Below are 56100 nucleotides of genomic sequence, written 5' to 3'. Positions count from 1 at the left end.
GCGAGCGTTTCGCCACCCCAGCCGGGCGGGACGACCGCCGTGCTCTCGGCCTGCTCGAGGACCGCCGGTCCCTCGATCGACGACCCCGCCGCGATCCGCTCCCGGTCGTAGACGGTCGTTTCCCGCGCACCGGTGCCGGGGAAGATCGCCTCTCGGGTCCCGACGCGGGCGTCGCCGGCTCCCTCGTGACGAATCGTCGGCTCCGAGCCCGGTATCGTCGCGGTCGCCCGGAGGGTGACGACCTCGATCGATTCGTCCATCGCGTACCCGTAGGTCCGTTCGTGGGCGTCGCGGAACCGATCGGCCACCGCGTCCGCGTCGAACTCGTCGTCGACGGGGACGGTCAGCTCGAAGCTCTGCCCCGCGTACCGACAGTCCGCCGCGCGCTCGACCCGCGCCGCGTCCGGCTCGGAGGCGTCCGCGAGCACGTCCTCGACGAGATCGTCGTAGACGGACTCCAGTTCGGCTGGCTCGGCCCCCTCGAGATCCACGCCGACCGTTCGAGCGGCGTCGTAGCTCTCGTCGGCAGCGAGCAGCCCGAACGCGGAGAGGACGCCGCTCGGTCGGGGGACGACGACCCGGCTGACCGACAGCGAGTCGGCCAGCGCCGCGGCGTGCATCGGCCCCGCGCCGCCGAACGCCACGAGCGCGAACTCGCGCGGGTCGTGGCCCCGCTCCACGGTGACGGACCGGATCGTCCGCGTCATCGTCGCGTTCGCCACGCGGTAGACCCCGCGGGCCGCCTCGAGAGCCCCCTCGAGACCCGCTTCCTCGGCCAGTCGCTCGAGGGCGTCTCGAGCGGCGTCGACGTCGAGGGTCATTTCCCCGCCCAGCGCGGTTTCGGGGCCGATATAGCCCAGCACGACGTTGGCGTCCGTGACCGTGGGCTCCGTCCCGCCGCGACCGTAGCAGGCCGGGCCGGGATCAGCGCCCGAGGATTCCGGGCCGACCCGGAGCGCGCCGCCCGAATCGATCCAGGCGATCGACCCGCCGCCCGCGCCGACGGTGTTCACGTCGACCATCGGCGTCCGGATCGGAAGGCCGTCGATTTCCGCGTCGGTCGTCCGTTCCGCTCGTCCGTCTCGGACGAGGCTCACGTCGCTCGAGGTGCCGCCCATGTCGAACGTGACGAGCCCCTCGACGTCATCGTCGTCGACGGTCGCCGCAGCGCCGACGACGCCCGCTGCCGGGCCCGACAGCGTCGTCGTCACGGCGTGCTCGCGAACCGTCTCTGGGTCGGCGACGCCGCCGTTCGCCTGCATGATCCGCGGTGCCGGAATCCCGGCGTCGTCGGCCTCGTCGACCAGCCGGCCGACGTAGCGATCGATCGCCGGGCGGACGTAGGCGTCGACCGCCGTGGTCGACGTGCGCTCGAACTCGCGGAACTCCGCGAGCACCTCGTGGGAGGCCGAGACGGGAACGTCCAGTTCCTCTCGCAGCGTCTCCGCGACGACCCGCTCGTTGTCGGGGTCCGCGTAGGCGTGCAGCAGGGAGACCGCGACGGCCTCGACGTCGCGGTCTCGAAGGGTCGCGGCGAGGTCGCGGACCTCGTCCGCGTCGACCGGCCGCTCGACGCCCTCGGCCGTCGTCCGCTCGTCGACCTCGAACCGTCGGTCTCGAGGCACCAGCGGCTCGGGTTTCTCGGCCTCGAGGTCGTACAGGTCCGGCCGATCCTGTCGGCCGATCTCGAGGACGTCCCGGAACCCCTCGGTGGTCACCAGCGCCGTCCTCGCGCCGCCGCGCTCGAGCAGGGCGTTGACAGAGACGGTCATCGCGTGGGCGAAGCCGTCGATCCCCGCGGGTGCGATGTCGGCCCGATCGCAGGCCTTGCGGATCCCCTCGAGGACGCCGACGTGTTGCTCGTCGGTCGTCGGCACTTTGGCGGTGACGAGCCGATCGTCGACCGAGAGGGCCACGTCGGTGAACGTGCCGCCGACGTCGACGCCGACGCGGGTGTCGCCGTCCGACTCGATAGACGTTCGTTCGGGAGTTCCCATCGATACGTGTCGGATTGCGGTTCCGGTGGTTTATAGTCCGTCGTGATCGCGGTCCGCGAGCGACCGGATGCTATAGTAGCCACTGAAAGTCATTGCACACCTACTCGCACGACAGCGTTGCGAGTAGTGTGTAAACCGTTTCAGTGGCTACTATCGTCGACGGTCGACCTACCCGGTCCGGTGTTCGACCTCGAGCGTTCCGTTGCGGACGGTGGCGACGAACATCGTCTCGTAGGTCGTGGGAGCGGCACCGGTTGCGCTGCCCGGATTGAGTACGCGGACGCGATCGACACTCCGTCCCCGGTCGCCGGCCGATCGATGATCGTCGATATCGACGGTCGTGTCGACAACCTCGTGGGTGTGGCCGGCGACGGTGACCAGCGCCGTTTCCGCGGTCGCCGCCGTTTCCTCGCGGGCCGTCTCGACGACTCGCTCCTGCCAGTCGCCCGACGATCCGTGGCCGTGAGTGACGACGAACGTCACGCCGTCGACCTCGAGCGTGGCGGTCAGTGGGACGTCGAGCGTCGCCGGATCCACGTTTCCCCGGACGGCCGTCAGGTCGCCGTCGGCGAGGTCGACGATCCGCTCGTAACTTCCGAACGACTCGAAGTCGCCGGCGTGGATCGTGTGGTCGGCCGCTTCGATCTCGGTGACGACCCACGCCGGGAGCGCGGACTCTCGAGTGGGCACGTGCGTATCGGCGATGATCGCGATACGGGTCATAGGTGAGCGTAGCATCTCGAGGGCGAAAACCGTAGCGCAGTAGCGGTATCCGACGGCCGCGTACTCGAGTTCCCATCGCCGGACCGAGACGACCGGTGCCGTTCGTTTCCGGTGCCGTCCCGCCGACGAACGGGTCCGAAAACGACACCACTGGCGTTCCCGTCGACCCTCGTATGGGCGCCAATACCGATGTCGACACCGACGCCGACGATTCGAACCGCGTCGTCACCGCTTTTCTCCGTCATCGCGGCGACGTTCTGCTGCTGCGACGGAGCGACGCCGTCGGCACTTACCGGGGCCAGTGGGGCGGCGTCTCCGGCTTCGCGGAGAGGCAGCCGGACGAACAGGTCCGCGTCGAGATTCGCGAGGAAACCGGCCTCGAGTCCGAGGCCGTCTCGCTAGTCCGCTCCGGGCGGCCGGTCGAGTTCGCGGACCCCGATATCGAGTGCGACTGGGTCGTCCACCCCTACCTCTTCGACTGTGAGACTCGCGAGATCGAACTGAGCGAGGAACACGACGCGTACGAGTGGGTCCCGCCGACCGACTTGCTCGAGTCCGTGGGGGACGACCGCGAGACGGTGCCCGAACTCTGGACCGCCTACGAGCGCGTGGCACCCTCCGTTCGGTCGATCGCCGCCGACGGCGAGCACGGGGCCGCATACCTGTCCGTACGCGCGCTCGAGGTGCTTCGCGACCGGGCGGGGGTGCTCGTCTCCGAACGCGCGTCGCTCGGCCCCGACTCGGACGGCGAGTGGGACGAGCTCGCCGAACTCGCGGGGCGACTGCTCGAGGCGCGGCCGTCGATGGCCGTCCTCCGGAACCGGGTCAATCGCGTCATGGCTGGTTCGGACGACGACGGCGATGCGCCGGCCGTCCTCGAGTCGGCGCTGCGGACTATCGACCGCGCGATCGACGCCGACGAGGACGCCGCAGCGACCGCGAGCGAGTTTCTGGCGGACAGCGTTGCGACTCTCTCCCGGTCGGGCACCGTCCTCGCGGCGCTCGAGCGGAGCGAGCCGTCGCGTGTGTTCGTCGCCGAATCGCGCCCCGCCCGCGAGGGGGTGGCCGTCGCGGAGCGGCTGTCCGAGACGACCGATAGCACCGTGTCGGTTCACACCGACGCGGCGCTCGCGCACGTGCTCGCGCGCGAAGACATCGATCGCGCGATCGTCGGCGCGGATACCGTCCTCCCCGACGGCTCCGTCGTGAACAAGGCGGGCACGCGAACGCTGGTGATCGCCGCCGACCGCGAGGGGATTCCGGTCTCCGTCGTCGCGGCGACGGACAAAGTCTCGACGCGCGAGGACGTGAACCTCGAGTCCGGGGACCGATCCGCGGTGTACGACGGCGACGCGTCGATCGACGTGCTGAATCCGACGTTCGACGTGACGCCCGCTGATTGCGTGACCGAAGTGGTTACCGAGCGCGGAGCGCTCGAGCCGAGCGACATCGGGGACGTGGCCGCGGAGTTGCGGGCCCTCGAGGAGTGGCGCGACGGAGGGGAATCGACGGTTCGAGAAACGACAGACCGAAACCCCTCGAGGGAGTAGCTCCTTCCGGCGGCCGTGACGAAGAGTTACCCCCTCCGAGCCCCTTGTGACGAGGGATTTTCCCCGAGCCGCCGTTCTATTTCCTCGAGAGTCGTCTCTCGTACGTGACGGAGAATCCACCGGAACGGTACCCGAGACGGTCGGTCGACGGAAGAGGCGGGAGCGGTGTGAGACTAATAGCGCGTCGAAACGGTCACGTCCCCATCGGCGGCAGCAGGTTTGACGATCGCGTCGAACGGCGTTTTGATGGTACTGATGGTTTTTCGGTCGTGGGCGTCCGGATTCAGGTGGAAGTGAGCGATCCCGTCGACGTGTTCGATGCGACGCGTAATCACCCGCAGAAACCGGAACAGCGACTTCCGATTCGTGTACTGCAGGAGTCCGGTGATCGAATCGAAGCAGACCACCGTCTCGGTGTCCGTCTTCGCCTGGCTCGAGAGGTAATCACTCACTTCCATTCCGATTCCGGTCAGGTCCGCCGGGTTGACCGTACTCGACGTCACGCTGTCGGTTCGCTGCGTCGACTGATAGGGTGATTCGTCGAGCGTGATGACGGTGATTCGTCCGTCGTGCGTTTCCGGCGTTTCCGTCCACGTTCGCAGCCACTGCCCCGGTGATTGGAACGTCAGCGCCAGGACGTCCGTTCGATCGGTCGATTCCTGCGACAGGAGTTCGTTGTGGGTCCGTTTCGTCGAATCGTCGAGCATCGATCCGAGCAACAGTACGTTCGACGCCTCCGCTAACTGTTCGCTGTGTTCCGGCTGCATCTCACGCCTCCTCGATGACATCGTACACTGCTTCGATCACCGCGTTGAACGGTGCGTCCATCGTGAGTGAGACGTACAATCCTGCAGTTTCCCCGACGAACCGGAATATAGTGCTTCCCTCGAAGAACGCGGCAAAGGCGCGTACCTCACCGAGTTCGGTGTACACGTCTTCGTACATCTCCTTTTCGGTGAAATCGAGTCGGTAGTCACTGTGGATCTTGTCGGCGAACTCTTCGATGTCTGCTACTGATTCGCCGAGTTGCTGACTCATCCGCTCGTCCAGATACATGATATTGTACGTCTCGGCGTCGTATTCCGCAAACGCGAGTATCTGGCCGCCAGCGATCTCTCGAAGCGTCTCGAGGACAGCGTCCGCATCGAATTCGGTAAACGTAGATGTGTTCTCGATCGTGCCCATCCGGTACGGGTACAGATGTCTCGATTATAAAGCCGGTGGCCGGAGTACCGAGTTAGTCGGATTCGGCGTCGCTCCTGTCGTACCGCCGTGCTGCCCGACTCGAACCTCGACCCGAAACGTCTCGATCAGCCGATCTCGGCCCGGAGATCGGCAAAGCTTCAACACGGACTCGCCTGTACTGACTCTCATGGCATTCGAACTCGAGCGACTCGGAATCCACGATTCGGTAGCGATGGTGTTTCCGCCGGCGGAACTCGCGGAGTATCTCGCCGACCTGCCGGTCGAGGTCGCCGTAATCGGCGACGACGAAATCTCGGCCTGCGACGCGGTCGTCACGATGGAGCACCGCGACGCCTTCCTCGAGGTGGAGTGGGTCCACTCGATCCAGGCGGGCGTCGACCGGTTCCCGTTCGACGAGTTCGAGGCGAACGACGTGATCCTCACGAACAGCACGGGGATCCACGACCGAACCGTCGGCGAGACGGTCGCGGGCTACCTCCTGATGTTCGCCCGGCGGCTGCACGATCACGTCGCGAACCAGCAGGATCGGCGATGGGAGCGCCCCGAGTGGGACGCGGCGTTTACCCTCGCCGGATCGACCGCCTGCGTCGTCGGCACCGGCACGCTCGGAACGGGCGCCGCGGAGACCCTCGGCGGACTGGGGCTCCGCGTGACGGGCGTCCGTCGCTCCGGCGATCACGTCCCCGGCTTCGACGAGGTCTATTCGAACGACCGGCTGCTCGAGGCGATCTCCGGTGCCGACTTCGTGATCGTCACCGTGCCGCTGACAGACGAGACTCGGCACCTCTTCGACGCCGACGCGTTCGACGCCATGCGCGACGACGCCTACTTCGTGAACGTCTCCCGCGGCCCGGTCGTCGACGAACCGGCGCTGATCGATGCGCTCGAGGCCGACGCCCTCGCGGGGGCGGCGCTGGACGTCTTCGAGGAGGAGCCCCTTCCCGAGGAGTCGCCGCTGTGGGGGATGGACGAGGTCATCGTCTCGCCCCACTGCGCCGCCTACACGCGGGACTACTTCCGGGACACCGGCGACATCGTCCGCGAGAACGTCGATCGACTCGCGGACGGCGCGGCATTCCGCAACCGCGTCGTCTGATACTGATTGGCTCGAGGCAGCGTGACCTTCAAATGAGTACGGATATCGGACAGCACGTGCGGTGGCCGGGCGCGCGACTCGAGTACCACGAGAGTCGTGCAACCCGGGGGAGGGCAGGCACGTACCGGATACTCACCGCGAGCGACCGAAGGGAGCGAGCGGGCCGACGACTGACCCGAAACGAAGTGGAGGGGAAGGAGGAGTGCTTTTCATCGAAGTTTTGCCGAGGGCGCGGCGAAGCCGCGCCCGCAGAGCAAAACTTCGGTTCTAGAAGAACTTGAACAGGTCGTCCCGTTGTTGCTCGTGGAGATGGGTTCGAATCGCCTCGTTCAGGGGCTCGAGTTGCCCCTTCTTGGCGCAGATCGGTGCGATCGTCTCTTGCCACTGCTTCCAGGGCGGGTAGAGGCCGAGGCGGTCACAGAGGGCGTCCAGTCGCTCGTCCTCGTCGTCGACCTTGTCCATCTTGTTGACGGCGACGACGGTCGGGACGTCCAGTTCCCGCAGGAAGTGGAACATCTCGACGTCGTAGGGGATTTCGTCGGGGCCCGAGTGCCGGTCGATGATGTCGATGACGCTCTTGCCGTCCACGACGAGGACGGCGACGAGGATATTGTCGGCGTACTCCTCGAGATAGTGGACGATCTCGGTCTTGATCTCCTCGCGGAGGTCCTCGTCGACGCCGCTCATGAAGCCGAACCCGGGGAGGTCGGTGATGACGAAGTCCTCGGGGGCCCAGTCGTAGTGATTCGGCGAGCGGGTGACGCCGGGTTTGCCCCCGGTGTCGAAACTGTGGCCGGTCAGCTCGCGCATGAGCGTGGACTTGCCCACGTTCGAGCGGCCGACGAGCGCCACTTCGGCGTCTCGGTTCGGACGCGTATCGAAGTCGATCACACGCCGTGTAGGGCCGACCGACGTTTATACGCGTTGTAACGGTGATCGACCGTGCGGCGGGTAGTCACTCGAGTCGGTGTCGGACCAGTGGGGGGAGCGCTGGCGCTAGAGGCGGATCGCGGCGTATAGCCCGATTCCGAACGAGACTGCTACGAGCAGGGTAATGGCGACGAGCCGACGGCTCGAGGGGGTGGCCTCGAGGTCGACGTGGCGGCTGTCGCGGGCGGTCTGGACGCCGAACCAGGCCAGTGACGTCCCTCCGACAGCCATTGCCGCGGCGAACAGCCACGATCCCCCGTCGCCGGCGACGAGCGCGGATCGCACTGCCGAGAGGGTGACGACGGCCGCCAGAACGACGTCAGCGGTGCCGACGAGGGCGTTCCACGGGACTGATCGACTACCGAGCGTGACCGAATCGACGAGACCGCCGACGACCATCAGGATCGCCGAGAGGACGAACCCGCCGAGAGCCACGACGGCGAGCGGTCCGGTAAGCACCGTCAGGCCGAAGACGGCCAGATAGGCACCGGCGAGTCCCAGCATGACGATGCCCAACAGGGAGGCGAGTCGTCGCTTCATACAGTTACGTCTCTCCCGTGACACAAAACTGTGTGGAGCGAGCCGACCGGCTACTCGAGGCCGGCCGGTCGATCACGGGAGTGGACCGAGGACGATCGCGATGAGCAGCCCGATTCCAATCCAGCCGACGAGGACAGCGAAGAGGGCGACGACGGGACCCGAGGGCAGCTCCTGAAGGTCCTCGAGGTCGACGCGGTGGGTATCGCGGGCGACCTGGACGCCGTGCCAGATCATGAACGTGCCGCCGGCGAGCATTCCGAGCGCATTAAATCGCGAATCTGCGTTGCCGGAGACGATATCGGGGATCGCCGCGGGAATCACGACGGTCCCCAGAACGATGTCTCCGAGGCCAACGAGGACGTTCCACGGGACGGATCGGCCGCCGAACGTGACCGAATCGCGGTGTCCACCGACGACTTTCAGGATCCCCGCAACGACGAGGCTGGGGGGAATCAGGATAACGGACGGACTGGGGAGACCCGCTCGAGCAGACACGGCGAGAAGGAGACCGCCGATTCCAAGCATGGTGATGCCAAAAAGCGAGGAAAACCATCGGGTCATACCATCAGTCATAACTTCCGTCACGAAACGGTAGTAAGAGCTTCGGTTTCCAACTCGAGCTCTCCTCGCCCCTCCGACGGTGGCGAATGCCCCGGAATTATGACCCCGCCGTGTCTCAGTCCGACACGTGCGGCTCGTACAGTTGACGGTTCCGACGGGGAAGCGGGAGACGATCCTCGGCGCCCTCGACGAGCGGAAGATCGATTACGTCGTCTCGGACGAGACCAGCAGTCGAGAGTATACGGCGGTCGTCTACTTCCCGCTGCCGGATGCGGCGGTCGAACCGGTGCTCGACGAGATACAGGACGCCGGGATCGACGAAGACGCCTACACGGTCGTCGTCGACGCGGAAACGGTAGTCTCCCGTCGATTCCAGGCGCTGCGCGAGGAGTACGAGGCCGGTGACGTCGAGTCGGACCGCATTTCTCGCCAGGAACTGCAGGCGGAGGCCGAGGGTCTGACGCCGAGCTTTCCCGTCTACGTGGTGATGACGGTCATCAGCGCCGTCGTCGCGACCGCGGGGCTACTCCTGGACTCGCCGGCCGTCGTCGTCGGCTCGATGGTGATCGCGCCCCTGATCGGCCCGGCCCTGGGGGCGAGCGTCGGGACGGTGATCGACGACGAAGAACTGTTCGTCGAGAGCGTCACCTACCAGGTCATCGGTGTCGTGGTCGCGATCGCGGCGGCGGCGATCTTCGCGGTGCTGGTTCGATCCCTGAACATCGTCCCGCCGGATCTCGTCCTCTCGAGCGTCGGCGAGATATCGGAGCGACTCGCGCCGGACTTGCTGTCGCTCGCGATCGCGCTGGGCGCGGGCATCGCGGGGGTCGTGAGCATCGCGACGGGGACGTCGGTCGCCCTCGTCGGCGTGATGATCGCCGCGGCATTGATCCCGCCAGCCGGCGTCGCGGGGATCGCCCTCGCGTGGGGAGAACCGACGTCCGCGATCGGTGCCACGGTGCTGGTCCTCGTCAATTTGCTCTCGGTGGACCTCGCCGGTCTGTTGACCCTGTGGTACGCCGGCTACCGTCCGGAGAACCTGTTCCAGCTCGGGGAAACGGAGCAACGCGTCCGCAAGCGGATCGTCGGCCTCGCCCTCATCGTCCTCGTCTTCGCGGTGTTTCTCGGCGGGATCACGTACGCCTCCTACGAAACGGGGAACTTCGAACAGGACGCCCGCGAGGAAGTGGAAGCGGTCCTCGCACAGGACCAGTACGAGGACTACCAACTGCTCGAGTTTCAGGTCGTGATGGACGACAACTACCCGTTCCGGAACCCGGAGCGGGTGATCGTCACGATCGGCGGCCCGCCGGGGGAATCGGCACCCGAACTGGCCGACGTCCTCAGCGGGCGGATCAACGACCACGCCGATCAGTCCGTCACCGTCGAGGTCAGGTACGTCGAGGTCGTCGAACGCTGATCGGGTCGCGGAGTCGACCTCGGATCGGTCGACCTCATCGGCCGGCAGCGTTATTTCGGTTCGGAACTCCGATTCGAGACGTTCCCTATCGATGGTCCGTGCCTCGGTCGCTCAGTTGATACTGTTCATCGCGGCGCTCAGCGTGTCGACGCTGTTCGTCGGCGTCATCGTCACCGAAACCGGACTGTACGCCCAATCCGTCGAGGAGGAGGGCGAGAGGGAGACTGCGGCGATCGACGCCGAAATCGAGATCATCAACGATCCCGAGGCCAAGGCGGTCTACAACGAGACCGACGAGACGGTGACGGTATACGTCAAAAACGTCGGTGGTGGGACCCTGAGGCCCGACGATCTCGAGGTGGTACTAAACGGGGAGCTCGCGACTGTCGCCGAAACGGACGTGATCGGTGGCGAGCCCTGGCGGCGGAACCTGGTACTCGCCGTGACGCTCGATCACCCGATCGAGGGGGGTAAGAACCGCGCGCTCGTGCGGATCGACGGGAGCCGCGACCTCCTCTCGTTTCGGTACGCCGGTAGTCTGGACTGGTCGACGGACGGAGATTGGTCCGCGGGAACGCACGAACGGACGGTCAGCGACGGGATCGGCGACCGGGACGCCGACACGGTCAGGCTCGGATACGACGCCGGCGACAGCGGGCTGGTCGCCTACTGGCCGCTCGACGAGGACAGCGGGGACACGGCGTTCGACGCGACGGGGGCCAACGACGGCAGACACGTGAACGACCCGACGCCGGGTCAGACGGGACTGGTCGGGACCACCGCGTACGACTTCGATCACACGCAGAATCAACACGTCAACGTCTCGCACAGCGATTCGCTCGAGATGAGTACCGACGACCGGGTCTCCGTCTCCACGTGGATCAAACTCGACGAGGGCTGGGGCGACACCGTCGACGACGCGATGGCGATCGTCCAGAAGTCGGACGCGTCGTACAACCTGCAGCTCGTCCCGTCGTCGACGAGTCCGGAGGTACAGTTCGCCATCCATGACGGGACCGAGTACCACTTCGCGACCGTCACGCTCCCCGACGATCACGAGGGGCGATGGGTCCACGTCAGCGGCCGGTTCGAGGCCGATACGGAGTTTAGCGTCTCGGCCGACGGACAGACCGGAACCGCCGACCCGCCGTCGAACGTGCGCGCGACCGATGACCATCCGCTGGGGATCGGTGACAACATCGACGACAGCGCCTCGAATCGATCCTTCGCCGGTGATATCGACGAGGTCCGCCTGTTCGACCGCGCGCTGACGGACGACGAACTCTCCGACGAGTACCTCACGGCGACCAACGGAAGCCACATCACCGACTGGCGGACGACGACGGGCGACATGCGGGCCGACTCCCTGCAACTCGAGAACGTCTCGGCGACGCTCGACGGCGAAAACGTGACCGCGTACGTCGAATCCGACACGACGGGTGACGGAACGGCCGACGAGGTGAGCGACCCGGTCGCGTTGACGGAGAGCAGCGAGGTCTACGCGGTCGAGGGGATCACCGCGGACAACGATCGGTTCCGGCTCCGTCTCGAGTTCGAAACCGGTTCGGTGACGCGGACGCCGGTCGTTTCGCGGATCGAACTCACGCAGGAGTGACGATCTCGTCGGACGAACAGCGGTCGGTCGCCGCGCTCGCCGCGTCTCCTATCGATCGCGAAGTCGACCGAGCAGCGGAACGTCCGTCGACTCCTCGTCGGTTCCGCGTTCGACGTCGGTTGTCCCGTCGGTCCCGTCGGCGGCGCTGTCGCCATCGTTCCCGGCCACGGTGTCGACTTCATTTTCGTCGCTGCGACCGATCCGCCGTCGAATCCGCGTTCGCGGGCCGTCGATGCGGTTGACGAGATACGTCGGGAAGTAGAGCACGACGCCGCCGAAGAGCAGAAATCCGATTCCCCAGGCGTAGCGTCCCGAAAGCAGGCGGTTAGCGCCGAGAATGAACATCGGGCCGGCCATCGACATCCCGGCGACGGTCTGGAGCATCCAGAGGATACCGGGGCCCTTCACCGCGACCGCTCCCCCGGTGTCGATCGCGTTGCGAGCACCGTTACCCCTCGAACGGCAACTCGGGCTCGTACCCGATGGCCTCGACGGCGGCGTCGAGTACCGTCTCCACGTTCGCGCCGGTTTCGACGCTCATGGTGTAGTCGGCCGCGACGGCGTCGTCGAGGGCTCCGTCCTCGAAGCGGTCGGACTTGTTCGCGATCGTGAACACGGGGATGTCCTCGAACCGGGCCGAGATCGCGTCCCGGAGCTCGAGCTGCGAGTCGATCGGATACCCGCACTCGGCGGTGGGGTCGACCACGACGAGCATGCAGTCGGCGAGGTGCTCGATGGCGCTGACGGCCTGCGATTCGATCTCGTTGCGGTCCTGCGGCGGGCGGTCGAGCAGGCCCGGCGTATCGACGATCTGATACCGGATGTGGTCGCGCTCGAAGTGGCCGACGCCGATCCCCTTCGTGGTGAAGGGGTAGGACGCGGTCTCGCCGCGCGCGTTCGTGACGTCGTTGACGAACGAGGACTTGCCCACGTTGGGGTAGCCGGCGACGACGATCGTCGGCTCGTCGGGGTTGATCTCCGGCAGGTCGCGCAGGTCGTTGCGCGATTTGTTGATATACAACAGGTGGTCGTCGACCTGCTCGACGATGTCCGCGAGGCGGGCGAAGGCCTGTTTGCGGTGCTTGCGCGCCGTGTCCACGTCGGTCTTTCGCAGCCGCGGCTGGTACTCCTCGTGAATCTCGCGGGCCTTCCGGCTGGCCCACATGACCTCCGACAGCGCCTGTCGGAGCTCGTCCACGTCGACGATCGCGTCCGCCAGCTCGTAGTAGAACGGGTGGACGTCGTCCTCGTACTCGAAGTCGGGCCACGCCGTGACCACGTTCTCGAGGTTGTCCGAAATGATGTTGGCCGCCGTCTGGAGCATCGACTGCTGGGCCTCGAGGCCGCCTTTGGCCTTGCCGGCCCGCGCCGCCCGCGAGAACGCTTTGTCGATCAGCTCTTCCGACGTGGGCGTCGTCGGAAGGTCTTCGAAAATCATGTCCACAACTAGAGCGCCGGATCATAAAGGGCGTTCGTTATGGGCCGGATACCAGTGCGTTGTCTCGTCGAGACGCGGGCTCGTCGGTGCCCTCGACTCGAGTCGCGGCTGTCCAGGACAGCAGGTGTCCGCCGCGACCTTATCCCCATCGCCGGTTTACGATCACCCATGACAGACTGGCGTGCTGTCTTCGTCGGGTTCGTCGTCGCGACCGTGCTCGGAATCATCGGACTGGTTGTGCCGGGGATCGGCCAGATCGCGGCGGGACTGGCAGGCGGCTTCGTCGCGGGCTACATGGCCGGCGGCGGCCTCGGAAGCGGGTTCTGGCACGGACTGCTCGCGGGCGCGCTCGGCGGGATCATCGGCGGCCTCCTCGTCGGCGTCGCCGTCGGTATCGCCGGGCTCGCGATCGGTCCCATTGGGGGTGCAGTCACCGGTGTTGCGGGCGTCGGCATCTTCGCGCTCGCCGTCGCGATCTCGCTCGTGATGGCCCTCGAGAGCGCGGTCGCGGGGATCGTCGGTGCGGCGGTCAGTTCCTGATCGGGACGTCACACGAGATCGTCACGATCGACCGTGCGCGAGTCCGTCCGTGGCTTCCGTCTCGGGCCTCAGGCCGACGCCATCTCCCGGCAGCTCTCGGCGCACTTCGGCAGAATCTCGGCGCAGGCCTGACAGTGGTCGTGGTCGTGTTGCTCGCACTCCTCGGCGCACTCCTCGCAGAGATCCGCACAGAGTTCGCCCAGTTCCCCATGGTAGCCCGAGTTGCGAGCCATGAATCGCGCGTGCAGCGACGCGATGTCCGCCACGTCCCGGCAGAGCCGGAGACAGCGGGCCATCTCCTCGCCCTCGCCGGCGCACTCGTCGGCACACCACTCGCAGGCCTGTGCGGCCTCGAGGCAGTTGTCGATACACTCCTGCATGTGGTCGTCGGCGTGCTCGAGCTGTTGTAGTGCCATGCACTACTGGCGACAGCAGCGACCGGTATGAAGCTATGACGGGCGGTTGCAAGCACTCTGCTGGGGCCGTACTCGGATTATCGAGCCCAATCGAACTCGTCGTCGCTTCGGGGTTCCTCGTGTCCGTCTCGCGTGTGACTCGAGCCGTCGCCCCGTTCGGTGGCATCCCCGCGCCCGGACGCGGGCGTCGTTTCGGAGCCGGTGTCGGGGTTCGGATCTGATCCGGGCACTGATTCGGGGTCGCCGTCCGAGTCTCGTTCGGACGAGGGCTCGGAGTCCGTAGCGGGGTCTTCGGAGCCGGTGTCGAGGTCCGGTTCGGACGCCGGAGCGGGCTCGTCCGGGCCCGGTGCGACCGCCGGGACGTCGACCGCGTTCAGGGCGTGGCGGACGACGGCACTGCCCTCGACGCCCTCGACGGTCGCCTCGGTCGTGAGCACGATCCGGTGGGCCATCGTCGACTGGGCGAGGTGCTTGACGTCGTCCGGCGTCACGTACGACCGGCCGTCGATCAGCGCCGCGGCGCGGGCCGCCTCGAACACTCGCTGGACGCCTCGCGGCGAGACGCCGATCTCGGCCCGCTGATCCGCCCGCGTCTGCCGCGCGAGTTCGACGATGTAGCGGCGGACCTTCTCGTCGACGGTGACGTCCTCCGTCATGTCCTGCAGGAGACGGACCGCGTCCGGTCGGACGGCCGGGTCGACGCTCGGCGAGAGCGACCGGCGGTTCGCTCGGCGCTCGAGCAGCCCCATCTCGCCCTCGAGGTCGGGGTAGCCGAGCGAGGTCTTGACGCTGAACCGGTCGCGCTGGGCCTCGGGCAGGCGGAAGGTCCCCTCCTGTTCGATCGGGTTCTGGGTCGCGACGACCAGGAACGGCTCCGGCAGGTCGTACGTCGTCCCGTCGACGCTCACCTGGCCTTCCTCCATGGCCTCGAGCAGCGCCGCCTGGGTCTTCGGCGGCGCGCGGTTGATCTCGTCGGCCAGGACGACGTTGGTGAAGATGGGGCCCTTCGCGAACTCGAACTCGCCGGTCTCCTCGTCGTAGATCGTCGACCCGGTCACGTCCGAGGGCAGCAGGTCGGGCGTGAACTGGATCCGCTTGAACTCGAGTCCCATCGCCTCCGCGATCACTCGCGCCGTGACCGTCTTCCCCGTCCCCGGCACGTCCTCGAGCAGGACGTGGCCCCGGGCCAGCACCGCCGAGAGCATGGCGTGGAGGACTTCGCGGTCGACGACGGCGGCTTCCTCGATGCGTTCGACGACGCGTCTGACGGCGCGCGCGGCGTCGTCGGGCGTCGCGTTCGTCTCGTCCATACACGACAGTGAATCTATATGCCCAAGAAGCCTCCCCTCGAGTCCGCGCGGCGGATCAGGTCGGGCCGCCGGCTCCGCCCCTAGCCGCGCAACGGAATCAACAGGAGCAGTGCGCCCACCACGACGAGGACGACGCCGCCGGTCGCGCCGCCGCCGGCGAAGAGGCCGGCGCGGAGCAACTCGAGGGCGGTGACGACGACCACGCTCGCGACGGCGAGGCCGACGGTGACGGCACCGTGGAACAGCTCGAGCCGGCGGGTTTCGGGCAGGTGGCCGAGTTCAGCCGTCAGCCCGAGTCCGTACGTCGCGCTGTCCCAGACGACGATCGCGCCGGCGATGCAGGCGAAGACGACGAGGGGGTTTCCCCGTCCCACTCCGATCGCGGCGACGACGAGCCCCAGCGCGGCGATCGTCGGCCCCATCGCCCGTCTGGGGAGCACTCCGAGTGCGACACCGACGACGGCGCTCCCGAGCACGAACGCGACCGCGAGCGGGCCCAGCAACAGACCGACGACCAGCGCCGCTCCGATCACGAAGGCCCCGCTGGCGGCCCCGATGCCCGCGACGAAAAGGAACAGTCCAAGGAGGAACGGTACCGAGAGCGCGACGCCGACGACGATCGCGGCGCTCCGGCGCGTCGTCCGCGCGGTGACCTCCTTGCTCATCCGGCGGAGCAGGACCGCACCGATGCCGGCGAGGAGCGCGATCCCGCCGACGGCCACGATCGGCCAGACGACGACCGGCGACGAGAGCGCGCCGAGCGCGCTCGCCAGCAACGGGACGCCCGCTATCAGACCGGAAGGAGCTACAATCACGAGGAGAGCGGTGCCGACGAGCCCGCCGATCGATCCGACGACGGTATACAGCAGCCGCCGTCGGAGGGCGGCGAGTCGCCGTTCGATTTCCGGCCGCCGGTCCCGCGGCGTCAACTGTCGAACCGGGAGCCACCGGAGCGCCAGTCGGACGACGCCACCGGTGCCCGCCAGGATCAGGAAGAAGCCCATGACGGACGCGACCGGCGTCGAAACCCCCGTTATGGTCGTCAGAACCGACCAGCCGAAGAGGACGATGCCGATCAGGACCGTCACGAGTATCGCCGAGCACAGCATCGTCACGTAGCCGATCACGGTCCCGACTGCGGCGGGTTTCAGCTCGTCACCGCCGACGTCGGCCCAGGCCGCTCCGATTCCGGCGAGTGCGAGCGCGCATCCGCTCGCCGCGAGCCCGGCTCGAGTGACAAACGGCGCTGCGAGCACGACCAGCGCGAACGCCGTCCCGAACGTCATGAGGAACCCGTGAGCGACGACCTGGCTGACGAACCCGTCGCGCTCGAGCAGGCCGACGCCGGCGACGCTCAGCCCGACGACGAGGCCCAGCGTCGGCAACAGCGACGACTCGCCGATCTCGAGGCCGACGACGCCGACGATGGCGACGACGATCAGGCTGGCGATCCAGAGGCTCGCGGCCCGCGGCCGCCCCTCGTCGCCGATCGCGGACGGTCGATCGAGGCGGGGGCCGGCGAGGGACATCTACTCGTCACCTCCCCGTCGCTGCGGCTCGGTTGCCGAAGCCGACCCGGGGTCGTCGCTCGATCCGCCGTCCGTCCCGATTTCCGTCGTTCCGTCCACGCGTGTCGGCCCGCTCGCACTTTCGGCGGGTTCGCTTTCGGTCGAGTCGCTTCCGTCGATCTCACTGCTCGAGTCGCCGCCGTCGAGTCCACCGCTCGAGCGATTTCCACCGCCGGCCCCGCTCAGTCGCGAACTCGAGAGGCGCACGTCGGCGGCGAAGGCGCGTTCGATGATCAGCGGGAGCGGCGTCCCGCGTCGCCAGTCGACGGTGCGCGCGCCGGCGGCCTGACAGCGGGCCAGCCGCGTTCGACGGCGCGTCTGTTCGTACTGGCCGCTGACGGTGTTTTCCGGGATCACGTCGGGCGAGAGGAGGGCGACCGGCAGGCCAGCACCGCGCCACGTCTCGACCGCATCCACGGGCTGATCGTCGAGAACCGGCGAGAACAGCGCGAGCTGTGCGTTCGCCGGGACGAGCTCGAGCACCTTGCGCACCTGGTGGGTCGTTCGATTCCGTCGGCGGAGTGCGGACCGATACGCGTCCGAACTGCGGTCGGTCGTCGATCCGTCGTCCTCGGTCGCCGTCCGGAGCACGTCGAGCGCGCGCGTTCGCTGTTCGACTCCGCTCGCTGGCTCGAGCCAGTGGCAGCCGGCCGGTCCGGGGCCGTCCGTTCCGATGACGGCGATCCCGACGTCGTGGCCGCGCTCGAGAAGGTCGGTCAGCGCTCTGGTCGCGGCGTAGGCACCGTATTCGACCGTGGTGGGCTGTCCGGGGCCGGCGACGACCCGGCTCTGGACTCGCGCGTCGAGGACCAGCACGACCGTCGCGGAGACCTGTCGTTCGTAGTTGACCGTCGCGAGGGTCCCGCGTTTCGCGTAGTGGCGCCAGTCGATCCGCTCCGCGGGGTCGTCGGGGCGGTACTCGCGGGTCGAGTGAAAGGTGAGCCCCTCGCCGGGGTCGTCGGTCGTGAGTTGCCCGACGCGCCCCGACCCGTCCTCCTCGATCGGCGGCGCGTCGGCGTCGAGCCGACAGACGACCGCCCGATCGCCCGACACCGACAGTCCCACCGTCGCCATCGCGCTCGCCCCGAGCCCGCGGACCCGACACTGGGGCGGGTCGAACTCGTACTCGCCGTGGCGAGCGACGACGACGTATTCAACGGTGAGTTTCTCACCCGGCTCGAGCGTCGCGCCGCCCCGCGGCGATCCCTCGAGGACGGCGATTTCGGCGGGGACGCCGTCGGCGACGCGGAGATCGGTAATCGTCCGATCGGAGTCATTGACGATTTTCAGGGCGACCGTAACGGGTCGACCGGGGGGCGCGGGCGTCGGCGTCACGGTCCTGGTCGCGGCGAGTTCGTCGGGGAACCGAACGCCGGTCAGCGAGCCGTAGGCGACGAACGCCAGCGGAATGACGGCACCGAGCAGGAGGATCTGGTTTCCGTCGATCACCCCGGCGACCGCGAGCGCGATCGTCGCCGCGACGGCCCCGCGCCAGCGCTGCTGTCGGTCGATCATCGGCCGGTCACCGCCTCGTCGGCGTCTCGGGTGCCATCGTCTCGAGTCTCACGCTCGCCGTCGTTCTCGCCTCGGTTTCCGTCCTGTCGTTCGGCGTCTCCCCCCGTTCGAGGACGAACCGGCTGCGGTCCGCGAGCGGTCGCCCGGGGCTCGACGGCCCGCTGGAGTCGGCCGTCCGATCCGCGCCGGAGGTCCTCGAGACGCGGCCGGAGAACGGGCACGTTTCGCGGGGCGGTCTGGCCCGGTACCGTCGGCAGGGCGTCGTTGGCGGCCTCGGCGACCGCACTCGTCGCCCGGCGAGCGCGCTGACGGACGACCCGTTCGGGGTACAGCCACGCGCGAAGGCGCTCGCGGAACGGACGGATCGGCGGCTCGATCTCCGCCGCGAGGACGCTGGCGGCGACCCGATCGTCGGTCCAGCTCCCGTCCGCGAGCGCCGCCTCGGCCGCCGACCGCGACCGGCCACTTTGCTCGAGGGCGTCCAGCAGCGCCTCCCGGAGCGGCGGCCGGACGACCGCGATGCCGTCGTCGATCGTCCCCGAACTGCGAGCCTCCTCGCCGGCCGTCCGGATCACGCCGGCGAACGCGTCGCTCGAGAGCGCGGGGTCGCGGTCGGTCCGCTCGGGGGCCGGGTTCGCGAACGGCTCGTCGGGCGCCCAGGGCACCGCCGGCGCGTCCGCGGTCGTATCGAGCGAGCCCCGGACCTTCCAGAGTCCGAGGGCGAGTGCGACGAGTGCGATCAGGACGCCGGCCGCGCCGGCGCCGTCCGTCCCCGGGGAGCCGGCGACTCCCAGGATCGCCCCGATCGCGACGAGCGCCAGTCCGAACAGGGCGACCAGCAGCTGGTAGCGCGCTCTCACGACTGTCCCTCCGTGGCGGGTTCCTCCTGCTCGGTACCGTCCGCTGACTCGCCGTCGCCCCGGTCTCGAGCCCGCTCGACGGCCTCGTACGCGTCGGCCGCGCGTTCCCGACGGGCGCTCGAGCGGGGGCGCCCGCCGTACTCCACCTCGCGGAAGAGCGTCGTCAGCTCCCGAACCGGTTCGCGCGGATAGCCCTTCGAGAGCGCGCGCCGCTCGATCTCGCCGGGGGTTCGGGTTCGCCAGCGTCGCGGCGCGACTCGCCGCGCGAAGGCTCGCCAGAGTTCGCGGAACGAACGCCGGTCGTCCCTCGAGCCGTTCTCTCCGGCGTCGAACACCGTGGACTCCTCCGCCATTCGATCGTCGTCCGATGCCGTCGGGTCAGTCGCGTCCTCGTCGGATCGGAACAGCACGACACCGGCGACGGCGAGCGCCACCGTGACGAGGATCGCCCCCCGGACGCCGTCGACGACGTAGCCGCCCGCGATCAGCGGGATAGCTCCGACCCCGGCTGCAATCGCTCGAGTCGGGAGCCCGCCCGGCGCCTCGAGTCCGGATCGGAGACGGCTCGGGAGCGTCCCCAGCCAGCCCGCGAACCGCTTCCAGAGCGCTCGTCCCGACCGCGGCAGCGACCGGAGCCACTCGCGGACGGCGGCGGCCAGCGAGTACCCCCGCGCGAGCAGCGCCTCGACCCGGTCCACGACTCGTAACGCGAGGGCGACGAGCCGCGACTCGAGTCGGTTCAGGCGGTCGCGAACCGATGGAAGATCGTCGGTAGTGGGTCTGGTAACCTCCCTGTCCGACCGCGTCAGCACGACGGCGAGTCCGAGCAGCGCCACGACACCGAGGGCGGCGAGGCCGCCCGTTCGTCCGTAGAACGCCTCGATGACGAGTACCGCGACGAGTATCGACGCGGCCCCGAAGACCGTGAGCGGCCCGCGACGACCGTGCCTGCGGTAGGCGAGCGCGGCCAGTCCGGCGACGACGAGCGCGACGAGGAGAACGCCTCCGCCGTAGGCACCGACGAGCGAGACGCTCGCGGTCTGTCGCTCCGTGCTGACCGTCACCGTCGTCGTCGGATCGAGCGGCAGTCCGGTGGCCAGTCGGCCGTCGGCTCCTGTCGCCCCGACGTACTCGCCGCCGACGGTCACCTCTGCACCCTCGACCGGCTCGCCGTCGATCGTCGCTTCGACCGCACCGGGGCTGCCGGGAACCGGCGCGAGCCCGTCGGGGGAGAACGCCGCCTCGAGCAACAGCACGTCGACGGTCGTCGTCCCCGCGAAGTCGCCGCGGGCGACCTCGAGTTCGAACGCGTCGGTGCCGTCGTCCGGAACCGTCACCGCGGCCCTCCCGCTGCCGTCCGTCTCGCCGACCGCCGTCCCGTCGACGGAAACGGTTGCTTCCGTCATCGGCTCGCCCTCGATCGCTGCGGTGACGGTGACCGTTTCACCGGGGTAGGGGTCGCCGTCGACGCGCAGTTCGACCTCCCCGTCGACCGCGTAGGTGGCCGTCCCGTTCTCCGAGTCACCGTCCTGCGTACTCGCCGCGAGCGGAGCCGGTATCGCCACCGCCGTCGCGGCCGCCGTTCGAGCGGCGATCGTTCCCGACTGGTCCGTCGGTGGGGCTACTGCTCCCGGGACGCCCGCGCTCGAGGACCGTGCCGTGGGCGTCCCGCCGCGACACGTCGCGTCGGTCGCGGCGCCGACCCGGACGACCAGTTCCTCGACGTACGGCACTTCACCGGTCACCCGGCCGGCGCGGTCCGTCTCTCCGACCCGCCGGTCGCCGAACCACACCGGCGTGTCGACGAGCGGCTCGCCCTCGTACCGGATCGTCGCCGTCACGTCGCGGCCGGGGACCGGCTTTCGATCCAGGGTGATCACGCACTGTGGTTCTTCGACCTCGGTCGGGCGATCGCCGCCGTCGCCGTCGTCAGGGCGGAAGTCGAGCCACTCGAGCAGTTTCCGCCAGTCGAACCCCTCACCCGGCTCGTCGACGCCGTCGTCGGTGGGTTCGGTGGGTTCGGTCTCGACCTCCGACGGGTCGCCATCCAGGTCGAACTCGAATCCGGGACTCGAGCCCCCGTCGCTCCCGCCGGCCATGCCGGGTGCGAACACGGCCGCAAGCACGAGCGCGAGGCCCGCCAGTACGACGAACGAGACCTGCCGGTAGTCGGCCCCGCCCGCGGCGTCGTCGGTGGTGGAATCGTCGGACACGTGGCGTCACTCCGTTCGCGGTCGGCCCGGCCGCCGACCTGTCGCTAGCTCAATGAGTGAGTATGGAACCTACCCCACAATGAAAGTACACGTTCGCGTTCGGTCGATTGTCGAGGCGGCTCGAGGGCGAACGCTCGGAACCGTCAGTCGAGTCCGTCGACCGCGGTCGCGGGGCGCACGGACTCCGACGGCGTCCACGGGAGGGTTCTTTGTCCGCGCGACCGTACGTCGGCTGATGAGCGAGGAACGACTCCGCGCGGTGCTCGCCCGCGTCCAGCCGACACCGCGGCTCGTCGACTGGTCGCTGTTCGCCCTCGTCTCCCTCGAGGTCGCGAGCGGGCTGCTCTCATTTACCGTCGGCCGACCGTCGGGGTGGCCGGTCTTCGCGTTCCACCGCATCGCGGGGGTGACCATCGTCGCCTTGCTCGCGTTCAAGCTGTACCGCGTTCGGCACCGGGTGCTCGACCGCGACCGCTGGATGCCGTCGACCGCCCTCTCCGTACTCACCGCCGTCGCGGCCCTCGGTTCGCTGTCGACGGGATTCCTCTGGGTCGCCGGACTCGACGTCCGGATCGCCTACTGGACGCTCCTCTCGGTCCACGTCGGCTTCGGTCTCGCACTCGTTCCGCTGCTGATCGCACACCTGTCCACTCGGTTCCGGCCCCCGCGGCGGGTCGACCTCGAGGGACGACGGACCGCCATCCGCTTTGCCGGGTTGCTCGTCGGCGGTGCCGTCCTCGTCCGTTTGCAAGCGCTTGCGAACGCGGTCCTCGACACCGGCGGTCACGATCGCCGGTTCACCGGTTCGCAACCCCGAGAGGGCGCGGGGAACGCCGCGTTCCCGGTCACCTCGTGGGTGGCCGACGACCCCGACCCGATCGATCGGGACTCCTGGGCGCTGTCCGTCGACGGGCTGGTCGCGTCGCCGACCGAACTGGCGTTCGACGAGATCGACCCCGACGCCGAGCGCGAGGCGCTGCTGGACTGTACGAGCGGCTGGTACACGGTCCAGCGGTGGGGCGGGATTCGGGTCGGTGACTTGCTCGAGCGAGTCGACGCCGAGGCGGACGCCACGCACGTCCGGTTCGTCTCCGCGACCGGCTACCGATGGACGCTACCGATCGACGAAGCCCGCGACGCGCTGCTCGCGACCCGCGTCGGCGGCGAGCGGTTGAGCCACGGCCACGGCGCGCCGCTCCGCCTCGTCGCACCCGGTCGCAGGGGGTTCCAGTGGGTGAAGTGGGTCGACCGCGTCGAGGTGCGCGACCGGCCGGACCCGGCCCAGTGGCTGGTGACGTTGATCAGCGGCTTCGACTGAGAATCCCCTCGTTTCGCGTCAGCGCCGCGCCTCGAGTTCCGCCTCGAGGTCCGACAGCTCCATGTCCTTCATCGCGAGCAGGACGAGCAGGTGGTAGACGATGTCGGCGCTCTCGTGGGCGATCTCCTCGCGGTCGTCGTCCTTCGCGGCGAGCACGAGCTCGGTCGTCTCCTCGCCGAGTTTCTCCAGCACTTCGTTCTCGCCTTTCTCGTGGGTGAACAGCGAGGCGGTGTAGGAGTCCTCGGGCAGCGTTTCCTTCCGGTCTTCGATGACGGCGAACAGGTCCGCGAGCACGTCGTCCATCTAGAGCTCACCCGACACGTTGCGGATGTCTTCGAGTTCGTCGAACTTTTCCCTGTCGTCTCGGCTGTCCGCGAAGACCTCCTCGGCCACTTCGACCGGCGCGTTCGTCCGGGCGGCCAGTGCGAGGGAATCGCTCGGGCGGGCGTCGACGACCGTCTCGCCGCGAGGCGTCTCGAGATGAATGTCTGCGATGTAGGTCCCGCCCTGCCCGTCGCCCCGTTCCTTGATCTCGTTGACGACGACGCGGTCGATTCGACTCCCGAGTTCCTCCATGACGTCCAGGAGGAGGTCGTGGGTCAGCGGTCGTCCGATATCTTCGGCCTCGAGGCCGCGGGCGATGCTGGTCGCCTCGCTGAAGCCGATGAAGATCGGCACGACGTCGTCCTCGCCCTCGATGGCGAGGACGACCACCGGGACCGGCCCCTGGGGCGTCCCCGCGACGCGAACCGCGTCGATGGATGCCTGCATACTCAGACCGTCGGGAAGCAGGGAGAAAACATGTCCGGTCGCGAATGCATGCAGGGAGGCCCCCTCGAGACGGCCGCGGCGATCCGCTGGCGTTTTCCGAGTCGACCGGGACTATTCCGGACTATATAGTATTAGTTATAAGTCCGCTCGCAACGATTAGAACGGAAGCGACGCTCCACTCCGCCGCAGGGGGCATGCGCCGAAATGCCCCGGGTGTTAGAGCACCCGAGACGTGGCTTCCATCGGTGCAGGTCGAAGCCGTGATTCCGTACATCTCACCGAGATATAACCGTCCCGCACGACTGTCGTATCGCCTCTTACGCGGAGCAACAGCGGTGAAACCCGCACTCTCGCGTCTCATCCGTCGGAGGCCACATGCCTGCTGACGACGCCGATTCGGCCGCACCGGTGCGCTTCCCGCCTGTCCCGGCTGCGGGAATCCGGCGACGATGACGGCCACCAGCGGGCCGATCACCGCCGTCGTCGCGCCGTGTGGCTGCCGGGTCGCACCGGGCGCGCTCGAGTCGCCCGATTCCGAGTAACCGGGGTCGGTCGGCTCGAGTCACGGGAACGGGAGAGTGGGGGCTCTCCGGCGAGTCGATTTTTCGCACGCGGATTCGATCCGTCCGAGTTCGCCCTCGGTCCCGAGACGGGCTTCGAACCCGCGATTCGCGGGCGTTCAGTTCTCCGCCGGGTCGACGACGACGCCCCCGTCGCTCGAGACGGTCACCCGACAGCCTTCGTACGTAAAGGAAACCTCGATGGGTCGGTCTCGAGCGGAGGTCACCAGGTCGGTGAGCGACTCCGGATCGACGGTATCGTAGAGGGGCGACATCGCGGTGAGGTCGCGATCCGTCGCGGCGGCCACGGCGTCGACGATCGCGAGGATTACCTCGGACCCGTCGTCGAATTGACTGTGAGACGAGTCCCCGATGGGATCGTACGCCGAACTGTCAGTGCCGAGCGATCGAGCGGAAGGCGAGTCGGAGTGGGCCGTGTCATTGCTCATTGAGAGCCAGTATCCCAGCCGACGTTCTAAGCGGTGGCACTGACTAGTCAGCGTCCGCGCCGGACTTCTCGAAGAGGTGCTGGAAGACGGTCTGCTCCGCCTTGCGGAGGTGCTGGTTGAACGTCTGGCGGGTGACGCCAAACCGGTCTGCCAGCTCGTCACCGGTGCTCGACCGCGGCGTGTCGAAGTACCCGCTGAAGTAGGCGGCATCGAGCGTGGCCAACTGCCGGTCGGTGAGCGCATCGGCGACGATATCGTACAGGAGCGAGGGCGAGTAGACGAGTTCCTCGGACACCAGTTCGACGGTGTCGTGGAACCGCCGAATCCCGTCCGCGGCCTTCCGGTGGTCCACGTCGCCGGGGAGTTCGCCGCGGAACCTGACTTCGTCGGGCGCGACGACGATCTCGCGGGGGCGACCGCCGAGCGACGAGAACACGTGGGCGACCGTCTCCGATTCCGAGTGCGCTTCGACTCGGTTGTGACCGCCGACCGAACTGAGCAACCGCACGTCGAGGTAGTGGGGGACCTCTTCGACGGCGGTGACGAAGTCGCTCGCAGCGAGGTCCGACGTTCCCATGTACTGGACGGTCGTTCCGTCCGGCAGCGAGACGACGGAGTCGATTTCGATCCGCGTTTCGCCGTCGTCGACCCGGATCGAGGGCGGGACCGCCGACTCGTCCGTGCGGAACTCGAGCAGTCTGACGTGGTCGCTGGTCAGGCGCTTCTCGCGTCGCTTCAACGACGTCACGTCCTCGAACGCGACGACGGCGTACTCGACGCCGCCGCTCTCGTCGAACAGGGGTGCGGCGTTGCTCGAGAACCACCGTTCGGCTCCGTTCGGGAGTTCGATCCAGTGTTCGAACCCGAACTGGGGTGTTCCCGTCTCGAAGACGCGCGTGACGGGGTGGTCGTCCACGGGGACCGGCGTTCCGTCGTCGTAGGAGACGGCCCACTCGGAGGGATCGAACGGTCGGCCGACGATCTCCTCGCGCGGGAGTCCGAGCGCCTCCGAGGCGCGTTCGTTCGCGAAGGCGACGCTACCCGCCGAATCGATCACGACGGTTCCGACCGGACACGCGTCGAAGAGCCGTCGCGCGAGGCCCTCGGGAAGCGCCTCCGGCGACTCGTTCTCGTTCGATCCGTCGTCGTGACCGTCCCGCGGCCGCGCGTCCGTCATCGCGTTCCCGTCCGCTCGCCGTCCGCGGGGCTCACCTCGCGTCGATCGCCCGACGGCTCAGTGGCTCGATACTGGTACATGTCTCCGATACGGTGCCGACGAATATATGCCTACCACCGGTCGGACCCACTGTGTCGGTCCCGCCCCGTCACGTCGACCGACGCCGGTCCGCCGGAAAGAGGCTTTCCGGGAGGTACGCGGAGACGACCCAGTTCGGGGCGTTGACCACCTCGTTTATCTTCAGGTCGACGGCCACTGAACACAGGACGTAGGCCTCGCTCCGCTCGAGTCCGCGCTCGTCGACGAGGTGGTCGATCATGTTCCGGACGGCCGCTCTGGTCGCGGTCAGCAGGTCGTCCGCGATCCCCGTCGTGCCGTACATCGGCTCGTCCCGACCGGTCGGGGTAAACGGTCCGGCGGTCTCGAACTGGGGCTGGTCGATCGACAGGTCCGTTCGGCGGTCGAATCGACAGGTGACGGTCATCGGTGCCTCGATGCCGGTCCCGCAGACTTCGCCGTCGCCCTGGGCGGCGTGACCGTCGCCGACGCTGAACAGCGCCCCGTCGACCGCGACGGGCAGATACAGCGTCGAGCCCGCCGTGAGCTGTTTGATGTCCATATTCCCGCCGACCGACCGCGGCGGGAACGTCTCGTGCGTGCCGTCTTCGGCGGGCGCGACGCCCATGATGCCGGGGAACGGATCGAGCGGCACCTCGATGCCGTTCGCGAACCGAGCGACGTCGCCGTCGTCGCCGCCCTCGAACTCCCAGACGTACAGCGCCGGCTCCGGAAACTCGTCGGCCAGGACGCCCAGTTCCGCCTCGCCCGGGAGGACCAGCGTGTACCCCCACCCCTGGTGATCGACCGCGAGCAGTTCGACCTCGAGGACGTCGCCCGGTCGAACGCCCTCGATCGCGACGGGCCCGGTCAGCGTGTGGACTCGGTCGATATCGAGCTCGGCGACGTCGGCGACCGTCGAGTCAGGGCCGAGCTGTCCGCCCGTCGAGTCCTCGCAGGTGAAGCAGACGACGTCGCCGGGCTCGACCGTTTGCACCGGCTCGAGGCTATTGTCCCAGGCGCTGTGGGTCGTCTCGTCGCTGGCGGTCACCTCGTAATCGGCCGCGTCGTGTTCGCTCGACATGTACGCCCAGTCCACGCCGCGGGACGAGATAAAACAGTCGCCGGCTTCGGTCCGCCCTCGAGCGGTGATCGAGTCCGTCTCACCGCGCGGGGCAGTTCTCACCGCGCAGTGCAGATTACCGCGCCCGCTCGCCCGCTGGGACGTCGGCGTCGTCGTTCCGGAAGAAGGCCAGCCCGTGGATGCGGCTATCGGGGGTCAGTTCCGGGTGGAAGGCGGTGCCGACGACCGGTCCCTGTTTCACGGCGACCGGGCGACCGTCCCACGACGCCAGCACCTCGGCGTCCCCGCTGGCGACGTCGTCGATGGCCGGTGCGCGAATGAAGACCGCCGGATACGGCTCGTCGAGGCCCGCGACGTCGAGCGGCGCTTCGAAGCTGTCCTTCTGGCGGCCGAAGGCGTTTCGCTCGACCGTGACGTCGAGCAGTCCGAGTTCCTCGACCCGGTCGTCGCCGGCGTCGCTCGAGGCGACGATCAGGCCGGCACAGGTGGCGAGGAGGGGTTTGCCGGCGGCGACGTGCTCCCGAACCTCGGGGGCGATCCCCTCGCTGTGGAGCAGTCGGGAGATGGTCGTCGACTCGCCGCCGGGCATCGCCAGCAGGTCGCAGTCCGGGACGATTCCCGAGTCGCGGATCTCGCGGACCGTGACCTCGCGGCCGCGGGCCGCCGCGGCGCGTTCGATGGCGGCGGCGTGTTCCTCGACGTCGCCCTGAACCGCGACGACGCCCGCAGTCAGTGACATGGCCGCGGATATGGACGGTGCAGTAAAAAGCTTCGCGCCACGGGATCAGCGACCCTCGCGCGGTCGAGCGACGCCGGTCAGCTCGAAGCGAGCGCCGCCGGACTCGCTTTCCGTTACCGCGAGGTCCCAGCCGTGGGCCTCGGCGACCCGCGTGACGATGCCGAGCCCGAACCCGGTCCCGTCTTCGGCCGTGGTGTAGCCGACGTCGAAGACCTCCTCGCGCTCGTCCGGGGGAATCCCGCGCCCGGTGTCCGCGACGTAGATTCCGTCCTCGCAGTCACCGACGGACACTGTCAGATCGGCGCTGGTACCGCCGTCGGGGATCCCGTGATCGAGGGCGTTTCGGAACAGGTTCTCGAGTAGCTGCCGGAACCGGTCGGGATCGGCCTCGATCCAGGGCTCCCCCTCGACGTCGAGGGCGGCGTCGCCGGTGTCGACCGTCGTCCAGGCCTTGGTCGCGAGCTCGCGGACCGAGACCGGCTCGCCGTCGGCCGTCGTCGCCCCCTGTTCGGCCAGCCTGAGCAACTCCTCGATCAGCGTCTCCATCCTGTCGAGGGCCTCCTCGCAGGCCTCGAGCTGGGACCGGTCGCCCGCTCGAGCGAGTTCCAGCGATCCCTGGGCGACGTTCAGGGGGTTCCGCAGGTCGTGACTGACGACGCTCGTGAACTCCTGGAGCCGATCGTTCTGCCGCTCGAGGGTCTCGCGGGACTGGGCGCGTTCGGTCTCGTAACTGACCCACTTGGCCATCAGCTTGACCAGCGATCGTTCGGCGGCGGAGAAGCCGTCGCCCTCGCGGGGGTCGCTCGAGGCGAAACAGAGGGTGCCCCAGATGGTGCCGTCGACGGTCACCTTCGCGCCGACGTAGCTGCCGAGTTCGAACAGCTCGTAGGCGGGATCGCCGGTCCACCCCTCGTCGGGTGCGTTCGCCACGGTGACGAGCTCGTGGGTCTTGATCGTCTTCCGACAGTAGGCCTCGGAGAGCGGACAGGATTCTCCCCGCTGGAGGAGCGGATGATCGCTCCGAGACTCGACGACGGTCTGCGTGCGCTCGTCGAGATCGATCCGGGTCATGAATCCGTAGGAGAGGTCCAGGTACTCGCAGCCGAGGTCGAGCAGGTCCGGGAGCTTCTCTTCGAGCGACGCGTCGGTTCTCGTCGAGATATCGTACAGCGCTTGCAGCGCCGTGACGCTCGCCTCGAGTTCCTCCTCGGCCCGAATCCGGTCGGAGACGTCGGTAACGAAGATCGAGAGGCCGTCCTCGGACGGGTACGCCCGAATCTCCAGCCACTTCTCGAGGGGGCCGGCGTACTCGGTGAAGCTGACGGCGGTCTGGTCGGCGACGGCTCGTTCGAGCTGGCGCTCGATCTCGCTGTCGACGATGGCGGGGAACACCGACCGCATCTTCGCCCCGATGAGTTCCTCGCGGGGCCGGTCGAAGAGTTCGACCGCCTGCTCGTTGACGTAGGTGTACTTCCAGTCGGTGTCGACCGAAACGAAGGCGTCGGCGATCCGCTCGAGGGTGGCCTCGCGTTCGCGTTCGAGGCGCTTGCGGTCCGTAACGTCCCTGATGACGGCGGTAAAGAGGTGATCACCGTCGACGACGGCCTCGCCGAACGAGATCCCGACCGGGACCTCGTGGCCCTCGGCGTGGCGAGCGGACAGTTCGATCCAGTCCCAATCGAGCCCCCGCTCCCCGGTCTCCAGATAGCGCGCGATCGCCTCGCGGTGTCGGTTCTGGTACCGGTCCGGAATCAACGTGGTGAGACGCTCCCCGACGAGTTCGGTCGGCTCGTACCCGAGGACCGTCTCGACGGTGTCGTTCGCGTACCGGACGACGCCGTCGTCGTCAGCCGTGAGGACGACGAACGAGGCGTTCTCGGTGAACGCTCGAAACCGGGTCGCCGCCGCCTCGAGGTCTCGTCGCTCCGTTCGCCGTTCGATCGCCCGCTCGATTCGCGTCGCGAGCCGGGTCCCGTCGAGCGCGACCGATTCGGAGACGCAGCCCGTCGCGCCGGCCTCGAGCAGGTCGCTCGCAGTCGCTTCGTCCCGGCCGTCGGTGACGAAGAAGAGCGGTAGCTGCGGGTCTTCCGTCCGGACCAGCTCGAGAAACGGACAGTGATCGGGGTCCGCCGCCGACGGTCGGCTCACGAGACAGTCCGCGCGTCCCGTCCGAACGCGCTCGCGCACCGCGGCCTCGTCGGTAACGTTCTCGACCGTCAGGCGGTCGCTCGCCCGCTCGAGTGCGTTCGGAATCGCGTCGTCGGCCGTCCCGCCCTCGCCGACGAAGATCACCGTAATGGCTCGTCCGCTGGGAGCGGCTTCGGCCGGTGTGGCGGTCGGCCCAGTCATAGAACCTCCTGAATACGTAGCGCAAACGGAAGACGGCGTAATAAGCAGTGTGGCTACTCGAGAGCGAAGTCCGCGACCGCCCGCGATGAGACGTCGACTCTCGAGTGCAACGGGATACCTCGGCCCGCGTCACCGGTGTCGAGACCCACAGTGGGAATCGCGACAGAACCGAGAGGCCGTCCGAGTCACGTCCGGTGAGCGGGCGGAACCGATCGCTCGCGACTGTCGACGCCGCCGGCGCCGAGCGTCACGCGGAGGCTGGCACCGATGCCGAGCATCGCGACGAGGATCCCGATCAGGGTTCCGAGGTACGGTATCGGTACCAGAACGGCGCTCAGGACTCCACCGACGAAGCAGCCGAGCCACACGTTGTCCGTCCAGAGGCGTGCGCCGAGAACGGTTCCGACGGCGACGTATCCGACGGTCTCCCACACCACATCGAACACGAACGAGAATACCGCGAGGGGGACCCCGACGATCATTCCGACGACCGTCGCGATCAGGGCGAGCGATGCCAGCCAGAGCACCCAGATGGAAAGCACGCCGGGAATTCCAACGACGAACGAGAACACGGTACTCTGCCGGGCCGTCCGAACCGCCTGGTGTCCCCAGTCGGGAAAGAACGCGAAGATCCCGAGTCCGACTCCCGTCGTCACCGCGAACTCGACGGCCATCACCTGGTACGTCGGGTAATCGCCGGAGATCCAGTCGATTCCCGTCTGAGCCGCCACGACGGACGGCATCGCGAGCAACCACAGGGTAGCCAGCGCCGCAATGACCTTATAACGCATACGAGAAGTGTATGAGAGACTACCAAAAGTCTTTGGAATATGGTATTCGGGGGCGAAATGAAGGCGTCCGCTGGGTCGTGTCGTCCGAACTCGGTCCGTGGAGACAGTGGCGCGCTCGCCTCTCGCCGTCGAAGCGACGGCACTCGAGGACGATCCCCCTGATCCGACTGTCAACGGCTGTCAGTGCATGGGCATCGTTTTTTGCGATCGCCGTCCGGAACGGTATCGTGACGGTCCCATCCCGCGCGGCACGACTGCTCGAGAGCGAGCCGCTGATGGCGCATCTGGCGACCAGCGTGGACGGGCGGCCCCACGTCGCGCCGGTCTGGTACCGGTACGCCGACGGGATCGTCGAGATCGTGACGACGGGCCGGAAGCTGGCGAATATCAGGGAGAATCCGCAGGTCGCCCTCTCGGTACAGAAAGACGAGGCCGGGCGGACCGAGTGGATGGTGACGCTGCTTGGCACCGCGACGGTCGTCGACGACGCGGCGGAGACCGCGGCGGCTCGTCGCCGGATCAACGAGAAGTACGACGCGGACGCCGAGGCGTACGCCGACAACACGCTCGTTCGGATCGATATCGGCTCGGCATCGTATGAGACGTACTGACGCAGTTCCGTAACGGAGGCGCTCGTCGGGGATCAGTACTGAAAGAGTCCCGCGGGGAGAGGAGCGAAGCCACCGCCATCGTACCGGTACGCGGACCAACCGGCGTTCTTCGCCCCGTCGACGTCGCCCTCGCTATCCCCGACCATCCCGTACCGATCCGCCGGCAGTCGCTCCTCGAGCGCCCGATACGGTGCCGCGTCCGGCTTGTGCGAACCGACTTCGTAGGAAGCGACGATCGCGTCGAAATACGTCTCGAGGTCGTATGCTCGAAGCTTCGCCAGCTGCCACTCGCGAACGCCGTTCGTGAGCACCCCGAGCTCGAACGATTCGGCCAATCGCTCGAGGTCGTCGTGAACGGTTTCCGGCGGGGACAGCGACTCGATTTCCGCCTCGCGGAGCGCGTTCGCGTACGCTTCCGGATCGGAACAGCCGTCGATCCGCCCGAAGGCCCGCCGTACGGGGTCGGGTTCGCAGGCCGAAAACAGCTCGAAGAACGTCTCGTCGTAGGCCTCGAGCCATTCGTCGGGAGCGTCTCCGCGAACCTCCGCGATCGCGCTCGCCAGTACGTCGCGGTACGCTCGGTCGGTGCAGAGCAGCGTCCCGTCCAGATCGAAGACGATCGCAGTCACGGACGAACGTTTTTGCTAATGGATGAAAAGTAGGCTGATTGAAACGAGAGACAGCCCGTCGCACGGTTTCTAGCATACGCTATCGGTTGGCCGACCGGATGGACACGGAACGCCGTCGCTCCGTTGACTGATTACCACCGTGCGGTGGCGCACGCTGCGCCGCGGTGAACGGCGAGTGAACCGCGGCTCGATACCGTGCGAGGTCTTCGTGAACTTGTGAACGAAGGCGAGGAAGACGCTCCGCGTCTTCCTGTGGATGAGCGAGGGAGCGACGCGACCGAGCGTTAGCGCGGGACCGATGGTCCCGCGAACCATCCGAACGGACGCGAAGCGTCCGTGAGTAGAAATCGGCTGGGGAGGGCGTGGCGATTCCGTGGTGCCACGGTAGCAGAACGCGTTCCGTCTCTCTCGTCCGTCTCGAGTACCCGGTTCAATTCGTCCGAACCGGACGGCGCTACCATACTCGGACCCCCAATTCGGTTCAATCCCGATTCCGGACCGACTATCCGACAGCAGCGGTCGCCGCGAGGATCGCGGTGGTCGAACGGTGGTGGCCCCCCTACTCCCGACCGACTACCGTCGGATACCCGACTGTCCGTCGGGACTCGAGCCCGCCCTCGAGCCGCGACGATCCCCCGCGAGTCAGTACTCGCGGTCGGTCTCGAGGAGACCGGGCGTGACCGTACAGCCGCAGGGGGCGGCGCTGGCCTCGAGCGGGCCGATAACCGAGACGGCCCAGATGGGGGTGCCACAGAGGGGGCAGTCGGGGAGTGCGGGGTCGAAGCGCTCCCGCGCCCGCTCGAGCGAGTACGGCACGTCGTCGGTGGGGGCGGACGGCTCGCTGCTCGTGGGGTCGGCGCGCTCGTCGCTCATTGGAGCCTCCGGCGGCGATACGGGCGGTCCCCGCGATCGGGCGCTGTCGCTGGTTGTGAGGGTTGATTCCACTGTCGTGCGGGACGTTTATATCCCGGTAGGATGTATGCGGTCATGCTTCGAGACCCTCTCGGGTTTGGAAGCGAGCCTCGGGTGCTTGGACACCCGGGGCGTTTCGATGCAGCCCCCTCCGTTCACACGTTCGGAGACTCGCTCCGATTGAACGTTCTCGCGGATCGACTTATAACTAATGCAAACGGGACCGTATCTATCCGATTTCGGTCGGTAGTTCTCCGGTCGTGGCTCGAGCAGTCCCGAACGTGTCGAACTCTCTGTAACTGGAATACGGGTGAAGCGAGCGTTCTGCTACCGTGGCACCACGGAATCGCCACGCCCTCCCCAGCCGATTTCTCCTCACGGGCGCGCAGCGCCCGTTCGGATGGTTCGCGGAACCTGCGGTTCCGCGCTACCGCTCACTCACTCCGTTCGTTCGCTCATCCCTCGCGCAGTGATATCAGCCGCCCTCACTATCGCTCGATCGGTCTGCTCACGGATCGCTTTGCTCTCCGTTCGCTTCCGAGGCGCTCCCGATGGTCGCGCCTCGCGGACAGCGCGCGCCATCGCACGTCGATTGGCCAGTTTAGCGTGAAAATTTGGCTACCATACGATTTGTTAGTAGTAGTTGGTAGTACAGCTTTTCGCTCAGAGTTGGATGTGAAACCCGCGGCAAGTACAGGTGATAGATGTACCGCTCACTGTCTGAGAGACGTTCACCCAGAAAATCACAGCCTGTATGTCAAGGGAAAGATCTGATACGGCTATAATCGATTTTACTATTAAATGGACTACTATAATCCACATCAGGTAGCCGCAGACGGCGGATCGGTAATCCTTGTAGAAGAACAACCAAAGGAATCCATAGTACAGACTGTAATACGAGGAATTTCCGCTGTACAGGGAACTCCTGAATGTGACCTTGATCCGCTATACGATAGTATCAACTCGGAGGCGCTGAACGAACTGATGCGACATTCACAGCGTGTCTCATCGGATGTATCTGTGGAATTCACCCACGAGGGATGTGCCGTTCAAGTGCGAAACGGAGATTCGGTAAAAATCACGGATCCAAAACCCGATAAAAGCGGCGGAACGATGTAGAACCCATGCTACCGCAGATACGTTCGTATCTGTAGTTACCGAGTCAACCGATACAGTTTCAATAGAGATTTGCGACCGTTCGAGGGCATCCAGTGGTCGAACGATCCGAGTCGACTGGACGCCAGCGGGTGCTGTCGGGGTTAGGATCGATTTTCCAGCCGTTCTCGAGCCGCGGCGACCACGAGCGGCAGCGTGATCGTCGCGTCGGCGTAGACGGAGACGTTGTCGGCGTCCGTCTCGAGTTTGCCCCACGAGCGGGCTTCGTCCAGCGTCGCGCCGGAGAGGCCGCCGGTCTGTTTGGGGTCCATGGTTAGCTGGACGGCGTAGTCGTACGCGCCGGGGGTGACGAGCATCGTCTGCAGGGTGAAGTTCTTGGGGACGCCGCCGCCGACGACGAACGCGCCGGCTTCCTCGGTGTCGTAGGCGATGTCGGTGAGGCCGGTCATGTCCGCCAGCGCGTCCAGCGAGAAGTCCGAGGTCTGGGAGTACATCCAGGCCTGCAGGCCGAGCACGGAGTCCTGAATCGCGGGACAGTAGATCGGTACGTCGTTCTCGTATGCTGCAGCGGCGATGCCGGCGTCCTCGTCGACGTCCTCGCGCTCGTTGATCTCGGCGTTCGCGCGGCCGAGTTCCTCCGTGAGTCGCTGGATGGGGACGACGCCCTCCTCCTCGAGCACTGGAAAGACCTCCTCGCGCAGGTGCGACTCGAAGGTCGCGAAGAACTCCTGTGGCAGGTAGACGTTGTAGATACGGTCGACGCCCTCGTCTCGGAGCGTCTCGTCGTGTTCGCGTTCGGTCTTCCCCTCGGCGTGGGCCGCGCCGTGGTGGTGTTTCCCGCCGATGGCCTCGATCGAATCGTGAGTGAGATTCGCGCCGGTCGTGACCAGCACGTCGATGTAGCCGTCCCGGATCAGGTCGGCGACGATCGCGCGCATTCCCGTCGGAACCATCGCGCCCGCGAGGCCGAAGAAGACGGTCACGTCGTCGTCGAACATCGCCTCGGTCACGTCGACGGCCTCGTGGAGGTCCGCCGCGCCGACGCCCGCGTTGCCGTACTCGTCCGCGAGCTCGCCGACGGTCATTCCGGCTCGGACCTCCGCGTGGCCGACGGGATCGTGCGAGAAGGTGTCCCGATCGGGGTCGTGGTGGCCGTCTCCCTCGTGGTCGTGATCCTCGGTCATGTCCTCGTATCCGCGAGCCAGCGGTTTGAACGCCGCGGTTCGCTTCCCCTCGGTTATCCGAGCGCGCAGCGGTGCGTTCTCGAGGGTCGTTACTGCCCCTCGGCGCTTCGCGAGTTCTGGTGACGGATCTCGTCCGCAGCCGATTCTCCCGCGACGCTCTCGATACCGGGGACGGCGATCGAAAGAACCGACGGCCTCACTCCTCGAGGAGTCCGAGCTGGCCGAGAAACTCGTGTCGGTCGAAGAACGTATGCTCGTCCTGCAGTTTGCCGTCTTCGACGACGAACTTCGCCATGTCTCGGATCTCGACGGTTTCGTTGGTCGCCGGGATCCCGTCGAACGCTCCCTCGTGAGTGCCCGAGATCGTACTTTCGGTCATAACTAGATTCTCGCCCGCGAGCATCTCGTGGACGGTTATCTCGAAGTCGGGAAACGCCGCCGCGACGTCGCGGGCGTACGCTTCGACGTTTTCGCGGCCCCGTATCGTCCCGCTGGTCGGGGACGTGAAGGTGAACGAGTCGGCCACGGTATCCGAGAACCGTTCGAACTCCTGATCGTTCCAAATTTCCGCGTACTCGGTGACGAGGGCTTTCGGGTCTCCCGTGGTTGTTGCCATTCTCTCCCACCCGCCCAGTCTCACGTTATATGCTAACATAGACCATTCCCTTGCGAGTTCAGCCCGCGTAAATCGCCGCCCGATCGACGAGTACGAGACGATCCTCGACACCGATCGGGACCAGCCCCGCTTACAGCCCGGTCGGCACATCGAGGAACGTCGTCTCGAGCCCCCACTCTTCCACTCGCTCCTGCAGCGCCCGCACGCCGAACGTCTCCGTCGCGTAGTGGCCCGCGAGGAACACGTGAATACCGGCCTCCTGGGCCTCGTGGTAGGCTTTCCCCTTCCCCTCGCCGGTCACCAGCGCGTCCGCATCAGCGGCGACGGCCTCGTCGAGCCAGTCGATGCCGCTGCCGGTGACGATCGCGACGTCCTCGATCTCGTCCGGGCCGAACGCGAGGTGCTGGACCGGCTGGCCGCCGGTCTCGAGATCCGTCTCGAGGCGCTGGCGCAGCTCCTCGGGATCGTATGGATCGGCCGCCGTTCCGCGCTGCCCGATGTACTCGGGACCGAGTTCGCCGAAGGGCTCCCGATCTTCGAGGTCGAGCAGGTCGGCGACGCCGGCGGCGTTGCCCAGCTTCTGGTGGCCGTCCAGCGGGAGGTGGGAGACGTACAGCGCGAGGTCGTGCTCGATCAGCGGGGCGATCCGGTCGTAGGTCCGGCCGGTCACGCGGTCGAAGCCGCCCCACGAGAGCCCGTGGTGGACGACGAGCAGATCGGCGTCGGCCTCGATCGCGCGGTCGAACGTCTCACGGACCCCGTCGACGGCGACCGCGACGCGTTCGATCTCGGCCTCCTCCGGGCCGACCTGCAGCCCGTTCGCGCTGGCGTCGAGGTCGGCGTAGTCGGCGGTTCGCAACTCCTCGTCGAGTCGATCGACGATGCTCGAGAGTTCCATACGCCTCGTTCGACGGGGATCTCCTTGTATTCGGTTGATCTCCTCCGATCGGCGGATCGCCTCGAGGTCTCTTCGCTCACCGCGTGCGGAAAAACGGCATCGACCGCGCTACACGAGGTAGAACAGCGGGAACAGGATCACCCAGACGATGTCGACGAAGTGCCAGTAGAGCCCGAAGAACTCGACGGGTCGACTGTCCCGGAGGTAGGCGTCGACGGCCGCGATGCGGTAGAGCATGAACCCGGCGATGAGCAGCCCGAGGATGACGTGGAGGGCGTGAAGGCCGGTCGTCACGAAGTACATCGAGTACTCGAGGTCGGTGAACCAGTAGATGTCGTGGGCGAACTCCTGACTCCACTCGTAGCCCTTGACGCCGAGGAACGTGAACCCGAGTAGCAGGGTGGCTCCCATCGACGCCAGCAGCCCGCCCTTGTGCTCCCGTTCGGCCATCACCAGCGCGAGGACGACCGTGAAACTCGAGGTCAGGAGGACGTAGGTGTTGACGAGACCGATGATCTCCGACGGCGGCACGGGCTCGATCTCTCCCCAGCCGGTATGAAGTCGCAAGAAGACGTACGCGCCGATGACGGCCCCGAAGACGACGACGTCCGAGGCCAGGAAGATCCAGACGCCGGTCTTGGTCGTGCCGACGCCCTCGAACGGCCAGCGCTCGGCGATGGCCATCTGGGGCGCGTTGAACCGCTCGCGGCCGTATTCGAAGAGCGTGAACCCGAGGATCCCGACGCCGACGAGCGAGAGCACCGGATAGAGGACGTTGGTCGAGCCGACGCCCGACACCTCCGCGCCGCGCGCGGTGGCGAACTCGGCGACGTAGGGGGTCATCCCCGACAGTCCGAGGAACGTGACGAACATGCCGAACCCGATACCGAGGGGCCAGATGCTCGCGTGATCCTCGTGGTCTCCCTCGAGCGACTCGGCTTCGCCGACGCGCTCGTGTGCGGCCGCACCGCCGTCGGTGGCGGTCGAATCGTCGACGAACTCGAGTTTCCCGCTGGCGTAGCTGGGGCGGCTCGGCCAGTTCTCGAGCGGGGGCGGTGAGGTGGTCGCCCACTCGGCGGTCCGCGAGTACGCCCACGGGTTATCGGGCGCGTCGGGACCCGTGGCGTAACTCTTCGCGAGGGTGACGAAGACGAGCAGGACCGAGAGGGCGAGCACGTACGCCCCGACGGTCGCCGCCTGGTGGTAGAGCTGTGCGCCCTCCCCGTAGTGGAAGACGCGACGCGGCGTCTCCCAGACGATGAACATCGGGAAGTACAGCAGGTTGAAGCCGACGAAGTAGACGGCGAAGCTGAGCTTCCCGAGTCGCTCGGAGTACATCTTCCCGGTGATCTTCGGCCACCAGTAGTAGAGTCCGCCGATCAGTGCGGTGACGCCCGCGACCATCACGTAGTGGAAGTGGGCGACGACCCAGTAGGTCCCGCGGAACGAGTAGTCCAGTACGACGGCACCGAGGAAGACGCCGGTAATGCCGCCGATGATGAACAGGACGAGCGCGCCGAGGTTGAACAGGAAGGGGGTGGTAAAGCGCACCCGCCCCTTGAGCATCGTGTAGATCAGCGAGAAGACCATCAGGTCGAAGGGCAGCGAGATGCCGATCGTCGTCGCCATGAAGAGCGTCTTGATGGGGAGATTGATCGTCGTCAGGAACATGTGGTGCATCCAGACGAGGAACGACTGCACCGCGACGAGGACCATCGCGATGATGACCCACTTCCGGCCGACGAGGCGTCGGCCGCAGAAGGTCTGGAACGTCTCGAACATGATCCCCAGCGACGGGAAGAAGACGATGTAGACCTCCGGATGCCCGAAGAACCAGAACAGGTGACCCCACAGGAGGCTCGAGCCCTCCGCCGTCGAGGAGTAGTACTGGGTCAGCAGGAGGCGGTCGGTCAACAGGAGGATGAGTGCCGCAAGCAGCGCCGCGAAGGCGAACAGCATCATCCAGACGGTCAGCAGGATGCTCCACGTGAACAGCGGCATGTTCCAGAGGCCCATGCCTTCCGCACGGCAGCGGTGGATCGTCGTGAGGAAGTTCACCGAGCCGAGGGTGACCGACATGACGAACAGGGTCAGTGCGAGGATGGTCGTGTTCCCACCCATCGTCAGCGTGTAGCCGGGGTTGTAGATCGGGACGTTCAGCGGCGCGTACATGTACCAGCCGTTGGCCCACGTGACTCCCTGGAAGAACGAGAGCAAGACGAGAACGCCCGAGAACAGGTAAAACCAGTAACTCAACGCGTTCAGCCGCGGGAACGCCAGATCCTTCGCCCCGATCTGTAAGGGGACGAAGTAGTTCGCGAAGCCGAACCCGAACGGGGAGAGGAACCAGAACACCATCAGGAGGCCGTGGATCGAGACCGACTGATTGTACTCGGTGTTGCCGAGCAGCCCGGTGCCGCCGGCCTCCCACAGGTGGGCGCGGAACAGCAGTGCGAGGACGCCGCCGGCGACGAGGAAGAACAGCGCCGTCCCCAGATAGAGGACGCCGACGTCCTTGTGGTTGGTCGTCACCAGCCACCGCTTGATCGTCGTCCGCGGCGGGAAATCACTCATATTCGGAGACCACCTCCTCCCCGAGCCGGCCGCCACGGCTCGGTGTCGTCGTCTCCCCGAACGCGGTCAGTAACGGTCGTGAAACGCCGCCAGTGACGACTCGGAGACGCGACGAAATCCATATTCAACACATCCTCAATACGATTCGCCGTATCAAGATGTCCGGTGAGCATGCAGGCGGTACTTACGTGCCCCGAACGGCGAGCGCCCCGAACCAGCGGCTCCGGGACGCCACCGGCCTCTCGTCCGGTACCGTATGACCGGCCGGGTAACGGAAGCCCCGGCGACGGACTCGAGCCGCCGACGTGGCGCTTTCCGGCCGGTCGTTGATCCGTGTTCCCGCGGAAGGGCCGCTATGACAGAGACCACGCTCGCGGACGTCGAGCGCGCGCTCGATCGCGCGGCCGACCTCGAGACCGAGGAAGCCGTCGCCGTGTTGCGGACCGCCCGCCAGGACGTCCGTGATCTGTCGAACAACCCTGACGTCGACGAGGACCGGCGGCAGGAAGTGGAGACGCGGCTCGAGCAGCGGATTCGCGAGGTCGAAGAGCGCGACGCGTACGACAGCGGTCTGGGGTCGGCGATGAACCCGACCGAGGACGACGCGCCCTGAACGCGGGCTTTGAACTCGAGAACTACTCGGCGAGCGTCAGATGTCCGGTGGATCCGAGAGTCCGAGACGGTTCGTCGACGCCGTCCGAGAACCCGGCGATATCGGCCGATCTCCGGCCCTTTTATTCGGGTGCCGTCCGGAGAGGCGGGTATGCGAATTGCACTACTCGGCGGCACCGGCGATATCGGCGAGGGACTCGCGCTGCGGTTTGCACGCGATACGAACCACGAGATCCTCATCGGGTCGCGGGATCCCGAGAAGGCCCGCGACGCGGTCGCGGACTACGAGGACGAGCTCGCGGACCGCACCGACGAGGTCGACATCAAGGGCTTCGGCAACGAGATGGCGGCCGATCGGGCGGATATCGTCATTCTGAGCGTTCCGCCGTACTACGTCGGCGACACCGTCGAAGCGGTCGCCGACAGCCTCGACGCGGACTCGATCCTCGTCACGCCCGCCGTCGGCATGCAGGGCGACCAGGACGGGCTCCACTACCATCCGCCCGAGGCAGGCAGCGTCACCCAGCTCGTCGCCGGGCGAGCCCCCGACGACGTACCGGTCGTCGGTGCCTTCCACAACCTCGCCGCCGACGCCCTGTCGAACCTCGAGAACGACCTCGATCTCGACACGCTCGTCGTCGCGGACGACGACGACGCCGGAGACACCGTCCTGTCGGTCGCGAACGAGATCGACGGGCTGCGCGCGCTCGAGGCCGGCCCGCTGGCCAACGCGGCCGAAGTCGAGAGCGTCACGCCGCTGGTCATCAACATCGCGAAGTACAACGAGGACATGCACGACGTGGGCGTGAAGTGGATCTAGGCGATACCGACTCGAGGTGAGCGACGGGTCCCGTTTCGACCGATCCCGTTTTCGCCGGCGCTGTCGCTCGAGGGGCCATTCGAGTCGGGATTGCTACCGCTCTCGCTGGTCGAGCGTAAATCGGGAGAAGATGCGACGGTGTTACGCGCCGGCGGACTCGAGGGCGTCCTCGATGTCGTCGCGCTGGGTGACGCCGACGAAGCGCTCGACGATGCCGTCGTCGTTCTCGATGATGAGAGTCGGCAGCGATCGAACCTGGTACTCGTTGGCGACATCTTGCTGTTCGTCGACGTTTACTTTCTCGACTTCGAATCGGCCCGCCCAGTCGTCCTCGAGCTCCTCGAGGATCGGGTCCTGGGTCTTGCAGGGGCCACACCAGTCCGCGTAGAAGTCCTTGAGTGTGACAGTCATACGGTTCAGCGCTACTTACCGCGCGCTGCGCATAAGGGTTTCCCACTCCCATTACGTTGCCGTGATCGACGACGCTGCCGGTCGAAAGGTTTAGTTCCGGGGGGACGTAGATACGGGTATGGATAAAGGACAGAACACTGGCGGGCTGATGTCCAGTGCCGGACTCGTCCGGTACTTCGACTCCGAGGACTCGAACGCCATCCGTATCGATCCGAAGACGGTCATCGCGTTCGGCCTCCTGATGGGCGTGCTGGTCCAGCTGCTGACGTTCGTCTCGTAACGCGGCATCGGCCGCCTTCTTTCACCGTCGCCTCGAGTAGCGACAGCACTGACTTCCCACCGCGTAGTTCTCAGTACTCCGCACGGAGGCGCTCGACGTCCAGGGAGAGGTAGTGCCACAGCGTTCCGGTCAACCCCTGGTCGGCGATCCGCCGACCCGAACTCTCGACCAGGACGTTCGGACAGTACGCCGTCGGCAGGCGACGGGCGAGCGCTCGACTGAACGCCGTGTCCTCGTTGGCCACCTCGGGAAAGCCACCGATCTCCTCGAACGCCCGCCGGTGGACGAGACAGTTGAATCCCGGCAGAATCGGCCGCTCGAGCCGGGAGAACACGTGGTTGATCGTGAGTTCCATCAGCACCGATCGGTGGGGACCGGTGATCCGGCAGTACGAACTCGCGGCCGCGAGTCCGTTCGCCTCGACGAAGCCGAGCAGTTCGGTGAGGTAGTTCGCCCGCACCCGCGTGTCCGCATCCACGAAGGCGAGCCACTCGCCGGTCGCGCGATCGGCCCCCATATTCCGGGCGACCGCGATGCTCGAGCCGCCTTCCTGGAGGACGGTCGCACCGTACTCGCGGGCGATCGCCCGCGTATCGTCGCTCGAGTCGCCGTCGACGACGATCACCTCGGCGGCGTAGTCGGTGTCCAGCGCGGCGAGGCTCCCGAGGGTTCCCCGGAGGTAGTCGCCCTCGTTTCGCGCCGGGACCACGAAGCTCACGTCCGGCTCATCGACGTCCCCGTCTCGCTCGTCGCTCGGCATCGTGTTACGCGTGGGGACTCGACCGCGGGTTCTCAAGGTATCGGATCGGGGCAGTCGGTGAGGGGACGAGCGGACTGCCGAGCACTCGTCGGTTAGTAACGGGCTCGACGACTGTATACCGGCTCGAGCCGCTGTAATTCGACGGGTTCGCCACCGTCGGCAATCCACTGTGCTTTGGCAACTTCTACCATGGTCCTTGTTTTCAGACACCATCCCACAGAGCCGATATCTATCATGAACTTTTATAACGGAGTAGCCGGAAAGGGTGAGTAGAGATGTCGGTCGTACACGTAGCAGTCTGAGTTCGTTTCCGACGACGAGTACCGATTTTCGACGATATCCACTACCCGACCGACATGAGCACACAACGCCTGCAATCAACGACCGACGCCGAATCGACACCGAACCGAACCTCGACCCGCACGCAGACGCCCCCCTCGGCTCCCGTCACCGAGGACCCGCGAACGGCCACCGACCGCGCCCCGCGGACGTTCTCCCACCGGAACTCGGCGCGACTCGAGAACCTGATCGACGAGTGGAACGCGGCCTTCGCGAACGAGACGACGGAGCACGGGTCGTAACTCGAGGCATCGCGTCAATTTCTGGCGAATCCAAACCGTCTTTGGAGCGACCACCGTAGCGTCACGTGGCCGATGACGATGCACCCGCTCCGAGCCGGACTCGGCATCCGGTCGTGACGAGCCCTATGAGTGCCGAGGCCGCTATCTCTGACGGGAGAGCGAGTCTATGGGAAATCTGGTAGTGGCCACAGTAGACAGAGACCACGGTCGGATTCTCGCTGTTCGGGCGGACACGGATTTAAGAACGTTGCCGAGCAATCATACCGTATGGCCGCCGAAATCTCCGATCGAGTTCGAGAAATCGCTGAAGCCCGCGGCCTTCCGGAGTCCGAAGTATTCGAGCGGGCACTCGAACGCGGTCTCGAGGGCCTGTGGGAAGATCTCGTTCTCACGCGGTACTTCGACGGCGAACTCGACCGCGAGGAAGCAATCGAACGTGTCGGTCGGACGAAAGTCGAGCGAGCGGAGCGAGAGCGTGAGCTCGTCGAGGAAGACGTCGATTGGGGTTTGAACGCGTGACGCTCGCGGCTGTCTCGGACGCGGGACCGCTCATTCATCTCGCCGAAATCGATTCGCTCGAACTGTTCGCGACGTTTGACACGCTCTTCGTTCCGGAGACGGTCTATAAAGAGGTCGACGCCAGTGGTGTTCCGGACGGATTGGCCGACCTCTCGTACGAACTCGTCGAAGCCGACGAAAGTCGAGTCGGAACTGAAGAACTCGACGCCGGAGAACGCGCCGCGATTGCAGTCGCTGAAGACCGGGGAGTCGTTCTCCTAACCGACGACCTCGCCGCCCGAGAGGCAGCATCCGACGCGGGCGTCGAGGTACGCGGTTCTATCGGCATCATCGCGCTCGGTTACGGCCGCGAATTCCTCGACAGAGACGACGCAGCATCGCGTATGCGCGCACTCCAGCGTGAGACCAGTCTCTTCGTGACCGAGGCAGTCGTGGAGCGCGGCATCCGGATACTGGACGAACGGTGACAGAACGAGCGCCGTCTATAGACGCGCTACACACAGTCACTATGGATAGATTGTGTATCGTGAGTGCCGAGGACACGTTTCTGTGAGCGGAACCGCCCGCACTGTCACACTCTCAGTTGGCGATGTACCGGGCGATCAGGACGATCGGAACGACGGGGATCGCCGCCCCGGTAACGATGAGGACGACGGCGATGATCGCCTTCTCGAGCTGACTCGAGTCGTCCCAGACCGATCGGGACAGGCTGTCGATTCCCTCCGCGGTTCGCTGTAGGAGTCCGGCCATAGCAACTAGCTAACGCACCAGATGGGTGTAAAGCCTCTTCGTTCGAAACACACAGTCATCGAAATCGACATGACTACCGGACGGACGCGGCCCCTTCGATCGCTCCCGTTCCCGAGGCCTGTCCGGTCGTCACGCGAACGTTCCCGACGCTGACGGAACGAACGCGACCCGTCCCGGTGTCCCGCATATGCTCACTGTTATCGGCCGTAGTAGGCTGTTAGCAAAAGGCGTGTGTACCGACCGGTCGGTATGCGGCTCATTCAGGTCTTCGTTCCCAGCGAGGACCGCGACGCGGTACGGGAGACGCTGTCGGAGATGGACGTGCAGTTCGTCTTCGTCGACGCGGACGGCCGTCGCGACGGACGTCTGGCGAACGTCCCGGTCCCGTCGGGGGCCGTCGAGACGGTACTCGAGCGGCTGTACGATGCCGGACTCGGCGAAGACACCTACACCGTCGTCACGGACGTCGACCGGGCGAACGTCCCCGACGTCGAGGAGATGACGGACCGCTACGTCGAGGGGCCGAAAGGCGAGCGCGGCGCGTCACACGCCGAGATCCGAGAGCGGGCGGAGGACCTGACGCCGGACACGGCGACGTACCTCGCGTTCGCGATCGCGAGCGCGATCGTCGCCGTCGGCGGCCTCCTGCTGGACTCGGCCATCGTCATCGTGGGTGCGATGGTGATCGCGCCGTTCGCGGGGTCGACGCTCTCCGCGAGCGTGGGTGCCGTCATCAGCGACCGCGAGATGGTCGTCGACAGCGCCACGTCGCAAGTGGCGGGGCTCGTCGTCGCGTACGTCGGTGCGATCGCGATGAGCGTGTTCCTGCGACGGAGCGGGTTCGTCCCGCCGACGCTGGACATCGGTCGCATCGGTCAGGTCGGCGCGTTCGTCACGCCGAATCTCCTGACGCTCGTCATCGCCATCTTCGCCGGGTTCGCCGGTGCGCTCGCGCTCGCGACCGATCTCCCCGTCTCCCTCGCCGGCGTCGCCGTCGCCGCGGCCATCGTCCCGGCCGCCGCCGTGGCCGGCATCGGGACGGCCTGGGGCGAACCGATCGTCATCGCGGGCGCGGTCGTCTTGCTCCTGATGAACATCGTGTTCATCAACCTCACCGCGTATCTCACGCTCATCGCGCTGGGCTACCGCTCGTCGGTCATCCGCAACGTCCGCGAGAACGCCGCCGTATCGCTCCGCACGGGCGCGTACGCCGTCATCGTCTTGTTGTTTCTGGTCGTCGTCGCGGTGACCGCCGTCGGGACGTACCAGCACCTCGTATTCGAACAGCAGGTAAACGACGACGTTCAGGCGGTGCTCGACGACCCCGAGTACGGTTCGCTGGAGCTCGCCGGCGTCGCGACCGAGTACAACGACGCGAGCGCGTTCAGCGACGACGTCTCGGTGACGGTGACCGTGGGGCGCTCGAGCGGCCTCGAACACGACGGACTGGCGGACGAACTCTGGACCGAGATGAGTGCGGAGACGGACCGGTCCGTCAGCGTCGACGTTCGGTTCGTCGACTACCAGCGCGCGGCGGCAGTCGGTGACGCCGACGACGGGCGGGGCGCGTGGTGGCAGGTCGACGAGCGGCTGCCGCTCTCGTCGCGGCCCTCACTCGCGTAGTCGATGCCACAGACTGTGACACTTCCGACGGATCTTGTTGAGGAACGAGCCGACTCGGCGTGACCCGGTGAGGAGGCGCAGTGCGCGGATCGACCGGCCGATACGGAGGAGTCGAAACGGTCGGAACCACGGGACCACGGTGAGGATGAGGAACCAGTTCGAGCGGACGAACCGTCCGGGACTCTGGTCCGACCACCGATAGAGGAGTGCGACGTCGAGGAGGAAAACGACGAGGAGCCACCGGAGGACGCTCCGAATCGTCGCTGCGAGCGACTCGGAGACGACGAGCAAGTCGAAGGCGACCGCGACGTCGACGACGAACAGCACGATCCACACGAGCGCCGCGACCTCGACGAACGGCGGCCACCAGCGTTCGGCGTCCATCCGCCGCGTCCTACGATGTCACGACGCAAAACGTTGCGTCCGCTCGAGGATGGGGTCCGGTTAGCGGGCCGTCGCTCCGCGTCCGACCCACCCGTACGGAAAAGTAACCGTTTATTTCCGGCCAAACGACTACACATTATTTCGGCGAAGAACGTATCGGTTTCTAATAATGGCAAACGATACCAATACTGGGGATGCGCCGTTCGTCGGCAGTCGACGAGACCTGTTGCGCAGTGGGGCGGGAGCCACGACCGCGGGCCTACTGGGGCTGACGCTCGGCTCGTCGACCGCCGGCGCGACGCCGCCCGGAGAGCCCGACCACCGGCTCCTCGCGTGGAACGCGTGGCTGCTCGAGGTATCGATCCTCGGCGCAACCGTCGAGAGCGCGCCCGAGCCCGACGAGCGCGCGTTCGAAATCGGCGAGGCGCTGGCGGCGAACGGTTACGACATCGCGGGGCTCTGTGAGGTCTTCGGCGACGGGTTCCGGAACGGTGTCCGAGACGGGCTCGATGCGGGCGGTGCTACCCACCGCGACCGCGTCGGTCCGACGGCGGAGTGGAACGACGTCGGGCCCGGAAGCGGCCTCCAGACGTTCCTGACGGGCGACAGGGCCGACCGTCTGATCGTCTCCACGACCGAAATGGAGTTCGACGAAAAAGGCGCGGAGTGGTGCGATTCCGACTACTACGCGCGGAAAGGGGTGTTGCACACCGAGATCAACGTCGGCCCCGGCAACGTCGATCTGTACTCGACTCATCTGTTCGCGGGCGGCGGCTTGCCGTTCTGCGATGACACGCCGACGGATCGGTACGAGGCGCGAGGGAATCAGGTCGAGGAGCTAATCGCGTTCATCGAATCGACCGCGCGGCCCGAGAACGTCACGATGGTGATGGGCGACTTCAACATCGCTCGAGAACGGGACGAGTACGATCACCTCGTCGGTCTGATGAACGAACTCGGGATGTACGACGCCTGGGAGGTCCACGGCGGGGATCCGGAACCCGGAGCCGCCGGAACGAACGACGACGCGTTCGGTGAGGGCTGTCTCGTCGACCCCGACGGTGACCGGCCGTACTACTGTAACGAAGCCGACAGCAGCGACGCGGGGAACCGGATCGATTACGTCCTGGTCGAGGAGCCCAAACCCGACCACACGTTCGAACTCGACGTCAGCGGGATGAAACGGGCCTCGTTCTGGCGAGAGAAGGGGGACCCCCTCGAGTTCTCCGACGAGGACGGCAGTCCGAACTATCTTTCCGACCACATGGGGCTCGAGCTCGGTTTCGATACCGTCGCCAGACGCGACACGTACACGCTGGTCAACGCTCACAGCGGGAAGGTACTCGACGTCGACGGCGTCTCCCCTGAGAACGGCGCAAACGTCCAGCAGTGGGACGATCTCGGGCAGGCGAACCAGCGCTGGCGGCTCGAGGAGATCGACGACGGACGCTACGAGATCGTCGCCGTCCACAGCCACAAGGCCCTCGACGTCGACGGTGCCTCGACCGCCGTCGGTGCGAACGTCCACCAGTGGGAGCGACACGGCGGCGACAACCAGCGCTGGGAGCTCGCGGAACGCGAGGACGGTACGCACACCGTCACGAACGTCAACAGCGGGCTCGTGCTGGCGGTCGGGGGGACGTCGACCGAGAACGGAGCGAACGTCCACCAGTCCGAGTGGACCGGCGACGATACCCAGCGGTGGTCGATCGTACAGGCGTGATATCGACGGTCGACTGAAGGGGGGATCCGATCGGGGTGCCGTCCGTCGGAACTGTGACGGGACGGCTGTTCGGACTCGGTAGTACGGTCTCCGAACCCAGCGCCGAGTAGACGAGTTTTTTCGGCTGGAGCACTGTCATTCGGTAATGCACGTAGCAATCGGTTGTGCCGAATTTTTCGAACGGTGTCCGCAATGAACCCGACACGCGTCGATTTCCTGGTCGACCTCGCGTACGGCGTGATGATCTTCGCTGCGGTCGCGCTCATCGTCGCGGTCGGGACGGGTGTCGGGGTGGCGTTCGGCCTCGGCGTACTGGCCTCCTACGTCATCCACGTCGTGTGGAAGATGGCCCGGTTCGATCCCGACTGGATGACGACCGAAGTGGCCGAGCGGGTCGAACAGACGGTCAGTGACACGGTAAGTAAAGAAGTCGAAGAGACGGTCAGCAAGGGCGTCGAGGAGACGGTGAGCGACACGGTGAGCAAAGAGGTCGAAGAGACGGTGAGCGATACGGTAAGCAAGGAAGTCGAGGAGACGGTGAGCGACACGGTAAGCAAGGAAGTCGAGGAGACGGTGAGCGACACGGTAAGCAAAGAGGTCGAGGAGACGGTAAGTGACACGGTGAGCAAAGAGGTCGAAGAGACGGTGAGCGATACGGTAAGCAAGGAAGTCGAGGAGACGGTGAGCGACACGGTAAGCAAGGAAGTCGAGGAGACGGTGAGCGATACGGTGAGCAAGGAAGTCGACAACGTGGCGGAAAAAGTCGGGGAGACCGTCAGCGAGGACGTGACCAAGACGGTCGAGGAGACGGTGAGCAAGGAAGTCGAAAAGACGGTCGGCGGCGCGGCCGACGGCGAATCACCTGCCGGGGAATCGGACGAAACGGACGAGAACGATTCGGAGCAGGGTGGGCAAGAGGAACCGGTGCCAGCGAACTCGGACGAATGATACCCGGTGAGCCGGCGGATTCGATAGTATTCGTCCGTCGGACCCGTTCGAGCATTGCGGCTCGTTTTTGCGGATCGCGGACGGCCCGGTAGGGCGACAGAGTGGTCGGTGAATTGGTCACCGAATCGACCGCTCGAGACGATCAGCGGGCGGATTACTCGCTCGGAGGGCGGAACGTACGGACGGTATCGCGAGTGCCGGATTCGACGTCGATCTCGGCGAATCCCAGCTCGGTAAACACCCGCTTCCAGTCGCGGTGGTAGAGGGGGAAGTCGTCGTTGACGTAGCTCACGTCGGGCGCACCCGACTGCTGGCGGTTGTCGTCCCCTTCGTTCTCGATCGTGACGAGGAGGTCGTCGGTGATCCGTGCGATGTCCTCGAGTACCCACTCGCTGTCCGGGTGGATGTGCTGGAGCGTCTCGACCGAGTAGACGACGTCGAACCGACCGTCGTCGAACGCCGCGACGACGTCTTCGATCGTCCCGTGGTAGAACGTGCCGGCGGCGGCGAGCTCGGGGTAGCTCTCCGCCATCACGTCGAACGCGTCGTCGTTGACGTCGATCCCGGCCAGATCGTCGAAGCCGTGTTCGGAGAGGTACGCGAGGTGCCGGCCCGAACTACAGCCCAGCTCGAGGACGGACGCGTCTCGGTCGACGAAACGCTCGAGACGGCTGCGGATCGACTCGCTGCGGTGGTCCGAGCCGTACGAGGCGTAGTATTCCGGCGAGTACTCTCCGGACCGTTCTGCCCACTGGCGGTGGACCTCCTTGGAATTCACGTGTGTTCCTGGCGGCCCGCACCTAAAGGCTAGTCGCCTCCGTCCGATCGGCGTCGGTCGCTGGACGACAGGCCCGTCGATACCGCGGCTCGGCGCTGGACTGGATATCGCTCCGGGCGAGCCGTTCGCGGGCGTTCGACGCAGGGTGTGCCGAAAAATCTCACTGACGGCGAGTCGGCGTCGCTCGACGGGTCCTGTTCCCCACTCGAGGCGGATCGATCGCCGATACGTCGAATGTCGATACCAGCGGGTCGAACGACGACGAGGCTCTCGAGACGAGTGCCGGGAGCGACGACGCGACCGCGGAGCGTCAGAGAACCGTGAACGATCGATAGCTGGCGAGTGAGGCCAGTCTATCGGTCGATCGTCTGACTCGCAGCCGAGATCTCGCGGTCGGCTTACAGTCGTCGATAGGGGTTTCGGCAGTCGTCGAGACCTCGATCAGAAAAATATGAGTTATAGGGCTGGAGTCGAGCGATTGATATACCGACCCATACGATCAATAATGTCTGGTAAATACGACTTAGTAATCGTCGGCGGCGGTATCAGTGGCGCGTCACTCCTGTACACGACCGCGAAGTTCACCGACATCGACTCGATCGCGCTGATCGAGAAGGAGTCGGAGATCGCGGCGATCAACTCCCACCACACGAACAACTCCCAGACGCTGCACTTCGGGGACATCGAGACCAACTACACGCTCGAGAAGGCCGAAGAGGTCAAAGAGGGGGCGGAGCTCCTCGCGGGGTATCTGGAGAACCACGACCCCGACCGGGAGATGCACGCCAAGCGCAGCAAGATGGTCCTCGGCGTCGGCGACGAGGAGGTCGCGGAGCTCGAGGAGCGCTACGAGGACGAGGGGTTCGGCGACCTCTTCCCGAAGCTCCGACCGATCGAGCGGGAGGAGATCGGCGAGATCGAACCCAAGGTCGTCGAGGGTCGCGATCCCGCCAAGGACATGCTCGCCCTGCAGACGCCGGACGGCTACGTCGTCGACTACGGCGAGACGACGAAGTCGTTCGTCGCGGAGGCGGAAGCCGAGGCGTCGGTCGACGTCTTCACCGGCACGGAAGTGACGGACATCACGCCGACGCTCGAGGGGTACACGATCGAGACCGACGCCGGCCGCTTCGACTGTGACGCCACCGTCGTCGCCGCCGGCTCGCACAGCCTCCAGATGGCGAAGGAACTCGGCTACGGCCAGGACAAGGTCCTGCTCCCCATCGCGGGGAGCTTCTTCCTCGCGGACGACCTCCTGAACGGCAAAGTCTACACGCTCCAGATGAAGAAGCTGCCCTTCGCCGCGGTCCACGGGGACGCGGACGTCCACGACTCGTCTATCACGCGGTTCGGACCGACCGCGAAACTCGTTCCGGCCCTCGAGCGCGGCCGCATCTCGACGGTAAAGGACTTCTTCGACGTCTTCGGGCTGAACGCGGCGGCGTTCCTGAGCTACGCCAACATCCTCTCCGATCGGATCCTGCTGCCGTACGTGCTCAAGAACCTCCTCTACGACCTCCCGAACGTCGGCCGGAAGCAGTTCCTGCCACACGTCCAGAAGGTCGTCCCGAGCGTCGAACTCGAGGACATCGAGCGCGCGAAGGGGTACGGCGGCGTCCGGCCGCAGATCGTCGACACGAAGAACAAGTCCCTGGACATGGGCGAGGCCAAGATCGTCGGCGACGACGTCATCTTCAACATCACGCCGTCACCGGGCGCCTCGACGTGCCTCAAGAACGCCATGCGCGACACGCACACGCTGCTCGAGTTCCTCGACGGCGAGTACGAGTTCGACGAGGAAGCGTTCCGCGAGGAGACGATCGATAACTTCCCGCGCGGGGACGAATCCGACGGGAAAAAGGCCGTCAAGCCAAGCGCCGACGACTGAGACGGCGCTACCCGCCGCCCAGTACCTTTCGGACTCTATCCGAAATCTGTCGAATGAGTGATTGTTTGGACTCGTCCGATGTCGCGTCTGTGGTGTTCGTGTCCGCCGGTCTCGGTTCCGGCTCCGTCGACTTCGAGCTCGGGTGTGCGTTGGGAGACGCGTGCTCGCAATACGGACAGGCGTCGTTCTCGTCGGCGTAGTACGGCAGGCCACACTCGTCGCACGTCGTTCGGTCACCTCGTGTGGAGGTTTCAGTACTCATTGGCCCGTTCGATTTAGCGTCGCGAGTACAATATAGTTCAATCACCGTTGACGAGACAGACAGGCGTAATTGCAGATTAGCCGACTGTCCGTTCTCGTTCGGGGTGTCCGGTGGTGGTTCGAACCACCGCGGCCGCTTCCAGATGGCTCGAGAGAGCGACGGGTCGGAAACCGACTCGAGACCCGCCTTCCGATCGTTCCGCCGTCCCCTCCGAGCAAGCGACGGTAGCAGCCACGCATTATTTATACCTGAAATGAGATAATAGATCAACCACTACGGACGAAGAGAACGCTGACGACGACGTTCTCGCTCGTCTCAATCGGCGAGGAACGAGCTCGACCACCTGCGAAACGATCGGTGACGCGGTCGGTCGTCGATCGGTACCGCGATTCGTCGTCGCTTCATCATGACTGATCACAGCTTCGACGTCGCCGTTATCGGGGGCGGTGTCGCGGGAATGAGCACTGCAGCACGGGTACAAGCCCGGGGGTTGTCGACGGTCGTGCTGGAACGACACGACCGGATCGGCGGCTGTGCCGGGTATTATCGCCAGGACGGGTTCACGTTCGATGTCGGTGCGACCACGCTGGTCGATTTCAGCCCGGGGGGTATCGGCGGCCAGCTACTGGACGAGGTCGGGTTCGAACCGCCAGCCATCGAGTTGCAGGACGCCTACGACGCGTGGCTGCCCGACCGGACGGTTCGACTGTATCGCAATCAGGAGAAATGGGACGCGGAACGACGAGCCAAGCTCGGCGACGACGACTGCCATCTGGCGTTTTACGCCTTCGTGGACGAACTGTCCGAAACCCTCTGGCGAATCACTCGGAGCGGCGTGAAACTCCCGATTCAGTCGCTCGGCGATCTCATCAGAAACGCGAGGGCGGTCGGCGTGGCCGGACTCCCGCTGGTACGGTATCTCCGGTGGACCGTGGCGGACGCACTGGAGAAGTACGGCGTCTACGACGACGCTCCGCTTCGCAACCTGATCGCCATGCTGGTCGAAGACACGGTTCACTCGACGATCGAGGACGCGCCGTTACTCAACTCGATCCTCGGTATCACGATCCGACGAACGGGACTCGGACGGGCGACGGGTGGAATGTACGGCTTCTGGACGTCGTTTGCGGAGCAGTACGTCGATATCGGGGGGACGATCGCGACGGGACAGACGGTAACCGACGTGACCGGTGCCCGCGGAAACTTCTCGCTCGGGACGGCGACGGATCAGTTCTCCGCGGAACAGGTCGTCAGCGCGGTCCCGATTACTCTCACGAGAGAGATCGCTCCGACTATCGTCGGCGACAGGTTGGACGAGCACATCGCGATGGTGCGCGCCCACGAGGGCGGAGCGATCGTCGTGTTTCTCGGCGTCCCGGCGGCAGCGGTCGACGGTCGCGAGGTAACGCACCACCAGATACTGACGGACTACGACGAACCGCTGGGGAACGGAAACAACATGTTCGTCTCCGTCTCCGACCCCGACGACCGAACGAGCGCACCGGCGGGCTACCGCGCCGTCATGCTTTCGACGCACTGCGACGTCGATCCCTGGCAGAACCTCGAGCCGGCGACCTACGAACGAAAGAAGGAGGCCGCGGGGCGGCAATTGATATCGCGCGCACGGACCGTCTATCCGGATCTCGCGACCGATCCGGCGGTGTACGAGATCGGAACGCCGGTAACGTACGAAGGGTTCGCGAGTCGACCGCGCGGGGCAGTCGGCGGATACAAGCAGACTCTCGAGAACACTAACCAGCGGGCCGTTCCCCAGGATATCGGTATCGACGGCTTCTACCTCGCGGGCGATACGACGTGGCCGGGACTCGGGACCGTGGCCTGCGTCCTCGGAAGCGAGATCGCCGCGGAGCACGTCCTCAACGGCCGCTGATCGACCATCTCGCCCCTTGAGCGGCCGCTATTCGGATTTCCCGCTCGAGCCCGCCCCCATCCGCTCGCTGTAGTCCCAGCTGTAGCTCTCCCGGGGCTCGATCCGGATCGCGACCTCGTCGCGGTCCTCGTCGAGCAACCACTCGGCGAGCGAGGAGTCCGTCCCGCCGAGGTAGCGCTCGACGAGGTCTCGCAGGACTGGTCTGCCGTCGTCGTCGATCTCGACGGTCCCGTTCCCCCTGATTCCGCGGTAGGGGATCCGATTCGTCGAGATATCGAAGGCGATCTCGGGATCGTCGCGGAGGAAGCGAACCACGTCCGCGTTCGCCCGCGTCGCACACTCGAGGACGCCGTCGCGATAGCGATACCACAGCGTCACCAGCCACAGGGAGCCGTCGGGTCTGTGCGTCGCGATCCGGATCGGAACCGTCGTCTCCTGCAGGAACGCGCCGGTTTCGTCCTCGGTCCAGGTCCCGCGGAACTCGGTCATACTCGAGTCGTTCGGACCGGCGTTCCAAAAAGTTCGACCATACCCGGCGGCGCGGGTTCCGAATCCGGCGGACTCGACCGCGACGTGCCGTCGATACCGACACTCCTGTTTCGAGCAGCGGCCGACCCCTGGTTCCCCGACGAGTCGACCGTCCCGGCGTCCGCCGAGCCGAGCATATCGGTCCGAAACGTCCGGTTGTACGAGAGGAAATCCAGCGGGACCTCCCGCTCGAAGCCGGCGTACTCGAGGGTCGCGGTGAAATCGACGGTCAGGGTCGAGGTCTCGTCGTTCCGGAGGTGGGTGACCCACCACTCGTCTAGTTCGTCGGTGTCGATCGCGGCGGTGGCCGCGAGCGTCCGCGTGCTGTTCGGCGGGAGGAGGGTCTGCTCGCCGGCGACGCCCTGCCCGACGGGGACGCCGTTCAGCCGGACCGCGTATCTGACCTCCGTGATCGGGATCGGGATCGGCGTCGGGTTCGTGACCGTCGCCGACGCGTCGATCGGCGTTCGGTTGGTCGTGGCCGTCCCCCACTGGGCGTCCGTCTCGTTGACCACGAACAGTAGCTGGCCACCGGCCCGGACCTCGCGGCGCTCCGTGAGTCGGAGGGGCTCGAGCAGGTCCGTCCGGACGGTGCGAGTTCGGGTCCACTCTTCCGCCGGGAGTCGGAGGCCCGCGTATTCGACGACGACGTCCGGTTCGACCCGCACCGTCGTCGTCTCGTTCCGCCTGACGTGGGAGGCCCACCACGCCGGAATGTCGTCGTTGTCGAGCCACGTCGAGACGGTGACGTTCGCGTCGTCGCCGGCGGCGTCGATCCGTCGTTTGCGTTCCGAAGCGATCTCGAGATCGTTCAGCGAGACCGTATACGAGACGTCCGCCGCCGCGTCTCCGAGGCGCAACAGCCGCGGATCGTCGACGCCGATTCGGGTTTCGACTTCGGTCCGCTCGCTCGTAACGGTCCCCCACTCGTTGTCGACCGATTCGACCTGCGGCCGGTCGAGTGCGACGACGCCGTAGGCGACGCTCGCGGTGACGAGGCCGAGCGCGACGAGGACGACCAGCCACGTTCTCCGACGGACCATCTCCCGCACCTTCGCCGCGGCCGCAGTTCCCGTGTCGCGTTACACGTTCAGGTCGTTGAAGTCCGGAGGCGCACTCGGTCGATCCCGGTACTAAAGCCCGGCTCGTCCCTCTCCCTCGAGGACACGCGAAATCGGCTCGGTGTGACCGTCTCGAGACGAGGAGGAACCGTGTCGGTGACCGCAATCGTCCCTGCAGCGCCGCCGCTCCGTCGGCAGTCGATCGATCGTTGCGGTAGCGAAGCGTAACAGAACATATAATTAATTGGACGAGAACTGTGGGAAAAGATAAATCTCTTCGGGGTGGTGATCGCGGGGTTCGGGGCCCTCGTCGTCGGGTACAGCGTCGTCAGGTATCTCTCACACGCGCAGGCGCGGCTCGCGGAGGCCCACGAGCGCTGCGAGAAGACCTGGGCCGACATCGAAGTCCTGCTGGAACGGCGACGATCGGAACTCGAGCAACTGATCGATCTGACGAACGAGCACGTCTCCCACGAACGGGATCTGCTCGAGGGTCTCATCGAGGCCCGCGAGGGGGCGATCGACGCGCAATCGCCGGAAGAGGCCGCATCGGTCGCGGTCTCGCTTCGGGAAACGGCACGGGAAGTGTACGCGCTGTCGGACGAATACCCGGAGCTGGCGTCGAACGATCGGTTCGAGGAGCTTTCGGACTCGATCCAGCGCCTCGAGCAGCGGATCGAGGACCGCCGCGAGCGGTACAACGAGGCCGTCGCCGCGTACAACGTCCTGTTGAACACGTTTCCGGAGTCGGTGTTCGCCGCCCGTCGCGGGTTCACCCGCCGGCAGCCGTTCGTCGCGTCTCGCGGCGCCCACGAGGGCGTCGACGTCGGTGACCGCCTCGACGGCGGGGCGACGACCGAGACGTAATGCTCGCGATCCTTCTCTACGCGGGGCTGGTGCTCGGTTCGGGCTTGCTCGTCGTGGTCGGAATCGAGACCGTTCTCTCCG

At 66.4% G+C, this 56100-nt stretch carries 57 protein-coding genes (2 of these 57 cut by a window edge); 21 read left to right on the top strand and 36 right to left on the bottom strand.

Going from position 1 to position 56100, the window contains the following annotated elements; translation table 11 throughout:
- Both NDI89_RS05325 and NDI89_RS05320 read right to left on the bottom strand, forming a co-directional pair.
- Positions 1 to 1997: the 5' portion of a hydantoinase/oxoprolinase family protein gene (locus NDI89_RS05325; RefSeq protein WP_277520464.1), read on the bottom strand. It extends 46 nt beyond the left edge of the window; only the first 1997 of its 2043 coding nucleotides appear in the window; it begins with the start codon at positions 1995 to 1997; the stop codon falls past the left edge of the window.
- A gap of 168 nt (positions 1998 to 2165) precedes the next feature.
- On the bottom strand, positions 2166 to 2720 hold the full coding sequence (locus NDI89_RS05320) for a metallophosphoesterase family protein (protein ID WP_277520463.1): 555 nt from the start codon (positions 2718 to 2720) through the stop codon (positions 2166 to 2168).
- 173 nt (positions 2721 to 2893) lie between these two features.
- Here NDI89_RS05320 and NDI89_RS05315 point away from each other — a divergent pair, with 173 nt between their 5' ends.
- The gene (locus NDI89_RS05315; protein WP_277520462.1) at positions 2894 to 4270 is read left to right on the top strand and encodes an eIF2B alpha/beta/delta subunit family protein; all 1377 of its coding nucleotides are present in this window, start codon (positions 2894 to 2896) and stop codon (positions 4268 to 4270) included.
- A 173-nt stretch (positions 4271 to 4443) separates the two neighbouring features.
- Here the strand turns inward: NDI89_RS05315 and NDI89_RS05310 are convergent, their stop codons facing one another.
- Together NDI89_RS05310 and NDI89_RS05305 are read right to left on the bottom strand one after the other, a co-directional pair.
- Positions 4444 to 5037, bottom strand: a complete 594-nt coding sequence (locus NDI89_RS05310; protein ID WP_277520461.1) for a DUF7504 family protein — start codon at positions 5035 to 5037, stop codon at positions 4444 to 4446.
- Between the two features lies 1 nt (position 5038).
- A complete protein-coding gene (locus tag NDI89_RS05305; protein WP_277520460.1) occupies positions 5039 to 5455 on the bottom strand; it encodes a DUF7522 family protein in 417 nt (138 codons plus the stop codon).
- Between the two features lie 187 nt (positions 5456 to 5642).
- On the opposite strand from NDI89_RS05305, the gene ddh reads away from it, so the two are divergent.
- Complete coding sequence (gene ddh / locus NDI89_RS05300; protein ID WP_277520459.1) at positions 5643 to 6572, top strand: D-2-hydroxyacid dehydrogenase; 930 nt, start codon at positions 5643 to 5645, stop codon at positions 6570 to 6572.
- Between the two features lie 267 nt (positions 6573 to 6839).
- On the opposite strand, the gene engB is transcribed toward ddh, so the two are convergent.
- The 3 genes from engB to NDI89_RS05285 all read right to left on the bottom strand — a co-directional run bounded on the left by engB (position 6840) and on the right by NDI89_RS05285 (position 8603).
- Positions 6840 to 7463: a GTP-binding protein EngB gene (gene engB / locus NDI89_RS05295; RefSeq protein ID WP_226004568.1), complete on the bottom strand. Its 624-nt coding sequence runs from the start codon at positions 7461 to 7463 to the stop codon at positions 6840 to 6842.
- A gap of 105 nt (positions 7464 to 7568) precedes the next feature.
- Positions 7569 to 8042, bottom strand: a complete 474-nt coding sequence (locus NDI89_RS05290; protein WP_277520458.1) for a DUF7994 family protein — start codon at positions 8040 to 8042, stop codon at positions 7569 to 7571.
- Positions 8043 to 8114: 72 nt separating this feature from the next.
- A complete protein-coding gene (locus NDI89_RS05285) occupies positions 8115 to 8603 on the bottom strand; it encodes a DUF7994 family protein (RefSeq protein WP_277520457.1) in 489 nt (162 codons plus the stop codon).
- 127 nt (positions 8604 to 8730) lie between these two features.
- On the opposite strand from NDI89_RS05285, the gene NDI89_RS05280 reads away from it, so the two are divergent.
- Both NDI89_RS05280 and arlG read left to right on the top strand, forming a co-directional pair.
- Positions 8731 to 10023, top strand: a complete 1293-nt coding sequence (locus tag NDI89_RS05280) for a TIGR00341 family protein (protein ID WP_277520456.1) — start codon at positions 8731 to 8733, stop codon at positions 10021 to 10023.
- A gap of 91 nt (positions 10024 to 10114) precedes the next feature.
- Positions 10115 to 11638, top strand: coding sequence for an archaellum stator protein ArlG (gene arlG / locus NDI89_RS05275; protein ID WP_277520455.1), 1524 nt, complete (start codon positions 10115 to 10117; stop codon positions 11636 to 11638).
- A gap of 48 nt (positions 11639 to 11686) precedes the next feature.
- Here arlG and NDI89_RS05270 read toward each other — a convergent pair whose 3' ends face one another.
- The gene (locus tag NDI89_RS05270; protein ID WP_277520454.1) at positions 11687 to 12046 is read right to left on the bottom strand and encodes a hypothetical protein; all 360 of its coding nucleotides are present in this window, start codon (positions 12044 to 12046) and stop codon (positions 11687 to 11689) included.
- 40 nt (positions 12047 to 12086) lie between these two features.
- Positions 12087 to 13076 (bottom strand): NOG1 family protein, encoded by a 990-nt coding sequence (locus NDI89_RS05265; protein ID WP_277520453.1) that lies wholly within the window; start codon positions 13074 to 13076, stop codon positions 12087 to 12089.
- 168 nt (positions 13077 to 13244) lie between these two features.
- Here NDI89_RS05265 and NDI89_RS05260 point away from each other — a divergent pair, with 168 nt between their 5' ends.
- Positions 13245 to 13616: a DUF5518 domain-containing protein gene (locus NDI89_RS05260; RefSeq protein WP_277520452.1), complete on the top strand. Its 372-nt coding sequence runs from the start codon at positions 13245 to 13247 to the stop codon at positions 13614 to 13616.
- Between the two features lie 68 nt (positions 13617 to 13684).
- Here the strand turns inward: NDI89_RS05260 and NDI89_RS05255 are convergent, their stop codons facing one another.
- The 6 genes from NDI89_RS05255 to NDI89_RS23920 form a co-directional block, all read right to left on the bottom strand.
- Entirely contained in the window at positions 13685 to 14032 is a 348-nt protein-coding gene (locus NDI89_RS05255) for a four-helix bundle copper-binding protein (RefSeq protein WP_277520451.1), read from the bottom strand.
- Between the two features lie 77 nt (positions 14033 to 14109).
- Positions 14110 to 15342 (bottom strand): AAA family ATPase, encoded by a 1233-nt coding sequence (locus NDI89_RS05250; protein ID WP_277520450.1) that lies wholly within the window; start codon positions 15340 to 15342, stop codon positions 14110 to 14112.
- An 80-nt stretch (positions 15343 to 15422) separates the two neighbouring features.
- Positions 15423 to 16871, bottom strand: a complete 1449-nt coding sequence (locus NDI89_RS05245; protein ID WP_277520449.1) for a DUF7519 family protein — start codon at positions 16869 to 16871, stop codon at positions 15423 to 15425.
- Positions 16872 to 18425 (bottom strand): DUF58 domain-containing protein, encoded by a 1554-nt coding sequence (locus NDI89_RS05240; RefSeq protein WP_277520448.1) that lies wholly within the window; start codon positions 18423 to 18425, stop codon positions 16872 to 16874. It lies immediately after the preceding gene.
- The gene (locus NDI89_RS05235) at positions 18422 to 19285 is read right to left on the bottom strand and encodes a DUF7269 family protein (protein WP_277520447.1); all 864 of its coding nucleotides are present in this window, start codon (positions 19283 to 19285) and stop codon (positions 18422 to 18424) included. Before NDI89_RS05235 ends, NDI89_RS05240 begins: the two co-directional genes overlap by 4 nt.
- Positions 19282 to 21498, bottom strand: coding sequence for a DUF4129 domain-containing protein (locus tag NDI89_RS23920; protein WP_277520446.1), 2217 nt, complete (start codon positions 21496 to 21498; stop codon positions 19282 to 19284). Before NDI89_RS23920 ends, NDI89_RS05235 begins: the two co-directional genes overlap by 4 nt.
- Before the next feature lie 232 nt (positions 21499 to 21730).
- On the opposite strand from NDI89_RS23920, the gene NDI89_RS05225 reads away from it, so the two are divergent.
- Positions 21731 to 22816: a molybdopterin-dependent oxidoreductase gene (locus NDI89_RS05225; protein ID WP_345781965.1), complete on the top strand. Its 1086-nt coding sequence runs from the start codon at positions 21731 to 21733 to the stop codon at positions 22814 to 22816.
- Between the two features lie 18 nt (positions 22817 to 22834).
- Here NDI89_RS05225 and hisE read toward each other — a convergent pair whose 3' ends face one another.
- From hisE to NDI89_RS05185, 8 genes are all read right to left on the bottom strand, one after another.
- Positions 22835 to 23119, bottom strand: coding sequence for a phosphoribosyl-ATP diphosphatase (gene hisE, locus NDI89_RS05220; protein WP_277520444.1), 285 nt, complete (start codon positions 23117 to 23119; stop codon positions 22835 to 22837).
- Positions 23120 to 23587 (bottom strand): bifunctional nuclease family protein, encoded by a 468-nt coding sequence (locus tag NDI89_RS05215; RefSeq protein ID WP_277520443.1) that lies wholly within the window; start codon positions 23585 to 23587, stop codon positions 23120 to 23122.
- Between the two features lie 679 nt (positions 23588 to 24266).
- Positions 24267 to 24596, bottom strand: a complete 330-nt coding sequence (locus tag NDI89_RS05210; RefSeq protein ID WP_277520442.1) for a HalOD1 output domain-containing protein — start codon at positions 24594 to 24596, stop codon at positions 24267 to 24269.
- 43 nt (positions 24597 to 24639) lie between these two features.
- A complete protein-coding gene (locus NDI89_RS05205) occupies positions 24640 to 25773 on the bottom strand; it encodes a bacterio-opsin activator domain-containing protein (protein ID WP_277520441.1) in 1134 nt (377 codons plus the stop codon).
- A 148-nt stretch (positions 25774 to 25921) separates the two neighbouring features.
- Positions 25922 to 26914: an acetamidase/formamidase family protein gene (locus tag NDI89_RS05200; RefSeq protein WP_277520440.1), complete on the bottom strand. Its 993-nt coding sequence runs from the start codon at positions 26912 to 26914 to the stop codon at positions 25922 to 25924.
- Between the two features lie 115 nt (positions 26915 to 27029).
- Positions 27030 to 27653: a pyridoxal 5'-phosphate synthase glutaminase subunit PdxT gene (gene pdxT / locus NDI89_RS05195; RefSeq protein WP_277520439.1), complete on the bottom strand. Its 624-nt coding sequence runs from the start codon at positions 27651 to 27653 to the stop codon at positions 27030 to 27032.
- Positions 27654 to 27698: 45 nt separating this feature from the next.
- A complete protein-coding gene (locus NDI89_RS05190) occupies positions 27699 to 30002 on the bottom strand; it encodes a PAS domain S-box protein (RefSeq protein ID WP_277520438.1) in 2304 nt (767 codons plus the stop codon).
- A gap of 185 nt (positions 30003 to 30187) precedes the next feature.
- Positions 30188 to 30793 (bottom strand): DUF8173 domain-containing protein, encoded by a 606-nt coding sequence (locus NDI89_RS05185; RefSeq protein WP_277520437.1) that lies wholly within the window; start codon positions 30791 to 30793, stop codon positions 30188 to 30190.
- Between the two features lie 227 nt (positions 30794 to 31020).
- Between NDI89_RS05185 and NDI89_RS05180 the strand changes: the two genes are divergently transcribed.
- On the top strand, positions 31021 to 31404 hold the full coding sequence (locus NDI89_RS05180) for a pyridoxamine 5'-phosphate oxidase family protein (RefSeq protein WP_277520436.1): 384 nt from the start codon (positions 31021 to 31023) through the stop codon (positions 31402 to 31404).
- Positions 31405 to 31436: 32 nt separating this feature from the next.
- Here the strand turns inward: NDI89_RS05180 and NDI89_RS05175 are convergent, their stop codons facing one another.
- Both NDI89_RS05175 and NDI89_RS05170 read right to left on the bottom strand, forming a co-directional pair.
- Positions 31437 to 32033: an HAD family hydrolase gene (locus tag NDI89_RS05175; protein WP_277520435.1), complete on the bottom strand. Its 597-nt coding sequence runs from the start codon at positions 32031 to 32033 to the stop codon at positions 31437 to 31439.
- A gap of 642 nt (positions 32034 to 32675) precedes the next feature.
- A complete protein-coding gene (locus tag NDI89_RS05170) occupies positions 32676 to 32906 on the bottom strand; it encodes a hypothetical protein (RefSeq protein WP_277520434.1) in 231 nt (76 codons plus the stop codon).
- A gap of 840 nt (positions 32907 to 33746) precedes the next feature.
- Here NDI89_RS05170 and NDI89_RS05165 point away from each other — a divergent pair.
- On the top strand, positions 33747 to 34064 hold the full coding sequence (locus tag NDI89_RS05165; protein WP_277520433.1) for a HalOD1 output domain-containing protein: 318 nt from the start codon (positions 33747 to 33749) through the stop codon (positions 34062 to 34064).
- Between the two features lie 140 nt (positions 34065 to 34204).
- Here NDI89_RS05165 and NDI89_RS05160 read toward each other — a convergent pair whose 3' ends face one another.
- The 4 genes from NDI89_RS05160 to NDI89_RS05145 form a co-directional block, all read right to left on the bottom strand.
- Entirely contained in the window at positions 34205 to 35245 is a 1041-nt protein-coding gene (locus NDI89_RS05160) for a deoxyhypusine synthase (protein WP_277520432.1), read from the bottom strand.
- 196 nt (positions 35246 to 35441) lie between these two features.
- On the bottom strand, positions 35442 to 35861 hold the full coding sequence (locus NDI89_RS05155) for an ester cyclase (RefSeq protein ID WP_277520431.1): 420 nt from the start codon (positions 35859 to 35861) through the stop codon (positions 35442 to 35444).
- Between the two features lie 130 nt (positions 35862 to 35991).
- A complete protein-coding gene (locus NDI89_RS05150; RefSeq protein WP_277520430.1) occupies positions 35992 to 36759 on the bottom strand; it encodes a Nif3-like dinuclear metal center hexameric protein in 768 nt (255 codons plus the stop codon).
- A gap of 108 nt (positions 36760 to 36867) precedes the next feature.
- Positions 36868 to 39333 (bottom strand): cbb3-type cytochrome c oxidase subunit I, encoded by a 2466-nt coding sequence (locus NDI89_RS05145; RefSeq protein WP_277520429.1) that lies wholly within the window; start codon positions 39331 to 39333, stop codon positions 36868 to 36870.
- A 355-nt stretch (positions 39334 to 39688) separates the two neighbouring features.
- On the opposite strand from NDI89_RS05145, the gene NDI89_RS05140 reads away from it, so the two are divergent.
- Both NDI89_RS05140 and npdG read left to right on the top strand, forming a co-directional pair.
- Positions 39689 to 39946, top strand: a complete 258-nt coding sequence (locus NDI89_RS05140) for a hypothetical protein (RefSeq protein ID WP_277520428.1) — start codon at positions 39689 to 39691, stop codon at positions 39944 to 39946.
- A 150-nt stretch (positions 39947 to 40096) separates the two neighbouring features.
- Positions 40097 to 40765, top strand: coding sequence for an NADPH-dependent F420 reductase (gene npdG / locus NDI89_RS05135; RefSeq protein WP_277520427.1), 669 nt, complete (start codon positions 40097 to 40099; stop codon positions 40763 to 40765).
- Positions 40766 to 40906: 141 nt separating this feature from the next.
- Here the strand turns inward: npdG and NDI89_RS05130 are convergent, their stop codons facing one another.
- Entirely contained in the window at positions 40907 to 41176 is a 270-nt protein-coding gene (locus NDI89_RS05130; RefSeq protein WP_277520426.1) for a thioredoxin family protein, read from the bottom strand.
- 118 nt (positions 41177 to 41294) lie between these two features.
- On the opposite strand from NDI89_RS05130, the gene NDI89_RS05125 reads away from it, so the two are divergent.
- A complete protein-coding gene (locus NDI89_RS05125) occupies positions 41295 to 41456 on the top strand; it encodes a preprotein translocase subunit Sec61beta (RefSeq protein ID WP_226004533.1) in 162 nt (53 codons plus the stop codon).
- Positions 41457 to 41526: 70 nt separating this feature from the next.
- Here NDI89_RS05125 and NDI89_RS05120 read toward each other — a convergent pair whose 3' ends face one another.
- Complete coding sequence (locus NDI89_RS05120; RefSeq protein WP_277520425.1) at positions 41527 to 42216, bottom strand: glycosyltransferase; 690 nt, start codon at positions 42214 to 42216, stop codon at positions 41527 to 41529.
- A 356-nt stretch (positions 42217 to 42572) separates the two neighbouring features.
- Here NDI89_RS05120 and NDI89_RS05115 point away from each other — a divergent pair, with 356 nt between their 5' ends.
- The 3 genes from NDI89_RS05115 (at position 42573) to NDI89_RS05105 (ending at position 43783) form a co-directional block, all read left to right on the top strand.
- Complete coding sequence (locus NDI89_RS05115) at positions 42573 to 42797, top strand: hypothetical protein (RefSeq protein WP_277520424.1); 225 nt, start codon at positions 42573 to 42575, stop codon at positions 42795 to 42797.
- Between the two features lie 267 nt (positions 42798 to 43064).
- The gene (locus NDI89_RS05110) at positions 43065 to 43316 is read left to right on the top strand and encodes a hypothetical protein (protein ID WP_277520423.1); all 252 of its coding nucleotides are present in this window, start codon (positions 43065 to 43067) and stop codon (positions 43314 to 43316) included.
- Positions 43313 to 43783, top strand: coding sequence for a PIN domain-containing protein (locus NDI89_RS05105; RefSeq protein WP_345781964.1), 471 nt, complete (start codon positions 43313 to 43315; stop codon positions 43781 to 43783). Before NDI89_RS05110 ends, NDI89_RS05105 begins: the two co-directional genes overlap by 4 nt.
- Positions 43784 to 43895: 112 nt before the next feature.
- Here NDI89_RS05105 and NDI89_RS05100 read toward each other — a convergent pair whose 3' ends face one another.
- Positions 43896 to 44066 carry a hypothetical protein gene (locus NDI89_RS05100; RefSeq protein ID WP_226004529.1) on the bottom strand — a complete coding sequence of 57 codons (171 nt, stop codon included), beginning with the start codon at positions 44064 to 44066 and terminating at the stop codon, positions 43896 to 43898.
- A 249-nt stretch (positions 44067 to 44315) separates the two neighbouring features.
- On the opposite strand from NDI89_RS05100, the gene NDI89_RS05095 reads away from it, so the two are divergent.
- Positions 44316 to 45689 (top strand): DUF389 domain-containing protein, encoded by a 1374-nt coding sequence (locus tag NDI89_RS05095; protein ID WP_277520421.1) that lies wholly within the window; start codon positions 44316 to 44318, stop codon positions 45687 to 45689.
- Here the strand turns inward: NDI89_RS05095 and NDI89_RS05090 are convergent.
- Positions 45678 to 46073 carry a hypothetical protein gene (locus NDI89_RS05090; RefSeq protein ID WP_277520420.1) on the bottom strand — a complete coding sequence of 132 codons (396 nt, stop codon included), beginning with the start codon at positions 46071 to 46073 and terminating at the stop codon, positions 45678 to 45680. The genes NDI89_RS05095 and NDI89_RS05090 overlap by 12 nt on opposite strands.
- Positions 46074 to 46242: 169 nt before the next feature.
- Between NDI89_RS05090 and NDI89_RS05085 the strand changes: the two genes are divergently transcribed.
- Together NDI89_RS05085 and NDI89_RS05080 are read left to right on the top strand one after the other, a co-directional pair.
- Complete coding sequence (locus NDI89_RS05085) at positions 46243 to 47796, top strand: RICIN domain-containing protein (RefSeq protein WP_277520419.1); 1554 nt, start codon at positions 46243 to 46245, stop codon at positions 47794 to 47796.
- Between the two features lie 192 nt (positions 47797 to 47988).
- On the top strand, positions 47989 to 48744 hold the full coding sequence (locus NDI89_RS05080; protein ID WP_277520418.1) for a hypothetical protein: 756 nt from the start codon (positions 47989 to 47991) through the stop codon (positions 48742 to 48744).
- A 154-nt stretch (positions 48745 to 48898) separates the two neighbouring features.
- Here the strand turns inward: NDI89_RS05080 and NDI89_RS05075 are convergent, their stop codons facing one another.
- Entirely contained in the window at positions 48899 to 49522 is a 624-nt protein-coding gene (locus tag NDI89_RS05075; RefSeq protein WP_277520417.1) for a class I SAM-dependent methyltransferase, read from the bottom strand.
- A gap of 505 nt (positions 49523 to 50027) precedes the next feature.
- On the opposite strand from NDI89_RS05075, the gene NDI89_RS05070 reads away from it, so the two are divergent.
- Together NDI89_RS05070 and NDI89_RS05065 are read left to right on the top strand one after the other, a co-directional pair.
- Positions 50028 to 51410 carry an FAD-dependent oxidoreductase gene (locus NDI89_RS05070; RefSeq protein WP_277520416.1) on the top strand — a complete coding sequence of 461 codons (1383 nt, stop codon included), beginning with the start codon at positions 50028 to 50030 and terminating at the stop codon, positions 51408 to 51410.
- A 668-nt stretch (positions 51411 to 52078) separates the two neighbouring features.
- The gene (locus NDI89_RS05065; RefSeq protein WP_277520415.1) at positions 52079 to 53563 is read left to right on the top strand and encodes a phytoene desaturase family protein; all 1485 of its coding nucleotides are present in this window, start codon (positions 52079 to 52081) and stop codon (positions 53561 to 53563) included.
- A 27-nt stretch (positions 53564 to 53590) separates the two neighbouring features.
- Here the strand turns inward: NDI89_RS05065 and NDI89_RS05060 are convergent, their stop codons facing one another.
- Positions 53591 to 54052: a pyridoxamine 5'-phosphate oxidase family protein gene (locus NDI89_RS05060; RefSeq protein ID WP_277520414.1), complete on the bottom strand. Its 462-nt coding sequence runs from the start codon at positions 54050 to 54052 to the stop codon at positions 53591 to 53593.
- Positions 54049 to 55134 carry an LEA/WHy family protein gene (locus NDI89_RS05055; RefSeq protein WP_277520413.1) on the bottom strand — a complete coding sequence of 362 codons (1086 nt, stop codon included), beginning with the start codon at positions 55132 to 55134 and terminating at the stop codon, positions 54049 to 54051. Before NDI89_RS05055 ends, NDI89_RS05060 begins: the two co-directional genes overlap by 4 nt.
- Positions 55135 to 55437: 303 nt before the next feature.
- Between NDI89_RS05055 and NDI89_RS05050 the strand changes: the two genes are divergently transcribed.
- Together NDI89_RS05050 and NDI89_RS05045 are read left to right on the top strand one after the other, a co-directional pair.
- A complete protein-coding gene (locus NDI89_RS05050; RefSeq protein WP_277520412.1) occupies positions 55438 to 56019 on the top strand; it encodes a LemA family protein in 582 nt (193 codons plus the stop codon).
- Positions 56019 to 56100 carry the 5' portion of a hypothetical protein gene (locus tag NDI89_RS05045; RefSeq protein WP_277520411.1) on the top strand. The gene runs 683 nt beyond the window's last position, so 82 of the gene's 765 nt are visible here — the first part of the coding sequence; its start codon is at positions 56019 to 56021; its stop codon lies off the right edge, out of view. The genes NDI89_RS05050 and NDI89_RS05045 overlap by 1 nt, the downstream gene beginning before the upstream one ends.

This window comes from Natrinema salsiterrestre (assembly GCF_029502005.1).
Taxonomy (GTDB): domain Archaea; phylum Halobacteriota; class Halobacteria; order Halobacteriales; family Natrialbaceae; genus Natrinema; species Natrinema salsiterrestre.
Note: the sequence above shows the minus strand (reverse complement) of the source record. Positions and strands in the feature narration are given on the sequence as shown.

Bases quoted from the DNA above. Each gene is read 5' to 3' on its own strand.
- NDI89_RS05320 (WP_277520463.1), bottom strand. From the start codon at position 2,720: ATGACCCGTATCGCGATCATCGCCGATACGCACGTGCCCACTCGAGAG.
- NDI89_RS05315 (WP_277520462.1), top strand. From the start codon at position 2,894: ATGGGCGCCAATACCGATGTCGACACCGACGCCGACGATTCGAACCGC.
- NDI89_RS05310 (WP_277520461.1), bottom strand. From the start codon at position 5,037: ATGCAGCCGGAACACAGCGAACAGTTAGCGGAGGCGTCGAACGTACTG.
- NDI89_RS05305 (WP_277520460.1), bottom strand. From the start codon at position 5,455: ATGGGCACGATCGAGAACACATCTACGTTTACCGAATTCGATGCGGAC.
- ddh (WP_277520459.1), top strand. From the start codon at position 5,643: ATGGCATTCGAACTCGAGCGACTCGGAATCCACGATTCGGTAGCGATG.
- NDI89_RS05290 (WP_277520458.1), bottom strand. From the start codon at position 8,042: ATGAAGCGACGACTCGCCTCCCTGTTGGGCATCGTCATGCTGGGACTC.
- NDI89_RS05285 (WP_277520457.1), bottom strand. From the start codon at position 8,603: ATGACCCGATGGTTTTCCTCGCTTTTTGGCATCACCATGCTTGGAATC.
- arlG (WP_277520455.1), top strand. From the start codon at position 10,115: ATGGTCCGTGCCTCGGTCGCTCAGTTGATACTGTTCATCGCGGCGCTC.
- NDI89_RS05265 (WP_277520453.1), bottom strand. From the start codon at position 13,076: ATGATTTTCGAAGACCTTCCGACGACGCCCACGTCGGAAGAGCTGATC.
- NDI89_RS05260 (WP_277520452.1), top strand. From the start codon at position 13,245: ATGACAGACTGGCGTGCTGTCTTCGTCGGGTTCGTCGTCGCGACCGTG.
- NDI89_RS05255 (WP_277520451.1), bottom strand. From the start codon at position 14,032: ATGGCACTACAACAGCTCGAGCACGCCGACGACCACATGCAGGAGTGT.
- NDI89_RS05250 (WP_277520450.1), bottom strand. From the start codon at position 15,342: ATGGACGAGACGAACGCGACGCCCGACGACGCCGCGCGCGCCGTCAGA.
- NDI89_RS05245 (WP_277520449.1), bottom strand. From the start codon at position 16,871: ATGTCCCTCGCCGGCCCCCGCCTCGATCGACCGTCCGCGATCGGCGAC.
- NDI89_RS05240 (WP_277520448.1), bottom strand. From the start codon at position 18,425: ATGATCGACCGACAGCAGCGCTGGCGCGGGGCCGTCGCGGCGACGATC.
- hisE (WP_277520444.1), bottom strand. From the start codon at position 23,119: ATGGACGACGTGCTCGCGGACCTGTTCGCCGTCATCGAAGACCGGAAG.
- NDI89_RS05215 (WP_277520443.1), bottom strand. From the start codon at position 23,587: ATGCAGGCATCCATCGACGCGGTTCGCGTCGCGGGGACGCCCCAGGGG.
- NDI89_RS05210 (WP_277520442.1), bottom strand. From the start codon at position 24,596: ATGAGCAATGACACGGCCCACTCCGACTCGCCTTCCGCTCGATCGCTC.
- NDI89_RS05205 (WP_277520441.1), bottom strand. From the start codon at position 25,773: ATGACGGACGCGCGGCCGCGGGACGGTCACGACGACGGATCGAACGAG.
- NDI89_RS05200 (WP_277520440.1), bottom strand. From the start codon at position 26,914: ATGTCGAGCGAACACGACGCGGCCGATTACGAGGTGACCGCCAGCGAC.
- pdxT (WP_277520439.1), bottom strand. From the start codon at position 27,653: ATGTCACTGACTGCGGGCGTCGTCGCGGTTCAGGGCGACGTCGAGGAA.
- NDI89_RS05190 (WP_277520438.1), bottom strand. From the start codon at position 30,002: ATGACTGGGCCGACCGCCACACCGGCCGAAGCCGCTCCCAGCGGACGA.
- NDI89_RS05185 (WP_277520437.1), bottom strand. From the start codon at position 30,793: ATGCGTTATAAGGTCATTGCGGCGCTGGCTACCCTGTGGTTGCTCGCG.
- NDI89_RS05170 (WP_277520434.1), bottom strand. From the start codon at position 32,906: ATGAGCGACGAGCGCGCCGACCCCACGAGCAGCGAGCCGTCCGCCCCC.
- NDI89_RS05165 (WP_277520433.1), top strand. From the start codon at position 33,747: ATGGACTACTATAATCCACATCAGGTAGCCGCAGACGGCGGATCGGTA.
- NDI89_RS05160 (WP_277520432.1), bottom strand. From the start codon at position 35,245: ATGACCGAGGATCACGACCACGAGGGAGACGGCCACCACGACCCCGAT.
- NDI89_RS05155 (WP_277520431.1), bottom strand. From the start codon at position 35,861: ATGGCAACAACCACGGGAGACCCGAAAGCCCTCGTCACCGAGTACGCG.
- NDI89_RS05150 (WP_277520430.1), bottom strand. From the start codon at position 36,759: ATGGAACTCTCGAGCATCGTCGATCGACTCGACGAGGAGTTGCGAACC.
- NDI89_RS05145 (WP_277520429.1), bottom strand. From the start codon at position 39,333: ATGAGTGATTTCCCGCCGCGGACGACGATCAAGCGGTGGCTGGTGACG.
- NDI89_RS05140 (WP_277520428.1), top strand. From the start codon at position 39,689: ATGACAGAGACCACGCTCGCGGACGTCGAGCGCGCGCTCGATCGCGCG.
- npdG (WP_277520427.1), top strand. From the start codon at position 40,097: ATGCGAATTGCACTACTCGGCGGCACCGGCGATATCGGCGAGGGACTC.
- NDI89_RS05130 (WP_277520426.1), bottom strand. From the start codon at position 41,176: ATGACTGTCACACTCAAGGACTTCTACGCGGACTGGTGTGGCCCCTGC.
- NDI89_RS05125 (WP_226004533.1), top strand. From the start codon at position 41,295: ATGGATAAAGGACAGAACACTGGCGGGCTGATGTCCAGTGCCGGACTC.
- NDI89_RS05120 (WP_277520425.1), bottom strand. From the start codon at position 42,216: ATGCCGAGCGACGAGCGAGACGGGGACGTCGATGAGCCGGACGTGAGC.
- NDI89_RS05115 (WP_277520424.1), top strand. From the start codon at position 42,573: ATGAGCACACAACGCCTGCAATCAACGACCGACGCCGAATCGACACCG.
- NDI89_RS05110 (WP_277520423.1), top strand. From the start codon at position 43,065: ATGGCCGCCGAAATCTCCGATCGAGTTCGAGAAATCGCTGAAGCCCGC.
- NDI89_RS05100 (WP_226004529.1), bottom strand. From the start codon at position 44,066: ATGGCCGGACTCCTACAGCGAACCGCGGAGGGAATCGACAGCCTGTCC.
- NDI89_RS05095 (WP_277520421.1), top strand. From the start codon at position 44,316: ATGCGGCTCATTCAGGTCTTCGTTCCCAGCGAGGACCGCGACGCGGTA.
- NDI89_RS05090 (WP_277520420.1), bottom strand. From the start codon at position 46,073: ATGGACGCCGAACGCTGGTGGCCGCCGTTCGTCGAGGTCGCGGCGCTC.
- NDI89_RS05085 (WP_277520419.1), top strand. From the start codon at position 46,243: ATGGCAAACGATACCAATACTGGGGATGCGCCGTTCGTCGGCAGTCGA.
- NDI89_RS05080 (WP_277520418.1), top strand. From the start codon at position 47,989: ATGAACCCGACACGCGTCGATTTCCTGGTCGACCTCGCGTACGGCGTG.
- NDI89_RS05070 (WP_277520416.1), top strand. From the start codon at position 50,028: ATGTCTGGTAAATACGACTTAGTAATCGTCGGCGGCGGTATCAGTGGC.
- NDI89_RS05065 (WP_277520415.1), top strand. From the start codon at position 52,079: ATGACTGATCACAGCTTCGACGTCGCCGTTATCGGGGGCGGTGTCGCG.
- NDI89_RS05060 (WP_277520414.1), bottom strand. From the start codon at position 54,052: ATGACCGAGTTCCGCGGGACCTGGACCGAGGACGAAACCGGCGCGTTC.
- NDI89_RS05055 (WP_277520413.1), bottom strand. From the start codon at position 55,134: ATGGTCCGTCGGAGAACGTGGCTGGTCGTCCTCGTCGCGCTCGGCCTC.